The organism is Nocardia goodfellowii, from assembly GCF_017875645.1.
In the GTDB taxonomy this organism is placed as follows: Bacteria; Actinomycetota; Actinomycetes; order Mycobacteriales; family Mycobacteriaceae; genus Nocardia; species Nocardia goodfellowii.
The window spans coordinates 4,903,349-4,960,012 of the sequence record NZ_JAGGMR010000001.1; the positions used below are offsets into that span (position 1 = coordinate 4,903,349).

At 67.9% G+C, this 56,664-nt stretch carries 55 protein-coding genes (1 of these 55 running past the window's edge); 31 read left to right on the top strand and 24 right to left on the bottom strand.

The features are described 5' to 3' along the window. Positions 1-92: 92 nt before the first annotated feature. Positions 93-752, top strand: coding sequence for a hypothetical protein (locus BJ987_RS22625; protein WP_209893601.1), 660 nt, complete (start codon positions 93-95; stop codon positions 750-752). 251 nt (positions 753-1,003) lie between these two features. Then, positions 1,004-2,050: an AraC family transcriptional regulator gene (locus BJ987_RS22630; RefSeq protein ID WP_209893606.1), complete on the top strand. Its 1,047-nt coding sequence runs from the start codon at positions 1,004-1,006 to the stop codon at positions 2,048-2,050. Here the strand turns inward: BJ987_RS22630 and BJ987_RS22635 are convergent, their stop codons facing one another. Further along, positions 2,051-3,643, bottom strand: coding sequence for a DHA2 family efflux MFS transporter permease subunit (locus BJ987_RS22635; protein WP_307869718.1), 1,593 nt, complete (start codon positions 3,641-3,643; stop codon positions 2,051-2,053). A 111-nt stretch (positions 3,644-3,754) separates the two neighbouring features. Here BJ987_RS22635 and BJ987_RS22640 point away from each other — a divergent pair, with 111 nt between their 5' ends. Next, positions 3,755-4,240, top strand: coding sequence for a MarR family winged helix-turn-helix transcriptional regulator (locus BJ987_RS22640; RefSeq protein WP_209893609.1), 486 nt, complete (start codon positions 3,755-3,757; stop codon positions 4,238-4,240). Between the two features lie 206 nt (positions 4,241-4,446). Here the strand turns inward: BJ987_RS22640 and BJ987_RS22645 are convergent, their stop codons facing one another. Further along, positions 4,447-6,006, bottom strand: a complete 1,560-nt coding sequence (locus BJ987_RS22645) for a flavin-containing monooxygenase (protein ID WP_209893611.1) — start codon at positions 6,004-6,006, stop codon at positions 4,447-4,449. Between the two features lie 156 nt (positions 6,007-6,162). Between BJ987_RS22645 and BJ987_RS22650 the strand changes: the two genes are divergently transcribed. Beyond that, positions 6,163-6,654 carry an SLOG cluster 4 domain-containing protein gene (locus BJ987_RS22650; RefSeq protein ID WP_209893614.1) on the top strand — a complete coding sequence of 164 codons (492 nt, stop codon included), beginning with the start codon at positions 6,163-6,165 and terminating at the stop codon, positions 6,652-6,654. Between the two features lie 26 nt (positions 6,655-6,680). Here the strand turns inward: BJ987_RS22650 and BJ987_RS22655 are convergent, their stop codons facing one another. From BJ987_RS22655 to BJ987_RS22670, 4 genes are all read right to left on the bottom strand, one after another. Further along, positions 6,681-7,712, bottom strand: a complete 1,032-nt coding sequence (locus BJ987_RS22655) for a phosphotransferase family protein (protein ID WP_209893617.1) — start codon at positions 7,710-7,712, stop codon at positions 6,681-6,683. A gap of 1 nt (position 7,713) precedes the next feature. Continuing rightward, the gene (locus tag BJ987_RS22660) at positions 7,714-8,205 is read right to left on the bottom strand and encodes a DUF6285 domain-containing protein (protein ID WP_209893620.1); all 492 of its coding nucleotides are present in this window, start codon (positions 8,203-8,205) and stop codon (positions 7,714-7,716) included. 146 nt (positions 8,206-8,351) lie between these two features. Continuing rightward, positions 8,352-9,101 carry an enoyl-CoA hydratase-related protein gene (locus tag BJ987_RS22665; RefSeq protein WP_209893622.1) on the bottom strand — a complete coding sequence of 250 codons (750 nt, stop codon included), beginning with the start codon at positions 9,099-9,101 and terminating at the stop codon, positions 8,352-8,354. 20 nt (positions 9,102-9,121) lie between these two features. Next, entirely contained in the window at positions 9,122-10,648 is a 1,527-nt protein-coding gene (locus BJ987_RS22670) for an aldehyde dehydrogenase family protein (protein WP_209893625.1), read from the bottom strand. 139 nt (positions 10,649-10,787) lie between these two features. Here BJ987_RS22670 and BJ987_RS22675 point away from each other — a divergent pair, with 139 nt between their 5' ends. The 8 genes from BJ987_RS22675 to BJ987_RS22710 all read left to right on the top strand — a co-directional run bounded on the left by BJ987_RS22675 (position 10,788) and on the right by BJ987_RS22710 (position 21,029). Further along, positions 10,788-11,669 (top strand): SDR family oxidoreductase, encoded by an 882-nt coding sequence (locus tag BJ987_RS22675; protein WP_209893627.1) that lies wholly within the window; start codon positions 10,788-10,790, stop codon positions 11,667-11,669. 224 nt (positions 11,670-11,893) lie between these two features. Further along, entirely contained in the window at positions 11,894-13,165 is a 1,272-nt protein-coding gene (locus BJ987_RS22680) for a GlnX family signal transduction membrane protein (protein WP_307869719.1), read from the top strand. Then, positions 13,162-14,124: a glutamate ABC transporter substrate-binding protein gene (locus tag BJ987_RS22685; RefSeq protein ID WP_307869720.1), complete on the top strand. Its 963-nt coding sequence runs from the start codon at positions 13,162-13,164 to the stop codon at positions 14,122-14,124. Before BJ987_RS22680 ends, BJ987_RS22685 begins: the two co-directional genes overlap by 4 nt. Before the next feature lie 11 nt (positions 14,125-14,135). Further along, the gene (locus tag BJ987_RS22690) at positions 14,136-15,308 is read left to right on the top strand and encodes a hypothetical protein (RefSeq protein WP_209893630.1); all 1,173 of its coding nucleotides are present in this window, start codon (positions 14,136-14,138) and stop codon (positions 15,306-15,308) included. Beyond that, positions 15,305-17,740 carry a serine/threonine-protein kinase gene (locus tag BJ987_RS22695; RefSeq protein ID WP_209893633.1) on the top strand — a complete coding sequence of 812 codons (2,436 nt, stop codon included), beginning with the start codon at positions 15,305-15,307 and terminating at the stop codon, positions 17,738-17,740. Before BJ987_RS22690 ends, BJ987_RS22695 begins: the two co-directional genes overlap by 4 nt. 197 nt (positions 17,741-17,937) lie before the next feature. Then, the gene (locus tag BJ987_RS22700; protein WP_307869721.1) at positions 17,938-19,032 is read left to right on the top strand and encodes a double zinc ribbon domain-containing protein; all 1,095 of its coding nucleotides are present in this window, start codon (positions 17,938-17,940) and stop codon (positions 19,030-19,032) included. A 21-nt stretch (positions 19,033-19,053) separates the two neighbouring features. Beyond that, positions 19,054-20,340: a VWA domain-containing protein gene (locus BJ987_RS22705; RefSeq protein ID WP_209893638.1), complete on the top strand. Its 1,287-nt coding sequence runs from the start codon at positions 19,054-19,056 to the stop codon at positions 20,338-20,340. After that, positions 20,340-21,029 carry a double zinc ribbon and FHA domain-containing protein gene (locus tag BJ987_RS22710; RefSeq protein ID WP_209893641.1) on the top strand — a complete coding sequence of 230 codons (690 nt, stop codon included), beginning with the start codon at positions 20,340-20,342 and terminating at the stop codon, positions 21,027-21,029. The genes BJ987_RS22705 and BJ987_RS22710 overlap by 1 nt, the downstream gene beginning before the upstream one ends. Here BJ987_RS22710 and BJ987_RS22715 read toward each other — a convergent pair. Then, positions 21,026-21,553: a hypothetical protein gene (locus BJ987_RS22715; RefSeq protein ID WP_209893643.1), complete on the bottom strand. Its 528-nt coding sequence runs from the start codon at positions 21,551-21,553 to the stop codon at positions 21,026-21,028. The genes BJ987_RS22710 and BJ987_RS22715 overlap by 4 nt on opposite strands. Before the next feature lie 151 nt (positions 21,554-21,704). Here BJ987_RS22715 and BJ987_RS37795 point away from each other — a divergent pair, with 151 nt between their 5' ends. Beyond that, on the top strand, positions 21,705-22,355 hold the full coding sequence (locus BJ987_RS37795) for an RICIN domain-containing protein (RefSeq protein ID WP_209893646.1): 651 nt from the start codon (positions 21,705-21,707) through the stop codon (positions 22,353-22,355). An 11-nt stretch (positions 22,356-22,366) separates the two neighbouring features. On the opposite strand, the gene BJ987_RS22725 is transcribed toward BJ987_RS37795, so the two are convergent. Then, positions 22,367-23,872 (bottom strand): FAD-dependent oxidoreductase, encoded by a 1,506-nt coding sequence (locus BJ987_RS22725; RefSeq protein ID WP_209893649.1) that lies wholly within the window; start codon positions 23,870-23,872, stop codon positions 22,367-22,369. Between the two features lie 127 nt (positions 23,873-23,999). Here BJ987_RS22725 and mbp1 point away from each other — a divergent pair, with 127 nt between their 5' ends. Continuing rightward, a complete protein-coding gene (gene mbp1 / locus BJ987_RS22730; protein WP_209893652.1) occupies positions 24,000-24,248 on the top strand; it encodes a microaggregate-binding protein 1 in 249 nt (82 codons plus the stop codon). An 81-nt stretch (positions 24,249-24,329) separates the two neighbouring features. On the opposite strand, the gene BJ987_RS22735 is transcribed toward mbp1, so the two are convergent. The 7 genes from BJ987_RS22735 to BJ987_RS22765 form a co-directional block, all read right to left on the bottom strand. After that, positions 24,330-25,313, bottom strand: a complete 984-nt coding sequence (locus tag BJ987_RS22735) for a glycosyltransferase family 9 protein (protein WP_209893655.1) — start codon at positions 25,311-25,313, stop codon at positions 24,330-24,332. Positions 25,314-25,589: 276 nt separating this feature from the next. Beyond that, positions 25,590-25,913 carry a hypothetical protein gene (locus tag BJ987_RS22740; RefSeq protein WP_245366089.1) on the bottom strand — a complete coding sequence of 108 codons (324 nt, stop codon included), beginning with the start codon at positions 25,911-25,913 and terminating at the stop codon, positions 25,590-25,592. Between the two features lie 25 nt (positions 25,914-25,938). Then, positions 25,939-26,322: a hypothetical protein gene (locus BJ987_RS22745; RefSeq protein WP_245366090.1), complete on the bottom strand. Its 384-nt coding sequence runs from the start codon at positions 26,320-26,322 to the stop codon at positions 25,939-25,941. A 59-nt stretch (positions 26,323-26,381) separates the two neighbouring features. After that, positions 26,382-26,666 carry a hypothetical protein gene (locus BJ987_RS22750; protein WP_209893661.1) on the bottom strand — a complete coding sequence of 95 codons (285 nt, stop codon included), beginning with the start codon at positions 26,664-26,666 and terminating at the stop codon, positions 26,382-26,384. 109 nt (positions 26,667-26,775) lie between these two features. Continuing rightward, the gene (locus tag BJ987_RS22755; RefSeq protein WP_209893663.1) at positions 26,776-27,522 is read right to left on the bottom strand and encodes a metallophosphoesterase family protein; all 747 of its coding nucleotides are present in this window, start codon (positions 27,520-27,522) and stop codon (positions 26,776-26,778) included. Between the two features lie 5 nt (positions 27,523-27,527). Next, complete coding sequence (locus BJ987_RS22760) at positions 27,528-27,791, bottom strand: BON domain-containing protein (RefSeq protein WP_209893666.1); 264 nt, start codon at positions 27,789-27,791, stop codon at positions 27,528-27,530. Beyond that, entirely contained in the window at positions 27,792-28,382 is a 591-nt protein-coding gene (locus BJ987_RS22765; protein ID WP_209893669.1) for a nucleotidyltransferase family protein, read from the bottom strand. Between the two features lie 93 nt (positions 28,383-28,475). Between BJ987_RS22765 and BJ987_RS22770 the strand changes: the two genes are divergently transcribed. Beyond that, positions 28,476-29,000, top strand: coding sequence for a DUF6328 family protein (locus BJ987_RS22770; protein WP_307869722.1), 525 nt, complete (start codon positions 28,476-28,478; stop codon positions 28,998-29,000). Here the strand turns inward: BJ987_RS22770 and BJ987_RS22775 are convergent. Then, a complete protein-coding gene (locus BJ987_RS22775; protein WP_209893672.1) occupies positions 28,997-30,232 on the bottom strand; it encodes a glycosyltransferase in 1,236 nt (411 codons plus the stop codon). The two genes, BJ987_RS22770 and BJ987_RS22775, sit on opposite strands and share 4 nt — an antisense overlap. Positions 30,233-30,725: 493 nt before the next feature. On the opposite strand from BJ987_RS22775, the gene BJ987_RS22780 reads away from it, so the two are divergent. The 5 genes from BJ987_RS22780 (at position 30,726) to BJ987_RS22800 (ending at position 34,018) form a co-directional block, all read left to right on the top strand. Beyond that, positions 30,726-31,160 (top strand): STAS domain-containing protein, encoded by a 435-nt coding sequence (locus tag BJ987_RS22780; protein WP_209893676.1) that lies wholly within the window; start codon positions 30,726-30,728, stop codon positions 31,158-31,160. A gap of 141 nt (positions 31,161-31,301) precedes the next feature. Continuing rightward, positions 31,302-31,928, top strand: a complete 627-nt coding sequence (locus tag BJ987_RS22785) for a PAS and ANTAR domain-containing protein (RefSeq protein ID WP_245366091.1) — start codon at positions 31,302-31,304, stop codon at positions 31,926-31,928. 178 nt (positions 31,929-32,106) lie between these two features. Further along, positions 32,107-32,490 carry an anti-sigma factor gene (locus BJ987_RS22790; protein WP_307869723.1) on the top strand — a complete coding sequence of 128 codons (384 nt, stop codon included), beginning with the start codon at positions 32,107-32,109 and terminating at the stop codon, positions 32,488-32,490. Continuing rightward, positions 32,480-33,265, top strand: coding sequence for an RNA polymerase sigma factor SigF (locus tag BJ987_RS22795; protein WP_209893683.1), 786 nt, complete (start codon positions 32,480-32,482; stop codon positions 33,263-33,265). The genes BJ987_RS22790 and BJ987_RS22795 overlap by 11 nt, the downstream gene beginning before the upstream one ends. A gap of 351 nt (positions 33,266-33,616) precedes the next feature. After that, positions 33,617-34,018, top strand: coding sequence for a hypothetical protein (locus tag BJ987_RS22800; protein WP_245366092.1), 402 nt, complete (start codon positions 33,617-33,619; stop codon positions 34,016-34,018). Positions 34,019-34,225: 207 nt separating this feature from the next. On the opposite strand, the gene BJ987_RS22805 is transcribed toward BJ987_RS22800, so the two are convergent. Next, positions 34,226-39,094, bottom strand: a complete 4,869-nt coding sequence (locus BJ987_RS22805) for a cation-translocating P-type ATPase (RefSeq protein ID WP_209893686.1) — start codon at positions 39,092-39,094, stop codon at positions 34,226-34,228. A gap of 343 nt (positions 39,095-39,437) precedes the next feature. Here BJ987_RS22805 and BJ987_RS22810 point away from each other — a divergent pair, with 343 nt between their 5' ends. The 5 genes from BJ987_RS22810 to thpD all read left to right on the top strand — a co-directional run bounded on the left by BJ987_RS22810 (position 39,438) and on the right by thpD (position 43,578). Next, complete coding sequence (locus tag BJ987_RS22810) at positions 39,438-40,148, top strand: response regulator transcription factor (protein WP_209893688.1); 711 nt, start codon at positions 39,438-39,440, stop codon at positions 40,146-40,148. Positions 40,149-40,485: 337 nt separating this feature from the next. Beyond that, positions 40,486-40,983: a diaminobutyrate acetyltransferase gene (ectA, locus tag BJ987_RS22815; RefSeq protein WP_245367391.1), complete on the top strand. Its 498-nt coding sequence runs from the start codon at positions 40,486-40,488 to the stop codon at positions 40,981-40,983. Then, entirely contained in the window at positions 40,980-42,281 is a 1,302-nt protein-coding gene (gene ectB, locus BJ987_RS22820) for a diaminobutyrate--2-oxoglutarate transaminase (RefSeq protein WP_209893691.1), read from the top strand. Before ectA ends, ectB begins: the two co-directional genes overlap by 4 nt. Beyond that, positions 42,278-42,673 (top strand): ectoine synthase, encoded by a 396-nt coding sequence (locus BJ987_RS22825; RefSeq protein ID WP_209893693.1) that lies wholly within the window; start codon positions 42,278-42,280, stop codon positions 42,671-42,673. Before ectB ends, BJ987_RS22825 begins: the two co-directional genes overlap by 4 nt. Before the next feature lie 14 nt (positions 42,674-42,687). Then, positions 42,688-43,578 carry an ectoine hydroxylase gene (gene thpD, locus BJ987_RS22830; RefSeq protein ID WP_209893695.1) on the top strand — a complete coding sequence of 297 codons (891 nt, stop codon included), beginning with the start codon at positions 42,688-42,690 and terminating at the stop codon, positions 43,576-43,578. A 62-nt stretch (positions 43,579-43,640) separates the two neighbouring features. Here thpD and BJ987_RS22835 read toward each other — a convergent pair whose 3' ends face one another. Together BJ987_RS22835 and BJ987_RS22840 are read right to left on the bottom strand one after the other, a co-directional pair. Continuing rightward, positions 43,641-44,864: a hypothetical protein gene (locus BJ987_RS22835; protein ID WP_209893697.1), complete on the bottom strand. Its 1,224-nt coding sequence runs from the start codon at positions 44,862-44,864 to the stop codon at positions 43,641-43,643. Continuing rightward, positions 44,864-45,085, bottom strand: a complete 222-nt coding sequence (locus BJ987_RS22840) for a hypothetical protein (protein ID WP_209893700.1) — start codon at positions 45,083-45,085, stop codon at positions 44,864-44,866. Before BJ987_RS22840 ends, BJ987_RS22835 begins: the two co-directional genes overlap by 1 nt. 288 nt (positions 45,086-45,373) lie before the next feature. Between BJ987_RS22840 and BJ987_RS22845 the strand changes: the two genes are divergently transcribed. Then, positions 45,374-45,748 (top strand): hypothetical protein, encoded by a 375-nt coding sequence (locus tag BJ987_RS22845; protein WP_209893702.1) that lies wholly within the window; start codon positions 45,374-45,376, stop codon positions 45,746-45,748. Between the two features lie 9 nt (positions 45,749-45,757). On the opposite strand, the gene BJ987_RS22850 is transcribed toward BJ987_RS22845, so the two are convergent. The 3 genes from BJ987_RS22850 to erm form a co-directional block, all read right to left on the bottom strand. After that, positions 45,758-47,992, bottom strand: coding sequence for a serine/threonine-protein kinase (locus tag BJ987_RS22850; RefSeq protein ID WP_209893704.1), 2,235 nt, complete (start codon positions 47,990-47,992; stop codon positions 45,758-45,760). A 76-nt stretch (positions 47,993-48,068) separates the two neighbouring features. Continuing rightward, a complete protein-coding gene (locus BJ987_RS22855) occupies positions 48,069-48,542 on the bottom strand; it encodes a hypothetical protein (RefSeq protein WP_209893707.1) in 474 nt (157 codons plus the stop codon). Between the two features lie 733 nt (positions 48,543-49,275). Further along, positions 49,276-50,076 (bottom strand): 23S ribosomal RNA methyltransferase Erm, encoded by an 801-nt coding sequence (erm, locus tag BJ987_RS22860; RefSeq protein ID WP_209893710.1) that lies wholly within the window; start codon positions 50,074-50,076, stop codon positions 49,276-49,278. Positions 50,077-50,494: 418 nt separating this feature from the next. On the opposite strand from erm, the gene BJ987_RS22865 reads away from it, so the two are divergent. Together BJ987_RS22865 and ybiA are read left to right on the top strand one after the other, a co-directional pair. Further along, complete coding sequence (locus tag BJ987_RS22865; protein ID WP_209893712.1) at positions 50,495-51,034, top strand: hypothetical protein; 540 nt, start codon at positions 50,495-50,497, stop codon at positions 51,032-51,034. A gap of 52 nt (positions 51,035-51,086) precedes the next feature. Next, positions 51,087-51,641, top strand: a complete 555-nt coding sequence (gene ybiA / locus BJ987_RS22870) for a riboflavin biosynthesis intermediates N-glycosidase (RefSeq protein WP_245367394.1) — start codon at positions 51,087-51,089, stop codon at positions 51,639-51,641. Here ybiA and BJ987_RS22875 read toward each other — a convergent pair. Next, positions 51,629-53,572, bottom strand: coding sequence for a tetratricopeptide repeat protein (locus BJ987_RS22875; RefSeq protein WP_209893718.1), 1,944 nt, complete (start codon positions 53,570-53,572; stop codon positions 51,629-51,631). The two genes, ybiA and BJ987_RS22875, sit on opposite strands and share 13 nt — an antisense overlap. A 350-nt stretch (positions 53,573-53,922) precedes the next feature. Further along, on the bottom strand, positions 53,923-54,960 hold the full coding sequence (locus tag BJ987_RS22880) for a hypothetical protein (RefSeq protein ID WP_209893721.1): 1,038 nt from the start codon (positions 54,958-54,960) through the stop codon (positions 53,923-53,925). A 57-nt stretch (positions 54,961-55,017) separates the two neighbouring features. On the opposite strand from BJ987_RS22880, the gene BJ987_RS22885 reads away from it, so the two are divergent. The 3 genes in view from BJ987_RS22885 to BJ987_RS22895 are tightly spaced (at most 43 nt apart) and all read left to right on the top strand, a layout consistent with a single transcriptional unit that may run on beyond the window. Further along, entirely contained in the window at positions 55,018-55,449 is a 432-nt protein-coding gene (locus BJ987_RS22885) for a MarR family winged helix-turn-helix transcriptional regulator (RefSeq protein WP_209893724.1), read from the top strand. Positions 55,450-55,492: 43 nt separating this feature from the next. Beyond that, on the top strand, positions 55,493-56,572 hold the full coding sequence (locus BJ987_RS22890) for an NAD(P)H-dependent amine dehydrogenase family protein (protein ID WP_209893727.1): 1,080 nt from the start codon (positions 55,493-55,495) through the stop codon (positions 56,570-56,572). After that, positions 56,569-56,664, top strand: the start of a protein-coding gene (locus tag BJ987_RS22895; RefSeq protein WP_209893730.1) for a carboxymuconolactone decarboxylase family protein. It continues 384 nt past the right edge of the window; 96 of the gene's 480 nt are visible here — the first part of the coding sequence; it begins with the start codon at positions 56,569-56,571; the stop codon falls past the right edge of the window. The genes BJ987_RS22890 and BJ987_RS22895 overlap by 4 nt, the downstream gene beginning before the upstream one ends.

Consider the following 56,664-nt stretch of genomic DNA (forward strand, 5'->3'; position numbering starts at 1 on the left):
CTGATGCGTGCCTTTCCGAACCAGGGTATAACACTCAAAGTATAAGACATATACTAACCACGGCGACCGCGGTCGTCGGGAGCGGAACCGCCATGATTCGCAAGGTCACCGGCACAGCGGGGTTGATCGCCGCAGTGCTCACGCTCGTTGAGCTGCCCCTGTACTTCGTCTATGCCGGCCCGCCGCCGGACTGGAACGTTTTCACCCGCAGCGTGTTCGGCCTCACCGGATTGACGTTCTTCGTCGTGTTCATGTCGGGCCTCCGCTATCTGGTGAAAGCTCAGGCGCCGCACTATGAATGGGTCGGCGGCCTCGCGACCGTGGCAGGCCTGATGTGGATCACGGTTTCGTTCGTCTCCACCGGCCTCGAGGTGGGGGCGGTGATCGAAGCCGCCGAACCGATCGATCCGACGATCACCGTGACGGGCACCTACATCCTGTACGGCTCGATCTCGAAGCTGCTGATGGCACTGTTCCTGTGCGCCTTCGGTTTCGGCATGTCGAAGGCGCGCCTGTTGCCGAGCTGGACGGTGTGGTCGGCCTATTTCCTCGCCGTGGCTCAGCTGCTGTTCGTCCCGTCGCTGTATTTTGGGAACAATCCCGCGAACTTCTACGCCGCCAACGGCTGGGGCACCACCGCCACCATGGGCGGCCTGATGGTGGTGTGGCTCTTGGCCATCAGCGTCAGCATGCTGCGTGCGAGTGATCCCGACCGATCCATGGCCGCGGCCGCACACCCGGCCGCGCCGTAGCCGACGGTGACGGCAACGTCGGAGTCGTTGCGCCGACTTGTCCGGCGGACGCGTATTGCTATCTGTCTCAGACATATCCGAGAGTCGACCAAGGGGTCGGCGACGAAAAAATAGCCCCTTTGTCGGTGCGTCCCAGTCGTAGTGCCGACGTGTTATGGCGGGTAACAATCTTTCCGCATTCGCTGCACAGATTCCCTGGTCGATTGATACATTTCGCCAATCACCACTGTAGCTTTGAGGACGAGCACCATATGTTCGACTGGGATATCTTGCGCAGCACCTCTAGCGTTCGTGTACTGATACGGCTCGCCGAAGAACGCGGCATGACGGCGGCGGAATGCTTGGAGGGCACTTCCCTCGCCGTCCGGGCCGTCATTGACTCAGACGCCGCGATCACCGCCCGCCAGGAAATCCGGGTGGTCCGGAATCTGCTAGCCCGGTTCGGCGACGAACCCGGCCTGGGGGTGGAAGCCGGTGGGCGCTACGAGGTTTCGCTGTACGGGCCATGGGGGCTGGCCCTGCTGTCGAGCCGGACGCTGCGCGAAGTGATCGACGTGGCGCTGCGGCATCTGGATCTGGTCTCCGCGTTCGGCCGGCTCACCTTTCTGGAGCGGGACGGCGAAGGACGATTTCTGTTGGACGGCACCGGGATTCCCGAGGATGTAGGCGCTTTTCTCGCGGAACGGGCGCTGGCCGGGATCCAGACCATCGGCAAGGAACTGTTCTCCGTCGCCGTGCCGATTCACCGGGTGGCCTTCCGGCACGCCGCCCCGACCGACACCGCGCGCCATCGCGCGGTGTTCGGTGTCGAGCCTTCTTTCGACGCCCCTGCCAACGTAGTCGCTTTCGACGCCGCCCAACTCGACGCGCCGCTGCCGCAACCCAATGCCCGGGCGCGCGAGACCTGCGAGCGGCTGTGCCGCGATCTGCTGGCGCGCCGGCGGGCTCGCACCGGGGTGGCCGGCTCGGTTCGGGACATGTTGGTCCGCAATCCGGGGGAGATTCCCGATCAGGCCACGGTCGCGGCGGGGTTGTTCCTGAGCGCACGTACCCTGTCGCGTCGGCTGAGCGAGGAGGGCACCTCGTTCCGTGCGTTGCTCGACGAGGTGCGCCAGATGCTCTCCGAGGAACTGCTCGTGCACACCGATATGACCACCGAACAGGTCGCCGCGCGGCTCGGATACGCGGAAGCGGCCTCGTTCATCCGGGCCTTCCGGCGTTGGCAGGGCTGTCCGCCACAGGAATTCCGCGCCCGTTCGGCACCACCGAAGGCACGCCGGATCCCCGAGTTGGTCTGATCAATCCACCGTGGTGAAAGTAGTGGCGGCGGAACGATTCCGGGCCGGGGCGATGAATGCGGTCGCGGCCAGCGCCAAGACCAGCAGTCCCGCGCAGACGTAGCAGGCCACCTCCAGCCCGACGGTCATGGCCGCACGGGCGGAGTCGGCCGTCGCTTGGGTTCGTGGATCGGCGGCCAGCGCGGGAATGACCGAACCAGCACTGTCGGTGACGGTTTCGCTGATCTGCCGGGCATCCGGGTGGGGGAGTCCGGACTCTTCGAGGCGATCGCGCAAACTGGTGGTGAGTGTGGTGAAGTAGAGCGTCGTGAGTAGCGCGATCCCCAGCGCCGAGCCCAATTCCCTGGCCGCGCTTTGGATTCCCGAAGCCTGGCCCGCGCTTTCCCCGGGTATGTCGGCGAGGACGACATTGGTCACCTGGGCGGTGGCGAACCCCACGCCGATGCCGTAAACGAACAGCGCGACGGCGATCCACCACCACGCGCTGTCGGTGGCGGCGATAACGCCGAGCAGGACCAGCCCCGCCGCTTCCAGTGTCAACCCGATCCGGATCTGTCCTAGCGCGGACACCGCCATCGAAAAGCTCGCGCCACTGGCGAAGAAGCTGCCCACCGCCAGCGCGCACAATGCCAGACCGGCCTGCAGCGCACTGTATTCCAGCACGAACTGCAGCCACAGCGGCAACACGGCGATGATGCCGAATTCGCCGAGACCCACCACCAGCGTGACAACATTGCCGTTGCGGAATGAGGGGATGGCGAACAAGCGGACGTCCATGAGCGGTTCCGCGCCGGCCCGGCCGAGTGCGGCCTGCCGCCGCCAGAACGCGGCCAGCACCATCGCGGACATGAGGAGCAGGACGAAAACCGGGGACGGTCCGGAGCGCCAGGTGAATCCGCCGATGGTCAGCGGCTCGGTGGTCAGGAACCAGCCATGGGTCCGTCCTTCGATCAACGCATAGGCGAGCATGCCGAGCCCGACTGCGGACAATCCGGCGCCCACGACGTCGACCCGGCCCGGAATGCGTGGCGAGTCAGGGAGAAAGGCCAGGACTCCGGCCAGAATGAGTGTCACCAGCGGCAGATTGACACCGAACGCCCACCGCCACGAGATATCGGCGAGCCATCCGCCGAGCAGTGGGCCGACGGCCGCCGCCGCACCGATGGTCGAGCCCCACAGCGCGAACGCCCGACCGCGTGCCTTGCCGCTGAAAGTCGCGTTCACCAGCGCCAGGGAAGTCGGCAGGATCAGCGCCCCGCCGGCGCCCTGTGCGAACCGCGCCGCGATGAGTAACTCCCCGTTCGGTGCGATCGCGGCCAGCAAGCTGGTCGCGCCGAAGACGAACAGTCCGATCAAAAAGAGCCGGCGCGCGCCGTAGAGGTCGGACAGACGACCTGTCAGCAACAACAGCGCCGCGAAGACGATCGCATAGGACTCCTGAACCCATTGCGCCTGAACGGAATCGATCGACAGGTCGGTGATGATCGGCGCCAGGATGACGTTGACGATCGTGATGTCCACGACGATCAGCGCCACTCCCAATGAGACCGCGACGATACCCAGCCACTGCCTGGCGGGAGGACTTGCTTCCACGTTACTCAAAGTATCTCCATCATAAAGTATCTTTGCGATGAAGATATATCGGCTGGGGCGGTAGGTTGTCAATCAGCACCGCGTACCGCGAGACCGCAGGGAGGCCCTTGGATGGCGCAGTCGAAGTCGTCGAATGCCGTTGCCGCGCAACGAGAACGCCTTGGTGAGCAACTGCGTGCCTACGGCTCGAGCTTTACCGAACTGGGCCGCCGCTTCGCTGTCTCGCTCGGCGTCCATTCCACCGACGCCTTCGCCCTGCTGGAGATCTGCGCCGCGGAGGAGTATGCGGAACCGCTGTCTCCGGCGCTGCTGAGCAAGCGCATATCGCTGTCCTCGGGTGCGATGACAGCGCTGTTGAACCGCCTCGAACGGGCCGGATATATCACCCGCACGCGTGAACACAGCGATCGTCGCGTGGTCACGCTGCGTAGTAGCGGCGGTGTCAAGCAGCTCGCAGACGAATTCTTCGGATCGCTCAATGCCCAGCAGGACGCAGTGCTGGCGCGCTATGCGCCGGAGGTGCTCGATCAGGTCGAAACGCTCCTGGCGGAACTCCGGGCGACCTTGGACGCCGGACTCGCCGAAGGTGGCCGATAGGTCAACTGACACCGCGCGGCCGAGGCGCCGATTTGGCAGCCATAGACATCCCATAGTGTAGATATGCGCATCTAAATATGTGTGCGAAAAGGAGAAAACGAAAAGCTAACTACGCCGCCGAGGAGAGAGAAGCCTCCGCGCCGACGACGCCGACGGCCCGGAACCGGGGGGATCCGAGACGACCGCGAACCAGTGAACGCCGGAACTCACGCGCTGGTCTCGACGTCGGCAGGCGGGGAGTCGAACGCCCGTCGTGCCGGGAGCGATTCGAACCGATAGTCCGTCAAGCTGAAGTTGCGGCTGTCCCACCAGGCACTGACCGCTGAGGACGGCCGTAGCAGGGGTGTGTCGCCGTGCTTGTCGAAGTAGTAGCTGTTGGAGCCCGCGCAGCTGTTGTAGAAGACGGTGTCGGGGGTGCGGCTCAGTGCCCAGCGGAAGTACCGGTCGTGTGCCTCTTGGCTGACCGCGACGCAGGTCGCCTTCTTGCGTCGCGCCGCCTCGATGCAGCGCAGCGCGTGCCGAGTCTGGTTCTCGATCAGCTGGAAGTAGGACGCGCCGGTGAACCCGTAGGGACCGGAGATGGCGAACGCGTTCGGCATGAGCGGCATCGCGATTCCCTGATAGGCCTGATACCGATTTCGGTCCCACCACTCGCCGATTTCCACGCCACCGCGGCCGTAGACGGGAAACGGTGGGGTGTTTCCGCGCTCGAACACCTTGAATCCGGTTGCCAGAATCAGGGTATCGATCGCGCGATGTGTACCCTCCGCGGTGACTATGCCATCCGCGGTGATGCGCTGAATACTGTCGGTGACCAGCTCGACATTCTCGCGCGTGAACGTCGCGTAGTAATCATTGGAGAACGACGGGCGTTTGCATCCGAAGCCGTACTTCGGGGTCAATTTCTCGCGCAGCTCCGGATCCGCGACCTGTTTGCGCAGATGCGCGAGACACGCCGACTCGATCTGATCGACCAGCAGCGGCACCTGCTTGTGGTGCACGATGCCCAGCGTCATCACCGCTTCGGTGAGCGTCGAGACCACCATGCGCGCGCTCGACTGAGCGAAGGGCACCCAGCGGAACACCGTTTTCATCAGATCGGGGATCAGTACGTCCGGTTTGGGACCGCACCAGATCGGGGTCCGCTGGTAAACGTCGAGCCGGGCAACCTGTTTCGCGATCGCGGGCACCACCTGCACGGCGGTCGCGCCGGTGCCGATCACCGCGACGCGTTTGCCGTCGAGGTCGTAGTCGTGATCCCAGCGGGCGGTGTGCATCGTCTTGCCCGCGAAGTCGGTGACGCCGGGGATCTCGGGCAGTTTCGGCTGGGTCAGTGCGCCCACCCCGAGGATCAGGTACCGGGTGGTGAGGGTGCTGCCGCTGTCCAGCGTGACTCGCCACAGATGCCGGCTCTCGTCGAATTCGGTGGCGGTCACCTTGGTGTGCAGGCGGATTCGCGATCGCAGCCGGTACTTGTCGACGCAGTGGTCTGCGTAGGCCTTCAACTCCTCGCCGGGCGCGTAGGCGCGCGACCAGTTCGGATTCTGTTCGAAGGAGAAGGAGTACATGAACGACGAGACATCCACCGCCACACCGGGATAGGTGTTGTCGCGCCAGGTTCCGCCGATATCGCCGGCCTGCTCCAGGATGACGAAGTTCGCGATCCCCGCCTTACGGAGCCGGATCCCCATACCGATGCCGCCGAAGCCGGCACCGACCACCAGCACCTCGTAGTCGGGACGTCGGCCGGGTATCTGGGTCTGCATACCGTCACCACTTCACTGAGGTCCCGCTGCTTGCTGCCGGGAGATCTCTCTCCAGCATTCCTGACCGAATCCATTGACGTAAGGGGGCGCGGCGTCCCGATTTCGAACGCCACTGCGGAATCATGTGCGCTAGTGAATCCGCGCGGAAGGAAGCTGATGCCCCCTGTGCAAATCGCCGTCTGCGGTCCGCGGGACTGCACCCCGGCTGATGCCGCCCACGCTCGTACGGTGGGCCGCCTGCTGGCTGAAGCCGGGGCCACCGTGCTGTGCGGCGGTGGCGCGGGCGTTATGGCAGCTGTCGCCGAAGGTGCCTGCACGGCAGGGGGTTTGGTTATCGGCGTGCGGCCCGACAGCGACCGCTCGGCATCCTGTCCCGGCCTGTCCGCGGTGCTGTACACGAATATGGGCGAAGCCCGCAATGCCATCCTGGTCTGGTCGGCGGACGCCGTCATCGTGATCGGCGGGTCCTGGGGGACACTGTCCGAACTGGCCCTTGCCCGCCGTCGCGGCGACGTCCCGGTTGTCTCGCTCGGCGGCTGGCGCGTCAGCGACGCCGACGGCAATCCCATCGATGCCGCCCACCTCGCCGACTCGGCCGAATCAGCCGTTGCGGCCGCCCTGTCCCCTGGCCGGCCGGGCCGCAGCTAGAACGCGGTCGTTGCAACGGGGCGGGGTCAGGTATCCCGATCCAGGAGCGCGAGCAGGTCGTATTCGAGTTCGGCGATGCGGCGGCCGGTGGCGGCGGTTTCCAGCGTGCGGTCCGCACCCGACCGGAAAGCCGCGGTGCGGCTGAGGAATACGCCCGCGGTGACGAGGGTGCCGAGCACCTCGCTGAAGTGCAGGAGGCGGTGATCGACGCGGGTGCCGCCCGCGGCCTGATAGGCGGCGAGGAAGTCGGCGCGTGCGCCGATGCCGGTGAACTCACGGTCGTCGGCGCCGAAACGCCAGCAGCGCATGCAGGCGAAGCCGAGATCGGTGACGGGGTCGCCGATGTGAGCCGATTGCCAATCGAGCAGCGCGCGTAGTCCGTCGGGGCCGACCACGTAGTTGCCGATGCGAAAGTCGCCGTGTACCAGGCGCATCGGGCGCGGGCCGATCGTCGGCAGGCGGTCGCGGCACCAGCGCAGGCCCGCCTCCAGTGCCGGTCGCGGCGGACCGCCGCGGTCGAGCAGGTCGCGGATGAGGTCGAGCTGTCCGGCGAGCGGGCGCTGGGGAACGAAGGGCAGGTCGGCGGCGGTGCAGGAGTGGACGCGGGCCAGCGCCGTGCCGAGCTGTCGGACCAGTCGCGGGCGCACGTCGTCGAGGGCGCCGCTGCGGACGAGCACCCAGGGGCGGGCTTCGCCGTCGACGCGTGCCATGACGATGCAGTCGTCGAGTACGTCACCGGGCGGGGGAGCGGCGACCGGCCGGGGCACGGGGACATTCGCGGCAGACAGGTGGCCCAGCAGCGCGAATTCGCCGGCGCGGTCGAGCGTGTCCTTGCGGCCGACCAGCAGATCGGGGTTCCGGGTGCGGCCGTCGCCGAGGTCACGGCGCAAGATCAATGGATGCCGGACGCCGCCGGAGTCGAGGATGTCGAAGGACCATGTCTCCCGACCCGCACCGCCCATGAGCCGATGCAGGTCGAGGACGGTGAGCGGCCCCGGAAGTTCTCGGCCCAGGAGCTCGGTCACGTCGCGCGCGAGCAGCGTTGTCTCGGTGAACATTTCACCGCTCCGGACGTGCGTAGCCGGAGTTGGCGATGCGCAGGCGTTCGGCGGCGGAGGCGCGCAGATAGGCGATGGTGGACTGCCACTCGAGGGGGGCGGGATCACGCAACCGTCGCACCAGGGTTCGCTCCAGCTCGGGATAGGTGCCGTCGGTGTCGAGCAGCCGCCGCAGCCGATGCTCGTCCGCCAGCCGGATCCCGGCCCCCATGCCGATCTCGCGTTCGGCGATCCGCAAAAGCTCTGCGGCCAGGCGAATTTCGAACGCTGTGCGGCCGTGCAGCGCGGGCCGGACACGCTGGGTCAGATATCGCGCGACACCGTGCAGCACCGGGATACGCCCGATCGGCACGCGGCGTACCAGCTTCAGCATTCCCGCCGCGGCCAAGGCTTCGAGGCCGCGCGCGCCCGGTAGCGCGGCACGAGTGTGCTCGGCGAGGTGCCGGGCGACCACGTCGACGAGATCGTCGGCGGCAGGCAAGTCCTGCGGCATGCGTGCTCCTGTTCGGCCGAGCTCGCAGCGGCGATGCGACACAGTCGCATCAGGTCCGTGCCCTCGGTGATCCGGTAACGGCGATGCCTACCGTAGAGGGGTTCGAACCTCCTGGGGCGCGAATTGCCGACACGGCCATAGGTGGTTCAGTGGCCCGTCCAGCGTGGTTCCCGACGCTCCAGAAAGGCGGTGATGCCTTCGCGGGTGTCCTCGGAGGCGAGGGTCTTGAGCATGGCCTGTTCGGTGCGGTGCCATGCGCTTTCGTCCGTGGCGGAGTTGCCGCGTTCCACCGCGATCAGGCTTTCCCGGACCGATATCGGGGCGTTGCGGCAGATGCGATGGGCCAGCTCGGTGGCGGTCTTCAAGGCTGCGCCCTCCTCGGTGAGGGTGTTGACGAACCCCACTTGGTAGGCGCGTTCGGCGGTGAGCGGGTCGCCGGTGAGCAGCATTTCCTTCGCGATGTTCAACGGCAGGGCGCGCTGGGTGCGGAAGAGTCCGCCGCAGGTCGCGATGACACCGCGGCGGACCTCCGGCAGACCGAACTCGGCGTTGCGCGCGGCCACGACGAGATCGCAGGCCAGCACCACTTCCATGCCGCCGCCGAACGCGAAACCCTCCACGGCGGCGATCAGCGGCTTGCCGCGGCGGCGCCGGATGATGCCGTATTCGCCGCCGCGTTCGGTGTGCGCGCCCGAGCCCGCGACCAGGTCGGTGCCCGCCGAAAAGCCTTGTCCCACACCGGCGAGGACACCGGCCCAGATCTCGGGATCGTCTTCGAACTCGTTGAGCGCGCGATCCAGCCCCGCGGTCATGGCCGCGTCGAAGGCGTTGCGCTTCTCCGGACGATTCAGGCGGATCACGGCGACCCGCCCGGCCTTGTCGTACTCGACTGTCATCGTGCCCTTTCTGGTCGGGGTCAGGAACGCGGCCCGGGGAGTCTGCGCTTGCCGCGTGCGGCCATACCTTGCAGCAGCGTAATCAAGGCGCGGGTTTTGATCTTGGAGGCCGGAAACCAGGTGACTTCGGACTTCTGCATGGGGAGGCGGGGGACCGTGATCGCCTGCTGGCGGCAGTACTTGCGGATACCGGCCGCACCACCCCAGCGGGCGCCGATGCCGGATTGCTTCCAGCCGCCCATCGGCAGGGCGAAGCTGAACATATTGGCGAAGGAGTCGTTGACGTTGACCGCGCCCGCTTCCAGCCGACGCGCGACTTTCTCGCCCCGCTGTTTGTCCCCGGTCCAGACGGTGGCCGACAGACCGTAGATCGAGTCGTTGGCCAGCCGGACCGCCTCGTCCTCGTCGGCGACTTTCATGACCGGGACGGTCGGGCCGAAGGTTTCCTCGGTGACGCACGACATGCTGTGATCGACGTCGACGAGGACCGTCGGCTCGAAGAAAGTGCCGGTGCCGGTGGACTTTCCGCCGACGGTGGTGCGTGCGCCCGCGGCGAGTGCCTCGTCGACGTGGCGCTGCACGATGTCGCGCTGGGCCGGGGTGGCCAGCGCGCCGACATCGGCGCTGTAGGGCCGCGCGTCGTCACCTTGGCGCAGGGCGGCGACTCGTTCGGTGAGTTTGGCGACGAACTCGTCGTAGACCGGTTCCTCGACGTAGACGCGTTCGATCGAAATGCAGACCTGGCCCGCGTTGAACATCGAGCCGTAGGCGATGCCGTTGGCCGCGCGGTCCAGGTCGGCGTCGGCCAGCACGATCGCCGGGTCCTTGCCGCCGAGTTCGAGGCTGCACGGGATGAGGCGGTCACCGCAAGCCGCCGCGATCTTGCGGCCGGTCCGGGTGGAGCCGGTGAATTGGAGATAGTCGACGGCTTCCACCACCGCGTGCCCGGTGTTGCCCGAGCCGGTGACCACCGAGAACACCGGGGGCGCACCGATTTCGGTCCAGCCGCGGCCGATCTCGACGGCGCTGAGCGGGGTCACCTCGGAGGGCTTGACCAGGACCGCGGCTCCCGCCATGAGCGCGGGCAGGGCGTCGAAGAAGACGTTGAGCAGCGGGAAGTTCCACGGTGTGATGACACCGACCACCGGGTAGGGGCGATAGCAGGTGGTGAGCTGTTTGGTCCGGCCGAGCAGGTTGTGCGGTTTGGGGTGATCGTCGGCGAGGAACCGGGCGGCGTTGTTGGCCCAGTACTTCATCAGGTCGACCGCGGCGGGGACCTCGATGTCGGCTGTCGCGCGCGGTTTCCCGGTCTCGGAACGCACTATCTCCGACAGCCGCGCGGAATTGTCGATCAGCCAGTCCTGCCAGCTCAGCAGCCATTTCCGGCGTCCAGCGGGACCGATCTCCTCCCACGTGGGCTGGGCCGCGCGCAAAGCGGCCGCGGCCGCGGCGACGGCGTCGCGGTCCTGATCGGGCACCGCGCCGACGACGGTGCCGTCGGCGGGATTGTGTACCTGGATGGAATGAGCACTGTGCACGGTGGTCATCGCAGACCTCCACTGTCGCTGTTGGTTTCGGGCTAGGTCCATGCTGTACCCGTCGCCCGGGTTCGGGGCCGAATTCCCAGGACGCGCCCGCCCGAAGTATAAATAGACAGCAGTGTTCGTAAAAGGCTATGGTCGTGGCATGACGAAGTTCGACGGCAAGTGCTGCCTGATCACGGGGGCGGCCGGTGGCCTGGGCCGCAGTACGGCGGAGGCGGTCGCCGCCAAAGGCGCGGCGCTGGTGCTCACCGACATCGATGACGACGGGCTGCAACGTACCGCCGCCGACCTGCGCGCCGCCGGGGCCGAGGTGCACCTGGCCGAAGCCGCCGACGTCAGCGAGCACGCCGCGGTCGTCGCGCTCGCGGCGAAGGTGCACGCCGAACTGCCCAGCGTCGACATCGTGATGAACGTGGCGGGCATCGCGACCTGGGGCACCGTCGAACGGCTCACCCACCAGCAGTGGCGGCGCACCATCGACATCGATCTGATGGGACCGATTCACATGATCGAGGAGTTCCTGCCGCCGATGATCGCGGCGGGGCGCGGTGGGCATCTGGTGAACGTCTCCTCCGCGGCCGGGCTGTTCGGTCTGCCGTGGCACGCGCCGTACAGCGCGGGCAAATTCGGATTGCGCGGAGTCTCGGAGGTGCTGCGCTTCGACCTGCGCCGGCACAAGATCGGCGTCAGCCTGGTGTGCCCGGGCGCGATGGCCACGCCCATGGTCGACCGAGTCGATATCGCGGGCGTCGACCGCGAGGCCGCCGCGGTGCAGAAGGCGATGGGGTTGTTCGTGCGGCACGCGGTCACCCCGGAAGCCGCGGCCCGCAGCATCGTTCGCGGTGTCGAGCGAAACCGGTACATGGTCTTCACCTCGCCTGATATCCGAATCGGCTACTACGCGCAGCGGTATCTCCCGCTGACCTACAACCTGGCCATGCGCGGCATGAACTGGGGAATGCATCGCGTCTTGGACAAAGCGGGCCTCGACCAGCCGGACGCACTGCGCGCACCACACCCCTGACCCCCATCTCGACAGCGCTGTCGAACCGGTCGGATGAACGCCGAACACGCGGCCCGGCAACGGTTCTCGTCCGCGCATACCGCAGCTACTCGCGCATGCCGACTGCCCCGGCGTCGCGCCTGGATGCGCGGAAAAGCGCCCGCCGGTTAATAGGCGGCGCGCGGCTAGCGGCTGACGTACTATCGCGAGCGGAGACACCGGCCGGGATATGAAGGGGGGACGGTGTGAGACCTCGCCTACCAGCGGCGGCGCGCGATGGGGCGCTATGGTTGCGGCGCTTCGCCGCGACTACGCCAGGCGCGATCGGCGTCGTCGTGCTCGTCGTCGTCACGTTGTGCCTGTTCGCGGGGTTCACCAGCGCGAACCAGTTGAGCGGCAAGCTCACTCGGCACGACACGGCGCTGGACCGCACCGAGCCACTGGCCTACGCCGCGCAGAACCTCTACGTCTCGCTCTCGGCCGCCGATGCCGCGGCCGCCGAGGCCTTTCTCTCCGGCGGCATCGAAGCCCCCGATGTGCGGCTCCGCTATCAGACGGCGCTGGCCGACGCGGCGGCCGCGCTGGCCGATGCCACGGTGGGCGCCAACGACGCGCAAACCCGTTTGATCGTCGCCCGGATCAGCGCCGAACTTCCCGCCTACACCGGCCTTGTCGAGACGGCACGCGCCAACAACCGGCAGGGCTTCCCGGTCGGCTCGGCCTATCTGCGGGAAGCCTCCGCGCTCATGCAGGATTCGCTGCTGCGGAACGCCGAGAAGCTCAGCACCGACCGGTTCACCGCGGTGAACGCCGAACAGGGCCGGATCGGGGCGCTGCCCTGGGGCACCCTCGCGTTACTGCTGCTGGTGCTGATCGCCTGTGGCGCAGGGTCATACCTGCTGCTGGAACGCACCAACCGCCGGTTCAACCTCGGGCTCGCCGCAGCCGCCGGCGCCACCGTGCTGGCGATGATCTGGGTGGTGGTGGCCACCACGCTGGCCGGTTCCGCGCTCGACGGTGGGGCGGCCGGGGCGGCCGGTCGATTCGAAACACTGGCCCAAGCCCGGATTCTGGCACAGCAGGCACGGACGGCCGAGACGTTGCAATTGATCACCCGCGGTGACATCGCCGAGGGCGAGGAAACGTTCAACCGGCACACCCTGGCCCTGCGCGAGCGGCTCACCGCGGTCACCGGCGTGGATTCCGATGCCTCGCAACGCTTTCAGAGCTGGACCGCCGGACATCGCAAACAAGTCGAGGCCTATCAGGCGGCACGGTTCACCGAGGCGGTGGACCAGGCGATCGGCCGGGGCAGCGAGACCTCGGCCACCAAGTTCGCCAGTCTGGACGAATCGCTGCGCGCGGAGCTCACCGACGTCCGCGGCGAGTTGCGCGGCAGTGTCGACTCCGCCGGTGACGCGCTGTCCTACAGTCCCTCGGCCACACTGCTTTTGATGCTGTTCGCGGCCGCGGCCGTCATCATCGGACTGTGGCCGCGTGTGAAGGAGTTTCTGTGAGGACGCGCGCGTTCGCGCCGCTGCTGGGGGTGGCGCTGCTGCTGGCCGGTTGCGGTGCGGACTCCTCGGCGCCGCAGGCGATCACGATGGCGGCGGTGAATCCCACGCCGCCGGAACTGACGCCGATCACCTCCGCACCGCAGGCCGAGGGGGAGTGCGACGCCGAAACCAGTCTCACCCCCGGGGCGATGCCGCCGCCGGGCGTGATGCCCGCCGGTTCCTCGATGGCGGCGATCGTGGCCAACGGCCGCGTGCGCATCGGCGTCGACCAGAACACCTACCTGTTCGGGTTCCGCAACCCCACGACCGGTGAGCTCGAAGGCTTCGACATCGACGTCGCCCGAGAGATCGCCTACAGCCTCTTCGGTGATCGCGGGAAAGTCGAACTGCGCTCGGTGACAGCCGCCGAACGCATCACCGCGCTGCGCGACCGTCAGGTCGATCTGATCGTGCGCACCTTCTCCGCGACCTGTGAGCGCCGCCGCGACGTCGACTTCTCCGGGGTGTACTACCGGGCGACGCAACGCATCGCGGCGCCCCGGAACTCCGGCATTCGCGGCAGCGCCGACCTGGCCGGCAAACGGGTGTGCGTCGCCAGCGGCACCACCGCGGCGGGCCCGCTGTTCACCCTGCCGATCCGGTTGTCGGTGCTCGGTGTGACCAACTGGACCGACTGCCTGGCCGCGCTGCAGCAGGGCCATGTCGACGCGATCAGCGCCGACGAGCCGATCCTGCACGGCCTGGTCGCCCAGGACCGCAATCTGGCGGTGCTCGGCGATCCGATCGGCAGCGGTGCGTACGCGGTCGGCATCGCCAAGAACAACCCGGATCTGGTCCGGTTCGTCAACGGTGTGATCGAACGCCTCCGCACCGACGGCAGCTGGGAGAGCATCTACGCGAAGCACCTCTCGGCGCTCGGTCCGTCGCCGGGCCCGCCGGCCACCCGGTACCGCGAGTGAGGCCCGCCGCCATGTTGCCGCTCACCGTCGCCGAGATCGATCGCGAATTGTCCGACCGCACTCAGCAATTCGAAGCCATCACCAGCACCCTGCTGGAGTTGGACAACCATCCCGGGCTCAACCTGGTCCGGCATTTCCCGCCGACCGGGCTGACCGCGCAACGCTGGGATCCGGTGCGGCAGGCGCTGGATCTGATGTGGGAGGACCACGGCCGGATGAAGGCCATCCTGGATCAGGCGCGCACCCTGCGCGGCACTCGCGGCCGGGTCGACGACCGCGCCCGGGTCGAGCTGACACAGTTGCTGCGCGGGCGCCCGCACGAGGCCGGGCGGACCCCGATCCCGATGGCGCAGCGCTCGCTGACCGGCCCCAGCGAACATGTGCTCTACGTCGGACTGGCCGATACGTTGGATCGCATGCGCGCCACCTTTCCGCGAATCGCCGAGTTCCTCGAAGCGGTCGACGCGGTGAACAACCGGGTCGTCTCCGGGTTGGGGCCGCTGCAGCCGCAGGTCGAGTTAGCCAAAGGTGTGACACCGGAATTCCGCGCTATCGCGAACGATATCGACGCGCTGATGCGGCGGGCGGGCACCGATCCACTCTCGCTCACCGCCGGTGAGATCGACGCGCGCGTCGCCGAGATCAGCGCGGCGGTGCGCCGGCAGGCCACGGTCCTGACCGAACTGAACGCCGTCGCCGAGGATTGGCCGGCGGCCGTCGCCGAGACCCGGCGGCGGTGGGAGTCGTTGCGGCAGGCCCGCGATCGTGCCATGCGGCTGAAAGCCGACGCGGAACGCCGCATCGTCACCGCGCCGCTACCGGCACGCCCTGATCCCACGCCGTTGCTCGGCGCCGAATTGTCCGAGCTGGCAGCCGATTCCGGCCCGGCCGTGGCACTGCTCGGACTGCGCAGGCGCATCGCCGACGCCGAGCAGGCCGCGCACGCCGACGCAGCCCTGGCCCAGGGGTTGTTGGACCGGAGGGCTGAACTGCACGGCCGCCTGGGCGGCTACCAAGCCAAGGCCGCACGGCTGGGCCTGAGCGAGGACCGGGAGGTGCTGGCGGCCTATCAGATCGCCGCCGGGCTGCTCGGTCGCACACCCTGCGACCTGGCGGCGGTCACCCGCGCCGTCGCCGACTATCAGCAGTTGCTCGGGGAGAAGAAAGCGGGGAGGACGCGATGACATGCACCGAACCCGGTTGTGGCGGCACCATCGAGGATGGCTACTGCGACCGCTGCGGTACCGCGCCCACCGAGGCGCGAACCTTGGAGTCGGTGGAGCAATCGCCGCCTACCGAACCGGCCGAAGGTCAGGCCTGCACCGAACCCGGTTGCGGCGGAAGCATTTCCGACGGTTACTGCGATGTCTGCGGCGCCGCGCCCAGCCGGCCCGTCACCTCGTCGACGCTGCCGACGACCGAGGCCTCGACCGGCAGCGGCCGATCCGCCGGCAGCGGCCGATCCGCACGCTCGGTGCGCACCGGCCGCTCGTCCTCCAGCCAGAGCAAGCGCGGCGGCCTGGGCGGCGGTCTGGTGGAGATGCCGCGCCAGCCGAAGGTGAACCCGCTCGAAGCCATCCTGGTCGATCCCCAAGTCGCCGAGGACAAACGGTTCTGCGGCAGTTGCGGTCGCGCGGTCGGGCGCAGCCGGGACGGGCGGCCGGGCCGCACCGAGGGCTTCTGCCCGCACTGCGGCACCAAGTTCTCCTTCACCCCCAAACTCGTTGCCGGTGACCGGGTCGGCGGCCAGTACGAGGTGAAAGGCTGTCTGGCCCACGGTGGTTTCGGCTGGATCTATCTGGCGGTGGACCACAACGTCGGCAACCGGTGGGTGGTGCTCAAGGGCCTGCTGAACTCCGGTGACGAGGACGCCATGAAGGCGGCGCTGGCGGAGAAACGGTTCCTCGCCGAGGTCGAGCACCCCAGCATCGTCAAGATCTTCAATTTCGTCGAGCATGTCGGCGACGACGGCATCGCGGTCGGCTACATCGTGATGGAGTACGTCGGCGGGACCTCGCTCAAGCAAATACTGCGCCGCCATCGCGACACCGAGGGCGGGCACCTGCCCCCGTCGCAGGCCATCGCCTACATCCTGGGCATGCTGCCCGCGCTGGGCTATCTGCACGCCAACGGCCTGGCCTACTGTGATTTCAAGCCCGACAACGTGATTCAGTCCGAAGATCATCTCAAGCTGATCGATCTCGGCGCCGTCATCTCGATGGACGACGAATCGAGCCCGATCTACGGCACGCCCGGCTATCAGGCTCCCGAGATCGCCCAGACCGGGCCGACCGTGGCCTCCGAGATCTACACCGTGGGGCGTACCCTGGCCGTGCTCATGCTGCGCCTGGGTCTGCACAACGGCATCCTGGGCCCGCTGCCGGAGCCCGCCGAGGAGCCGTTGCTCGCGAAATACGATTCGCTGCACCGATTCCTGCTGCGCGCCACCGATGCCGAAGCCGAAGCCCGCTTCCCCTCCACCGAGGAGATGGCCGATCAGTTGACCGGCGTGCTGCGCGAGGTCCTGGCCACCGACGACGCGGTGCCCCGCCCGGGCATGTCGGCGTTCTTCGGTCCGCCTCGCGCGGTCTTCGGGATCGGCGCCGATGCTGTCATCGCGCCGTCGGATATCGTTGCGGCCCTGCCCGTTCCGCTGGTCGATCCCAGCGACAGCGGTGCCCCGCTGCTGGCCACCACCGGCGGCACCTCGCCCGCGGAACTGGAGCCGGCCTTCCACGCGGGCTTGCAGGCGGTGGTCACCACGGGGGAGAAGTCGGTGGAGATTCCGCTGCGCCTGGTGCGGGCGGCCCTCGACATCGGTGATCACCAGGACGCGTTCCGCCGCATCGACGACCTCGCCGCCGCGCTACCCGGCGACTGGCGGCTGGCCTGGTATCGCGGTCAGGCCCGGTTGCTGGCCGGCGACTTCCGCGGCGCCTACGCCGAATTCGATGCCGTCTACGCCGCGCTGCCCGGCGAACCGGCCCCGAAACTCGCCCTGGCCGCGGTCGCCGAGCTCGCGGTGCACACCGCCGCAGGCCGCCGGGACACCAACGGATCCGGTGCGGCGCAGGGAGATCCGCAGCTGGCCGGTGTGCCCGCGGATCGCTTCCAGGCGGCCCGATACTACGAGCTGGTGTGGCGCACTGATCACGCGTTCGTCAGCGCCGCCTTCGGCCTGGCCCGGCTGCGCCGCCACGGCGGCGACCGCGACGGTGCGGTGGCCGTACTCGATCAGGTCGAACCGTCCTCGGCGCTCTACACCGAGGCCCGGATCGCCGCTGTCGCGACGATTCTCGCCGACCGCGGGCCGGACGAGGTGTCCGAGCAGGTGCTGCGTGCGGCGGGTGAGCGAGTCCAGGCCCTCACCATCGACTCCACCCGCCGCCGGGCCCAGGTGCGGATGCAGGTGCTCGACGCCGCCCTCGGCTGGTTGAACGCGGGCAAAACGCCCGCCGACCACGCCCCGCTGCTCGGCACACCCCTCGATCAGGTGGGCGTACGCACCGGCCTGGAACGCTGCTATCGCGACTTGGCGCGTGAAGCTCCCGACATGTGGGCGCGTTTCGAATTGGTCGAGCGTGCCAACCGCGTCCGGCCGAGAACCACGCTATGACCGCCGGGCGTCCGCGTGAGCCGGTCTCTGGCGAGCGACCCACCGAACCGGTCTCTGGTGTGCGACCGCTCGAACCGGTCTCTGCCGAACGACCGCCCGAACCGGCTTCCGCCGAGCGACCGCCTGAACGGGCGTACGCCGGCCCGCCCGCCCCCGAGGCTGTCACCGACCCGTCCCTGCCCGACTCGATCCCTACTGTGAGCGCCGACTTGAATCCGACCACCGCGGGCACCCTGCCTACCGAGCCCCTGCACGTGCCCGAGACCCGGCGGCGGAGCACCACGTGTCCGAACTGCCAGGCCCCGGTGGGCGCGAAGGACCGCTACTGCGAGGAGTGCGGGCAGGAGATCGGCGCGCGGCGCGTCGCGCTGCCGCGCCCGGCGGGCACAGCGGGTGCGCCGGCCGGGCCCTCGATCTGTGAGAGCTGCGGCGGGCAGGACCACGACGGTGACGGCTACTGTCGCGGCTGCGGTCAATTGCGCACCCAGCCCGACCGTGTCGAGGCCGATCTGGGCGCGGTGTATGTCGCCACCGACCGCGGACTGAGCCATGCCCGCAACGAGGACTCGGTCGCCGCGGCGGTCCTCGACGGGCCCGGCGGTATGCCGGTCACCACGGTGATCGTGGTGAGCGACGGTGTTTCGTCCTCGGAGGATCCGCAAGCCGCCTCCGGCGCCGCCGTTCGCGCGGGCGTCGACGGCTGCCTCGGCGCGCTGGCCGACGGCCGGTCTGCCCAGGAGGCGGTCTACGCCGGGCTGCGCGCCGCCATCCGGGCGGTCCGCGCCATCGCCAAACCCAACGGTCACGCACCCTCCTGCACCTATGTGTCGGCGATCGTGCGCGGTTACGGCACCGGCGAGTTCGAGATCACGCACGCCAATATCGGTGACAGCCGGGCCTATTGGCTGCGCACCGAATCGCCGGCATCGGTCTGCCCGCCCTCCCAGCGGCTCACCAAGGACGACTCCTACGCCCAGGCCCTCGTCGATATCGGCACCGACGACGAGACGGCCATGCGGCATCCGCGCGCCCACCATCTGATGCGCTGGCTCGGCGCGGATTCCGGCGCCGAACCCACCGCCGACAGCTGTGTGGGCACCTTCACCACCACGGGCCCCGGCGTGCTGCTGCTGTGCAGCGACGGGCTGTGGAACTACCGGCCCCGGGCGGACGACCTGGCCGCCATCGCCACCGCGGCCGAACGTATGCCCGCCGCTCGTGAACTCGTCGAATTCGCGTTGCGCAGTGGCGGCCGCGACAACATCACCGTCGCACTGGCACCCATTACCTGATCGATCCAGCAGGAGAACACTGTGAGTTCCGTGGAAAATCAAGGCATTTCGGTAGCCGTCGACCAGAACGAGTATCTGGCCGAAGGCGCGGACACGGTCGACGCGATCGTCACCGTGGAGGCGGGCGCGGATTTCGTCGCCGCCGAGCCGCCACCGGAGCGGGTCGAGATCCTCATCATCGACTGTTCCGGTTCGATGGCCACCGGCCGCAAGTTCCAGGGCGCCCGCGAGGCCACCCTGGCCGCGCTCGACGTGCTGCCCGAGGGCACCCGCTTCGCGATCATCGAGGGAACGGCCAAGGCGCGCTTGATCTTTCCCAAAGATGACCCGTCACTGCCCGCGACCCGGCAGAACGTGGCCGCGGCCCGGCGGCAGCTGGACAAACTGCGCCCGTCCGGCGGCACCGCGATGGGCACCTGGCTGGGGTTGGCCCGCCAGCTGGCCAAGAAACACGAGGGCGCGATGGTGCACGCCATCCTGCTCACCGACGGCAAGAACGAACACGAGGAACCGGAGACCCTCGAAGCCGAGATCAAATTGTCCGAAGGCCTGTTCACCTGCGACTGCCGGGGAGTCGGCGCGGATTACGTGGTCAAGGAGATGCAGACGATCTCCAACGCGCTGCACGGCACCACCGATGTGGTGCGCGAAGCCGAGGGACTGGCCGCGGACTTCAAGGCCATGATGGAAACTTCGCTCGCCAAGGCGATTCCGGAACTGACACTGCGGGTGTGGACACCGGCGGGGGCCACGGTGAACTACGTCAAGCAGGTCGCGCCCGCCATCGTGGACCTGACCGGATTGCAGTCCGAGAACAGTCCGCAGATCCGGGATTTCCCGCTGGGTTCGTGGGGTGCCGAGGAACGCGAATACCACCTGCAGGTGCGGGTGGAACCCGCCGCTCCTGGCCGGGAGAAGGCCGCGGCCCGGGTCACGGTGTTCGCCGGCGAGCAGGAAGTAGGCAAGGGGCTGGTCCGCGCGGTGTGGACCGAGGACACCGAACTGTCGGCCCGGATCAGCGAGCGCGTCGCCAAGTACACCGATCAGGCCGAATTGGCCCAGGTGGTGCAGGAAGGCCTGGACGCTCGCAAGAACGGCGACGTGGACACCGCCACCGCCAAACTGCGCCGCGCCGTCGAACTGGCCACGGAGGCGGGCAACACCGAAACCGCGAAGCTGCTCCGCAACGTCGTCGATGTCGAGCGCGACGGTACTGTCCGGCTGCGCGCCAAGGTCGAGGCCTTCGACGAGAAGGCGCTCGAAGCGCGCTCGGTCAAGACCGTCCGGATCCCGCCGAAGAAGTCCTGATGGTTACCTGTCCAGACGGGCACTCGTCGGTATCGACCGATTACTGCGACCAGTGCGGCACCCAGATCGGGCAGCCGTCGCATGCCGGGACTCCGACGGCGGCGGCGTGCCCGGAGTGCGGTACGCCCGGCGCGGGCAGCCGCTTCTGTGAAGTGTGCGGTCATGACTTCGTATTGGGCTCGGCGGGTAAAACGGCCGCGGAACCCACTCTGGTCGGCCCGGCGCCGACGCTGGTCGGTAAGCCGGTGGTCTTCGAGCCGCCGCCCGGCCCCGCTCCCGCGCCACACCTCGCCTGGATCGCCACCATCACCGCCGACCGTGCCTTCTACGACCGTGTGCAGGCCCGCAACGGGCCGGACGCCGACCGGGTGGATTTCCCTGCCTACTTCCCCGAGCGTCGAATCACCTTGCGCGGCAGCGACATTCTCATCGGCAAGCACAGTGTCTCGCAGGGGGTGCAGCCCGATATCGATCTCGGCATCCCGCCCGCCGACGCCGGTGTCTCCCGCGCGCACGCCACACTGCACCTCACCGAGCACACCGCGACCATCACCGACCTCGGCTCCACGAACGGCACGAGCCTCAACGACTCCGAGGACGACATCCCGAGGAACGTCGCGGTGCCGGTGCATCCAGGCGACCGCATCCACGTCGGCGCCTGGACCACCATCACGCTCAGCCGCGGCTAGGCGGGTTGGGTGCGGGCGGTGAGATCGTCGAGCAGGATCATCAGCTCACCGGTCTGCTTGGTGACCGCCATCAAGCGGATCTTGAGTCCCTTGAGCACGGCGCTGTCGACCGCAGTGTCGAGCTGATGCTTGACGTGCTGCCATTCGGCGCTCGCGGTCACCTTGCCGAGTTGCACCTCGCGGATCGAGCCGTCGGCGCTGCCCAGGCTGGCGAAGATCCGGATCGAGGCGTGCGGTGAGCGCACCCAGAGATTCAGCGCCTCCAGGTGACCCGGGACGGCGAAGGACTCACCGGACTTGGTGACGAGGTCGACCTCGAGGTCGTCGGCGGCCGATTTGATCAGCAGCACCAGCGCGCGGTGGTCGGCGCCGGCCCGGCCGTCGACATAGGCCCGAAGTTCTTTGTTGGGAGCGCCTTCGGCGAACGTGGTGAGGTGGCTGCGATCGGCGCCGGCACCGGCGACATCCCAGTTGTCCTTGTTTTCGAAGTCGTCCAGAAGCACCTCGACCGAGGTTTCCGACATCCCCGCTGTCCCTTCGTTCGCTCGGCGACCGGACATGCTCCGGTGCTGGCTGTAACCCTACAATCACGGCGCGGGCCGGGCGTTCCTGAGGCGAGGGCAAGAGTTCCGCCGTCTGGCACCGCGGCGATGCCGAATCGGCGAAAATGACAGCGTGCCTTCGATCTATCCGGCCGCCGACCCCGCGCTCGTGCTGGGTGTCCTGGGCGGCTTACCCGACCCGGAAACTCCCATCCTGCTGGGCCACGGCCACGGTATGCCCTGGCAGCTGACCCCGGACAACGGCGCCTACAAAATCGGCACCGTGGATAACCTGGGCACCGAGGTGGTGCTCACCGTGACCCAGGTTTCGGGCCATCCAGACCCGAACGACTTCCTCGTCAAACCCGATGCCGGAACCGACAATCAACGCTGGATCGTGGAGCATCTCGACGGGCCGACCCTGATCCGGTCCAAGTCCGAGCCGGAGCTGGCGCTCACCGTCCGCGGCGAGTTCGTGGCGCTCCGGACCGTAGACCCGGCGGCCGCGCAGCACTGGATCATCGACCATGCCGCCGGACCGAGCCGCGTCACCGTCTATCCGGATGACGAACTGACCCGGACACCGCGCCTGCGCCGCGTCGTCGACGCCTCGGCCGACGTCGCCCGCGAACTGGGCACGAGCTACGTCGGCGTGGAGCATCTGATGCTGGCGATCCTGCGGGACAAGGACGCGGTCCCCACCCAACTGCTCGCCCGCACAACCGATCCCGCCGAGTTGGCCGAAGCGATCGAAGGGTTCATCCGCTCTTCGAACGCGGGGTGATCCCCGCGTCGTCAGTGCGCCGGCGGGGGGACCAGCCGCGGCGTCAGCCCCTTGGTGGCCGGGCCTTCCAGCACCGTGCCGTCCGGCGCGAACCGGGACCCGTGTAGCGGGCAGTCCCAGGACTTCTCCGCGTCGTTCCAGCGCACGATGCCACCCAGGTGCGGGCAGACCGCGGACACTTCGGTGGTGGCCCCGTCCACGGTGCACACCGCGACGGGGTGGACGCCGTGCCGCTCCACCGTGCCGCAGCCCTCGGCGGGCGCCGTGCCGGGACCGCCCGCCAGACGCAGCAACCAACCGCTCGACATCTGCTGCGCCACTTCGGCATTGGCCTTCACAGCGGAGAACCAGCCCTTCAACTCCGACGTCTGCCACGGGCCGAAGACCTCGGCCCAGGCCGGCGGTTTGCCGGTGCGCCGTCCGGCCAGTGCCAGCGCCGCGGCGGTGCCGTTGGTCAGTCCCCACTTGGCGAACCCGGTGGCCACCAGGATGCGATCCTGGCCCGGCAGCAGGGGGCCCGCATAGGGCAGCTCGGCGATCGGGTGGTGGTCCTGAGCCGACCAGCGATACAGCGGCTCCGCCCCGGGGAACCACCGCCCGGTCCAGTCGACGAGGGCTTCGACGTGCGCGCTCGCCGAATCCGTCCGCCCGACACCGTGCGCGTTGCCGCCGACGATGAGCAGTTCACCCTCCGGGCTGGGGGCGTAACGCAGGGATTTCGTCGGCTGACCGGCGCTGATCATCATTTCGCGCGGAATGGGTTGCGGCACACGGTAAGCGGTCAGATAGGACCGCTGCGGCTCGAGCCGCGCGAAGAAACCGCCCCGGTCGAGGATCGGCATGGCGGTGGCCAACACCACCGAGTGGGCGGCGAGTTCGCCGTGCTCGGTGTCGATGAGGAGATCGCCGTCGGGCCCGCTGCGCACCCCGTGCGCGCGGCTGGATTCGTAGATCGGCGCGCCATACGCTTCGACCTGCGCGGCCAGCGCGGCGACCAGCGCCATCGGGTCGACCTGCACCTGATCGGCGAGCCGGACCGCACCGTGGGCGGGAAACGGTACCTCGAGCTTGCCGACCAGCTCGGTGGGCAGACCCGCCTGTTGGGTCGCCTCGTACTCGGCCCGCACCTGTTTCATTTCCCCGGCGGTCTGCGCGTAGGTCAGCGCGGACTCGCGCTGCAGGGTCACGTTGTGTTCCGCGCAGAACCGCACCAGCCAGTCCTGACCGGCGCGATTGGCCGCGAGATAGTCGCGCAGGGTGGCGATCGAGTGCCGTCCGGCGATCTTCTGGGCGCGCGTGCCCTGCAACAGGCTGATCTTTCCGGTATTCAGGCCGCTGGCCGCCGCACCGACCCGCCGGGCCTCCACGACCGCGACCTCGATGCCGTTCTCGGCCAGCAGCAGTGCGGTCACCAGCCCGGTGATCCCGCCGCCGATCACGACGGTATCGAAACGCAGTCCCGGGGTCAGCCGCAGCCGGGCCGGCACCTCGGCGTCGTTCGTCCATAGTGACGTCATACGCGGGAGATATCCGATCGCCCCGCACCGAAACCTGCGCCGAAATCTTCCGAATCCTGATTGAGGCCCATACCGGCGGGTAGACGGCAAGTGTCCACCTGATAACCGAATTTCGGAGGTAGATATCGTGACCGAGCGTAAGAGCGGTCCCCAGGAAGGCATCGAAGGCGCCGTCGAAGACGTGAAGGGTAAGGCCAAGGAGGCTGCCGGCACCGTTTTCGGACGTGAGGACGTCCGCGATGAAGGTCGTGCCCAGCAGGACAAGGCCGAATCCCAGCGCGAAGCCGCGAAAAAGGAAGCGGCCGCTGAACGTGAGCGTGCGGAAGCAGGCATCGACGAGAAGCGTCAGCGCGCCTATCAGCAGGGCAAAGAGTAATTGTTGAGTACTGTATCGATTAACGAATGGCCGCCCGGTTCCGATGAACCGGGCGGCCTTTTATTCGCCGGACGAGTTCGGTTACTGGACGACTTTGTTTTCCCTCGTCGGTAGCTGCCTCGCGATATTCAGTTGCCGCTCGGCGGCGTCGATCACTTCGATGGCACTGATCCGCAGCAAGCCGGGGTCGGTCTCCGCCGCGTGCGGGTCCCCGATCTGCCCGGCCCACAACACGATATGCGCCGCGCGTCCGGGTGGCGGTCCGGCCAACGCGGGGGAATTCGGGCCGAAGATCAGCACGGAGGGGGTGCCGAAGGCGGTGGCCAGGTGTCCCACGCCGGTGTCCCCGCAGATCACCAGCGCCGCGCCCGCAACCGTGGCGGACAACTGCTGCAGCGTGAGTTCGCCTGCGACGACGGCGGTTTCGGGTAGTCCGGCATGTTCGGCGACATGGCGGGCGAGCGCGAGCTCGGTGGCGGTGCCGGTTACCAGAACCGGATGACCCGCGGCGTGCAAACGCGAAGCGACGGTGGCGAAGCGCTCGGCGGGCCACTGCCGGGCGGGTGAGTTTGCGCCCGGATGAATGACGATGTGAGTGCGCTGAGCCAGCGTTTCGGTCGGCGGATCCAACTCGATGCGCGTCGGATCCGCTGGTATTCCGGCTGATTCGAGCAACCGGCACCAGCGCAGGGTCTCGGGAACCTCTTGCTGCCAGGCCGGGCCGCGCACCAGCGGGAACTCCGGGTGCCGATAGGTGATCAGTTGTTCCGGATCGGTGGCGTACAGATCGGCGAGTCCTTCGGGCCCCGGCCCGTGCAGGTTCACCGCACTGGTCGGGGGCGGTGCGTTCCAGCGCAGATCACCCACGATCGGGGTGGCGTGCAACTCGTCCACACACCCGGCCATCTCGACGAGGGGGCGCAACCAGCCGGGCGCGGCGAGCACGAGGCGGTGATGCGGACGGGCGGCGCGTAACGCGCGCAGGGCGGGCAGTGCGGTGAGCAAGCCGCCCAGGCCGCGGGCTCGCAGGACCAGGGTGACGGCCGCGTCGGCGGTTGGGGACATCAGCTACGCCTCCCGGCGGTAAATCTTTGGCGCCCATGCGAACTCGCGGACGAGAACGGCAGCGTCGGCGTCCCCGCCCGCGAGTCGGCCGCCGGCTCCGTACCGCCCGGGCGTAAACGTCCTGGTGGTGCGGGTTTTCGACGCTCGACGCCGGTGTCGAGCGGGCCGGAGGCGGCGACTTGCAAGTCCTTCGAGCCGGGAGCACCCGGTCGATATTTCGGAGATATCCCGGCGAACGCGCCCGAAACGGGCGAATCGCCGGTGTGGTGTAGATCTCTACTTCGGCACCAGAATGCCGGTCAGATCCGCGTTGCGGATGGGGGTGTCAGGATTGGCCTGGGCCGAGCACATCAACTCGATGGCCGTGAGGGAACGGTCCACGGACTGGTCGTTGGGCACATCGCCACCCTGTTCCTGCTCCAGGAACTTCGCCACCGTCGTGCGCTGCTTGTCCTTGTCCTGCGCGGTGAATTCGCTGCACGGCGTGTCGCCGCCCTTGTTGACGGCCTTCTCCGCTTCGTCACAACCCGCGGCGAACAGGCCGGCCGCGATCAATCCGGAGACGGCCGCGGTGGTCAGGCTACTCATACGTTGATTCATCGAATTCTCCTGTGGCTGAAGGGAATCAGAATCCGGCCAGGCCGGAGGCGAGATCGGGGAGATCGAGTGCTTCGAGGACTTCGTCGCGGGTCTGCGGGCAGGCGGCGATGGTGGCGGTGTCGATCACGGTGCGATCCCGGATGATCAGATCGTTCAGACCACCGTTGCGCAGAGCCCAGTTGTGCACGGTGCCGTTGAAGCCGACCCGCGCCAGCACCGAACCCTGGGACTGCCACCCCCCGAGCTCGTCGCGGAACATGCCGCACAGCTGGTTCGCGGCTACCGGCGTGACCTGATCGGGATCGGGAATGTCCGAACTCTTCGGCGTCGTGGAATTGAAGGTCATGGTGAACTTCGGCTGGGTCGGAGTAGCGGGGCCGACCGGGCCGTCATCGAGCTTGTTATCCATACATCCGGTGAGCAACAGCGCGCTCGCGGCCGTGCACAAACACCACGTCCGGGCGCTCATCAGTGCCCGCGATCGTCGGAGCCGAGCGTTTCCTGCTTACGCACCCGGCGGTGTTCCGCGAAAACCAGGAACGTGCCGATGCCCAGGCACAGCACGGTGGCTATTCCGCCGATGATCGCCCAGCCCGTGAAGCCGTAACCGGCCGCGGTGACCGTCAGTGCGAGCCCCACGATGCCGAGCATGACCAGGACGATGCCCGGCCAATTACGGGTGTCCTCGAGCGTTTCTCCGGCGTGGCTGCGGGTGGTGCGTTCATGGTCCGGAAAATCTTGCTCGCCAACCATTGGAGGCTCCTTTTCATGGCCGAACTGTCGAACAGGTGCAAAGGCGCGATACCCGGGTTCGGCAGCGTCAATCAATGCGGGCGAATACACCCGCGCGCGGAACTCGGGCTCAGTGGATGACCAGCGGTTCGGCGGCTTTGTCTCGGGCGGGCTGTAATTCGTAGATCGCGTACGCCGACCGGATGACCGGTTCGGCCACATTGCGGACCCGGATACCGCCGGGGGTAGTGCCGCGTTCGGTGCCCGCGTGCGCGTGTCCGTGCAGCGCGAGATCGACCTGGAACTCGTCGATCGGCTCGCCCAGCAGGTAGGACCCGAGGAAGGGATAGATCTCCGGCGGTTCCCCGTGCAGGGTGTCGCTGATGGGGGAGTAGTGCGTGAGCACCACCGTCACGTCGGTGTCCAGCTCGGCCAGCGCGCTGCGCAGTGATTCGGCGACATCTACGGTGTGCCCGGCGAATTCGCGCATGAGCCGTTCGCCGAAGATACTGGCGCACTTGCCCGCGAAGCCGCCGCCGAAGCCCTTGCAGCCGGCGACGCCGAGGGTTTCCCCGTCGATGTCGAGGGTGACCGAAGTGCCTTCCAGCACGGTGATGCCGTGGTCGCAGAGCAGCGCGGTGATCTCGTCCTGCTGATCGCTGTGGTGGTCGTGGTTGCCGAGCACGGCGATCACCGGAAGCCCCAGATCGGCGACCTCGTTCGCCACGACCCGGGCTTCGTCCACGGTGCCGTGCCGGGTCAGGTCGCCGGCCAGCAGCAGCGCGTCCGCACGCAACGGCAGCTCGCGCAGCACCGGCCGGAGTTCCCCGGCGGAGTGCGCGCCCAGATGGATGTCACCGACGGCCGCGATACGCATGTGGCTCAGCTCCTTTCGGGCGCGGACAGGTTTTCGGTGCCCTCGGGGGCACACGGCAGCGTGACGTGCACGTCGTTGTGGATCCGCGCGGTCGGGAGTTGTTCCCGGATCACCGTCTCCATGGCCTGCTTGCGTTCCACACTGCTCACTTCGCCGCCGAGCACCACGACCTCACCACGAATGGTGACGTGGATGCCGAGTTCGCACGTTCGCGGATCCTCGGCCAGTGCGCGGCGCAGATGCGCGACGACGTATTGCGGTGTCTCCATCTACTCGGCTCCCTCGGTTTCGTTGCCCCCGTTGGTGATTCCGGTCTCGGCGATCCCGAGGTCGGCGAGCAGGCCGAGGAAAGCGCGCGCGTAGGGCGAATGCTCGGTCTGCTCCCGCACCGCCGGCCAATCGACCTGCTCGCGCAGATCCCGGGCGATGTGCAGCAGCGGGCTCAGGTCGAGGCGGTGCGCGTCGAACACGAGCAGTTTGTCGACCATCAGGTCGGTGCCGCTGACCACCGGCGCCATCGTCGGACCGATGCGCAACTCCTCCGCGCGATCCAGCAGTTCGTCGGTGACATCGCGGTTGTTCGGCCGGAAGATGACGTCGATCAGGGTGTCCCCGTCGTAGACCTTGGTGAGCCAGTCTTCGGCGGGGTCGGAGACCCGCAGCCCGTCTTCGGCTAGTGCGGCCACGGCCGCGGCGGTGTCCTCGGGCTTGACGAAGATGTCGACGTCGTGGTGGGTGACCGGCCCACCGCGTGCATACACCGCGCAACCGCCCGCGACCGCGAACCGGATTCCGGTGCCGGACAGGGTGGTCACCGTACGGGTGAGTGCGTGCAGCAATTCTTCGGTGGTCGGAACCATAGGGCGGTGGTACCCGGCGCTTCCACGGTTAATCGCCCTCGAGGTGGGTATACCCGCCTTTACCCCTGGAGATCGAGCAGGGGAGGAGTTCCAGTGATCGAGCACGGCGGCCAACCTGGGGAGGGCCGGTTCCCGCACGCCCGCGCGGAGACCGAGACCGAACGCCTGGACCGCAATTGGGAAAGCCTGATCCAAGAATTGCGTGTGGTGCAAACCGGCATCCAATTCCTGATCAGCGCCCTGCTGATCCTGCCGTTCCAATCCGGATTCGCGCACCTTTCCGCACCCTTACGGGTGCTGTACCTGGTCACCGTGTCGGCGGCGGTCGGTGCGACGGTGTTCCTGGTAGCGCCCGTGTCCTGGCACCGGATCCTGTTCCGGCGGCGACGGATGGGCAACGTCGTCGCGGCGGCCCATCGGTGTGCCATGGTCGGAGTCGCGCTGCTGGGTGTCGCGCTCACCGGCGCGGTGATCCTCGTTTTCGAGGTGGTCGTGGCGGCGGCGTACGCGGGCGTGGTGGCCGGGGTGGTCATCGCATTGTTGTTCGCGGTCGCCTGGCTGATCGCGCCCTGGCGTTGGCGCGCGCGTTCCGGGCCCGCGCCGTCGGCGGAGGACTAGCGAGCGGTGGCGACCGCGGGCATCGGCGCGGTGTGCAGGGGAGTGCTGCGGATCGGGGTAGCGCGTTCATAAGTGGCGACCGTCTGAGCGGCGACTCGGTCCCAGGAGTAGCGCTCGCGCACCCGCTCCGCGCCCGCGGCGCCCCAGGATCGGCGCTGTACCGGGTCGTCCAAGAGGGTGCGCACCGCACGCGCGAGGGTAGCGGGTTCCGGTGGCGCGACCAGTCGTCCGGTGACGCCGTCGACGACGGTATCGAGCATGCCGCCCACCGCGGTGGCGACTACGGGAGTACCGCAGGCCATGGCTTCCAGCGGAACCAGCCCGAAGGGCTCGTACCAGGACGTGCACAGCGTCACGTCGGCCGAGCGGTAGAGCCGCGGCATGGCGCTGTGCGATACCGGCCCCAGCATCCGGAACCGTTCCGCCACACCGTAATCGACCGCCAGTCGGCGCAGCCGGCGGGTTTCGGCGTCGTCGTCGAGGTCGTCGCCGATCGCGCCACCCGCGATCACCAGTTCGGTGTCCGGCAGTTCGGCCAGGGTGCGTACCGCGAGGTCGAATCCCTTGCGGCGCACCAGTCTTCCTACCGCCAGCACCCGATGCGGCTGCCGCCGGGTGGCGGCCCCGCCGTCCGGCGTGAAGGTGCCGAGATCGACGCCGCCGGGCACCACCGAGATCCGGAATCGCGGTACGCCCATCCGGGACAGCTCGACCACTTCGTCGGTACAGGTGGCCAGCACCTGGGTGGCCCGGGTGGCGATGAGCCGTTCGAAACGGATGCGCGGACGCGGACTGGTATCGGCCAATCCGTGGAACCGCCGCTTCACCGTGCCGAGTCCGTGGAAGGACACCACCACGGGCAATCCGTGTGAGCGCGCGGCCAATTCGGCGGCCAGCGCCGACATCCAGAAGTGCGCGTGCACCACATCCGGTCTCCGCAGCGCCCAGTGCTTGCGCAGGAAGGTCCCGAACTCCCCCAGGTGCGGCAGGATCTGATCACGAGCCAAAGGTGTTGGCGGCCCGGCGGGTACGTGCACGACGCGATAGCCTTCACGGGCGGGAACCTCGCAGCGAGTATGCGGATCCTGGCGACGGGTGTAGACCGTGACCTCGTGCCCGGCCCGTACCAGAGCCGCGGCGAGCGCCGCCACGGAAACTGACCTGCCACTGGCCGTACCGCCGGTGAGTTCGGTTAGCGGAGAAGCACATTCGGCCACCATCGCGATCTTCACGGCGGACTCCCATCAACGGCGCAAGCGATCTGTGGCGGTTATGCCCGTGAACTGCGGCGGCAAACCCGGGCATGCCCGGCGCGCGGGGGGATAAGGCGGGTGAGGGGCGGCGCGAGGCGGTGCGCGACTGGCGTCACCAGACGAGCAGCTGAGCGAATACGCGCGGCGCGGTTTCGGGCAGCGCCGAGGTCGGCGACGCGTCCGTTGGCTACCGGCATCCGGAAAAGGGGAGGTCCCCACCGGCCGGGCGTCCTGCCGGGCCGGTTCGGTGTACAGAACCGAGCGGGCGTGCCAGACTAGGGAAAGGTTGAGACTACAGCCGACCCCGGTTCACAGCGACCGCCTCGATGAGGAGACGCTCGGTGCTAGGTCGGCGGGAGCGTTGCGACGTGAGTCCCTCGGGTGAGGTACTCCCCACTTTCGCCGCTCACTTCCCGCAGGCGCCGCATCTGCTGCGAACCGGAGAATCCCCCCTGATCGTGGGAGGTATGTCATGCCAACGGATGCAGTCGTGCTGCACGTCGGAGACGGTGCGCACGTGTCTACCAACGGCGCTACCGACGACACATCGACGTCGCGGTTCCATCACAGCCGAATGTGGGCCCAACGGGTCGACCGCCGCAGACGAAGCGTGGTGGTGCGGGTCGAAGGCGAGCTCGATGCCGCGGTCTATCCGGAGTTTCGCGCAACCCTCGACAACGCGATCGACACCGGCGCCCCCGCGGTGGTCATCGATTTGCGGGCCGCGCGCTTCGTGAGTCTGCGGGCCGCCGCCGACCTCGGCGCGGTTCGGCAGCGCGCCGCCTGCAACGGGGTCGACCTGCGGATCGTGGCTGGTCGCCGCGATGTCGAGCGGGCCTTCGAACTCACCGGCGTCCGGCCTATGTTCGGCTATTACCCGTCGATGCGGGCGGCTCTCGACGCTTAGATGACGTTGGTCCCCGAACGCGCCGATCCACTCGCCCGTAAGGCGCACGCCACGCATACTGGCGCTGTGATGGAGAGTGGATCGGTTCACGAATCGGGGACGGCTTCCGAGGATGCCGTCGCACTGAACCGTGTGATCGGAATGGGCAAGCCGCAAAGTGTCGGCAACTTTCGGTTCTGGTTCGCGGACGAGCGCTGGGAGTGGTCCGACGAAGTGGCCGTGATGCACGGCTACCCGCCCGGCACCGTCACGCCCACCACCGAGTTGCTGCTGGCCCACAAACATCCCGAAGACCGCGCTCAGGTCGCCAGCGCGCTGGCCAAGACCGTCGAGCACGGCGAACCGTTCTCCAGTCGCCACCGGATCATCGACACCGACGGCGCTGTGCACCACGTCATCGTCGTCGCCGACCGGATGATCGGCGAGCACGGCGAGCTCGTCGGCACGGCCGGCTACTACATCGACGTTACCGGCACACTCGAGGAACACCGGCAGGAAACCCTCGACGACACCCTGCCCGAGCTCTACGCGGCACGCGCGGTCATCGAGCAGGCCAAAGGTGCGCTGATGCTGGTCTACGGGATCAGCCCGGAGCAGGCGTTCAAGGTGCTCAGCTGGCGCTCGCAGGAAACCAATGTGAAGCTGCGCGCGCTGGCCGCGCAACTGGTCGCCGATATCGGCTCGATGGTCCACTCGACCGTGCATATGCGCACCGAGTTCGATCATCTGCTGCTGACCGCGCACGAGCGTATTCAGGCAGGCAGCTGACCAGGTTCGGGTTTGCGCAGGCATTCACCGGGTAAGCGGCACCGTGAGGAACGTCGCGGTAGGTGCATGGCGGGCTGTGCCCGGTGGCCGGACCGCGCAACCGGCGACGCGAACAAGGTGGTGATGGGCAATGGGGGAGTGGACTTCCCGATCCTCAACGAAAACGACGACGATCGGGGTGCGGTTACCCGCTCAGTTCGAACAGCTCACCATGCTGCGTGCCCTCGCCGAAACCGTTTCTCTCATAGCCGATTTCGCGCTCGATGAGGTCACCGACATCCGGCTCGCCCTCGATGAGGTCGCCACCTCGCTGATCATGGAGGCGGTCCCCGAGTCCACGCTGGACTGCGAATTCACCTATGACGACCGGCAGATGTTCGTGCACGTCGCCTCGATCTCGTCCTCCGAGGCGGTGGTCGGGCAGGCCGGTTTCGGCTGGCACATCGTACGGACTCTGACGGCTTCCATTGCCGCCGTGCAGGAACCGTTCGACGCGACCGTGGGCGGCTTCCCGACCACGGTCGACTTCAGTTGGGTGCGTGGAGTGGCAGATGACGGGTGAGTCGAAATCCCCGGGTGACAGCTACGACAATATTGAACCGCTTTTCGAGAAGATCGCCGCTCTGGATCCGGACGACCCGCGCCGGGAACCCATGCGAGAAGAGCTCATCGAGCGTTGCCTGCCCCTGGCCGAGCACATCGCGCGGAAGTTCTCCGGACGTGGCGAAGGCTTCGATGATCTGTTGCAGGTCGCGCGCCTGGGTTTGGTGCAGGCGGCCGACAGATTCGATGTGAGCCGCGGGTCCTCGTTTCTGGCTTTCGCGGTCCCGACCATCATGGGCGAGGTCCGCCGGCACTTCCGCGACAACACCTGGGCGGTACGAGTCCCCCGGCGCGTCAAGGAGATTCAGCTCAGCATCGGACCCACCATCGAACGGATGTCACAGCGGCTGGGCCGGGTGCCGCGCGCCCGGGAGATCGCCGCCGAACTCGATGTGGATCTGGTCGAGGTCACCCAGGCGCTGATCGCGGGCAATGCCTACCAGTCCCAGTCCATCGACGCGGTGGCCGGCGACGATATCGACAATGCCCCGCTGCCGCTGCTGGAGAGCCTCGGCGAGGAAGAGCAGTCCTACCATCTGGTGGAGGACTTCATGGCGGTCAAACCGCTGATCGAGGATCTGCCCGAGCGGGAACGCCAAGTGCTGATCATGCGGTTCTTCGAGAACAAGACCCAGACCCAGATCGCCGAGGTACTGGGCGTCTCCCAGATGCACGTGTCGAGAATTCTGTCCAAAACCCTTACCGCACTGCGGGAACAGGCGCTGCGCGACTGAAGCGCGCTATCGGGGCACCGGCGGCGGCCCCGGCACGGGCGGCAGCGGGGGACGCGGATCATCAGGGTTCGGCACCGGGCTCGGGTCCGGCGGTTGCGGGGGAACCGGATTCGGTTCCGGATACGGATCGGGCGCGGGGTACGGCGGCACCGGATCAGGCTCCGGAAGGGGCGGCTGGGTAAGCCCGGGATGGTTCATCGGCGTAGCGGTCATGAGGTGCGGTTACCCAGCCCGCCGGGCGCAAACCGCGGACGAAAATTCAGCTAACTGTCAGCGCCCGGTTTGCCGCGCTTTACCATCGGGTATCTGAAAGAGAACCGCAACCACCGCTCAGGGCACTAAGGAGGGGTCGTGATGGACCGCCGGCGACGACCGGTCGGCCGGAATCCGCAGCCAGGACCGGGCGATTCGCGGACGCTGAATCCCGAACAGCAAATAAATTCCCCGACCGAACAGCCGGACCGCGCGGACCGCACCCTGGTCACCCGCAATCACGAGGTCATCCGCCGATGGGCGGAACAGCGCGGCGCCCGGCCCGCCACCACCCCGTTCAGTGAATACAACGGGCGACTGAACAACCTCCGCTTCGATTTCCCCGGCTACGGCGGTGCGATCCTGCAGCCGGTGGAATGGGAAAAGTGGTTCGACACCTTCGACGCACGCCACTTCCGGTTCCTGTACCAGGAGAAACGGCCCGACGGCAGCCCGAGCAATTTCAACCGCCTGGAGCCGCCACGCGACGAGTGGTGGTGAGCTGCCCCGCTGAGGCGGGTGGCGAAGCTGTCTTATTGACCAGTTATCGACGAGCGGGGCCCGTGATCGAACGATCGCGGGCCCCGCTTTCGTCGTCCTGCTGGGGGAGGCTGCGGTTGTCGGCGTGTGATGCGGGAAGCGCCAAACCTACTGCGGTCCTGTGGATCCCGGCAAAACGGCGGGATCCACAGGACCAGGATCGGTTGCTCAGGCTCCTGCGTCGGTATCGGCGTCGGTCTCGGTATCCGCACCGATGCTGGGCAGGATGTGTGGGAGCAAGGCCGCGCCCGCGGTGGCCGCTACCGCCGAGGTGGTGGCGATGCTCCAACCGACCGGACCCAGCGGTGTGCATCCGAAGTAGTGGCACAGGCCCGGGGTCATGACTACGACGCCCAGTACGCCGGCGCTGGCGGCGGTGGTCGCCCAGACGAGGGGACTGGTGCGGCCGGAAAGCAGGGTCTGGCCCAGCTGGGTGCCGATCAGGGCGACCAAGCCCACGGTGGCGGCCCGGCGCTGGGTGCCCGTCCAGCGGGCGACTGTCCAGGCGCCGGAAGCGCCTGCGGCCGTGGCGATTCCACGGACCGCGATGGTGCGGGCCAGTTCCGCGCCGAGGCTGGCGGGCGGGATCTCGGCGAGCTGGGCCGCGCGGTGTTCGGCGGCGCGGGCGGAGTCGATGCCGGGATCTGGGCGGTTGCGGTCCGGAGACAGCGCCAACGCCAGCGCGGGGAACATGTCGGTCAGCATGTTCACCAGCAGGAATTGGCGAGTGCCCAGCGGCGCGGCCCCGGCCACGGCGGTGCCGTACAAGGTGAACGCGACCTCGCCCGCGTTGCCGCCGACGAGCACGCCCACGGCGTTGTTGATCCGCTGCCACATGCCGCGGCCTTCGACCAGGGCGTGCAGCAGGGCGGTCGGGTCCGGATCGGTGAGCACCAGGTCGGCGGCATTGCGGGCGGCGGCGGAACCGTGTGCGGCCAAACCGATTCCGATATCGGCGGTGCGGATGGCGGCCGCGTCGTTGGAACCGTCCCCGGTCATGCCGACGACGTGACCGCCGCGGCGCAGACTGGCGACGATGCGCACTTTCTGCTCGGGGGTGACCCGTGCGAACACGGTGCTGCGCTCGATGAGTTCGGTCTGCGCCTTATCGTCGAGCCGGTCCAGGTCAGCACCGGTCGTGACCTCGTCGGCGTCGATGCCGAGCTGGCGGGCTACGGCGGCGGCGGTGACGGGATGGTCGCCGGTGATCATCCGGACGCTGATGTCGTTGTCCTGCAACGCCTTTACCAGCGGGAGGGTCTGCGGGCGTGGGGTATCGGCGAGGCCGAGGAAGCCCAGCAGGGTGAGTTCGCCGATCATGCCCTCGACATCGTCGGGACGGTCGGACAGATCGCGCCGGGCCACCACCAGCACACGCAATCCCTGTTCGGCGAGATCGCGGACAACCTGCTCGGCCTTGTCCCGAAGTTCTTGCGGCAGTTCCTGTTTCCCGTCAGCGGTGCGGATCTTGGTGCAGCGGGGAAGCACCACCTCGGGCGCGCCCTTCACCACCAGGCGCAGCCGGCGCGTGGTCTGGCCCAGGGCCGCGGCATAGCCCCGATTGGATTCGAACGGGATCTCGTCGATCGGATCCCACTTGTGCGCGTCGTCGCCGAGGATGTCGGCGGCCTCGAGCACGGCGCGGTCGGTGGCGTGCAGCACCGGGCCGTCGGCGGGGTCGGGGCAGGCGCGTGCGGCAGCGCGCAGCAACCGGCGCGCGCTGTCGGCCTCGGCATCGGGCTCCCACTGCTCGTCGAGATCGGCGAGGGTCGTCAGGCGCAGCCGGCCCTCGGTGAGCGTGCCGGTCTTGTCGAAACACAGGGTGTCCACCCGGCCCAGCGCCTCCACCGTCCGGCTGGCGCGCACCAGCACTCCGTAGCGCGACAACCGCCGCGCGGCCGCCAGCTGCGCGACCGTGGCCACCAGCGGCAGACCCTCGGGTACCGCCGCCACCGCCACCCCGACACCGTCGGCGATCGCGGTGCGCAACGTCCGGCCTCGCAGACCACCGAGTGCGGTGACCGCGGCGCCCCCCGCCAGGGTGAGCGGCAGCGCCCGCTGCGTCAATCGGCGCAATTGCGCTTGGACGCCACCCTTCTCCGGCGGGATGGCGCCGGCGGTCGCCCGCCCGGCCTGGGTCTCCGCTCCCACAGCGACCACCACCGCGAGTGCGGAACCACTCACCACGGTGCTGCCCTCGAACACCATGCACGCACGATCACCGAGATCCGCGCCCGGCGTGGCATCGAGTTGTTTCGCCACAGTGACGGATTCGCCGGTCAACCCGGACTCGTCCATCTCCAGATCATCGGAAACGAGCAACCGCGCGTCGGCGGGGACGACATCGCCGCCGCGCAGCACGATGAGGTCGCCGATGGTCAACTGCCGCGCGGGCACCTCCTGACCCGCGAGCGCACCATTGCCGAGGTCCAGTTCCTCCAGGTCTCGGACACGCAATGGTGTTCCCTCCGAACCGGATCCGCCGCCGTCTGCGGTCGCGCCGGACGCTGCCGCTATCGCAGCCACGCTGTCCGAGCGGACCGGGGAACTGTCGCGCTTTTCCAGGGTCGCGATCGGGTGCGGGCTGGTGTCATGTGCGATCTCACGGTCGGGGACAGATGCCGCTGTGGCGCTCAACGCGTTTCGGTCGACCAGCCGTGCCGTGAGTTCTTCACCGGCCAGCAGCTCGTGCAGCGCGCTTTCGGCCTTCTGTCGTTGGCGCGCGGAGATCACGGCGTTGACGGTGAGGACCGAGGACAACAGGATCGCGTCGGAGGGGGAACCGAGGATGGCGGTGGCGATGGCGCCGACGCCCAGGATGGGGGTCAGCGGATCGGCCAGCTCGTCGCGGACATGTTTGCCGAATGCGAGGGCCGGAGCCAGCGGTTGCAGGATTCGTTCCCGGTGGGATTGTTTCGGTGCGGTGCGCTCGGCCACCGGCAGCGGGTCGGGCAGCCGGGACAGGACTTCGTCGGGTTGCAGTGCGTGCCAGGGCAGCAGGGGAGCCAGGGTGGTCGACGGCATGCCGCGTACCGCCTGCCAACCGCTGAACGCGCCATTGGCCAGGCCGAGCACCTGGGCGGTGAGCATCGGTGAGGTGCGCCCGCGCCGACCGGGGCCGGTGGCGAGCAATAGCGCACCCAGCGCGCAGCCCGACAGAGCGAGCGCCCGGCCGCGTTCGCTGGTGGCCCGAGCCGGTGCGACGGCGGCGAGCACGCGCTGCACCTGGCTCAGATCCCGGCACACCACATCCGAGCTCCACGGCAGCCGAAGCGTGGAGTCCTCCTTGCCGCACAGCCCGATTCCGGCGTCGGCCCAGGCCAGCGCCTTGTGCGCGCGCGGGCTGAGTACCGCGACGACGTGCCCGTCCTCTTGCAGTTGATGCACGTATTTGCTCAGCGAGATGCCGACATTGAGGAATTCGTCCGCCAGGGAGCGCAATTCGGCCACGTCCTCGCCCGCGGACAGCACCACGCGCAAACCCGCATTGCGTGCCGCGGTCAGCACCGCGTGCGCGCGCCGATCCAGCTCGCGTCCGACCAGCACCCGTCCGACAGGGCGATCACCGTCGCGCAATTCCCGCCATGCGGGTCGCAGCGTCGCGCCACGGTCGGGTGTGCCGCTGTTGGGGTGCACGAGACGCAAACGCTGTCCGCTCTCGTGTGCGGCGGTGCGGTTGTTCTCATGTGTGTCGTCGGCAGCGGACGCTTCGGTGTCCGAACGGCCTTTGTGCTCGGCCGCGCGCAGCAATCGCTGGGCCGCACTCCACACCTGTGCGGCGGCGCGCTGCTCGTCCTCGGGCGCTTCGGAGTTCGTCGTACCGTCGCGCCAGCGCGGATCGAGGGCTTCGACCTCCAGGACCACCCGCCGTGCGGTCAACAGCGCCTCGCCGTCGATCACCATGGTGGTCAGCCGGTCCAGTCGCCGCCACACCGCCGGGTAGAGGGTCAGCACACCGGCGCGGGCGAGCGTGGTGGAAACGGTCGCGGCGTAGGCTTCGCGCGCCGCGCGCGCCGCCTTCGGCGCGCCCAGTTGCAATGCGTCGGCAGCCTCGGACGCTCTGGCGTTTCCGGCGAACGCGGTCGCGCCGAACAACGCACCCGCCGCCGTCTCATCCGCGACCCGCTCGACGGGACCGGGAGGCAGTTCGCAGGGCCGGGTGTGCGGGGGCAGCGGATCGGCGACGCCGGGGCTGTGCGCGGACGCGAGTTCCGCCTCCCAGCTCCGCCACAGGTTGTGCCGGGTGAGGGCTTCGGTCAGGGTAGCGGTGCGCTGGACGGTATCGACCAGCAGATTCGCCAGGCTCTCCGAGGCCTCGCCGCCGGCCGCGTTGCCGATCGCGTTGGCCAGCGCGAGGACGAGATCGGCCCGGGTGCGGCCCAATCGAGCTTCGAGCAGGCGACGGACCCGGGGCTGGGTATCGATGACGGCGGCGGCCCCGCGCAAGGCGCGCAGCGGCGGCTGGAACGGCAGTACCAGTCCCGCGGTCGACACCGCGATCGCCGCGAGGTCGCCCGCGACCTGAATGCCCGCCGCCAGCAATGGTTCTCGATCGGCGGGGAATTCGGTGCGGCGGCTCCAGCCGATATCGGTGACGTCGGCGTTGTCCTCCACCTGCTCGATGACGTGCAGCAGTTCCTGAAGGTCCTCTTCACCGTGTTTCAGTTCGGCGATCAAGCGCCCGGTGACGGTGTTGACCTTCCAGTCCCGCACCGATCCGAGCCGCTCGAGCTCGCGGTCCAATTCCCGGGTGAGGACCGCGTGCTTACCGGTGGCCAGGCCGTGCACCTCGACGGACGCGCGATCCTCGTGCACGGCCACTCGTCGTTGCGTGCGCTCGGGGCTCGGGTCCACCAGTGCGGCCAGGTCCGCGCGCAGGTGCTCGGGTGTAAAGGCTTCCATACCGTGCGCTGCGGCCTTCACCCCGGACTCCAAGGCGTGTATGGGTATTTCGGCCACTTTCAAGCCCATGCCGAGCGCGAACAGCGAACCGCCCCGAAGCGTTTCCGACACCATGTTGCGCAGTGAGAAGCCCATATCCGACAGCTACCCAGCGGCGCATCCGGCAAACCGACACGAAAGGCGGTGCCGATACTCGTCTTTCGTGTCGCGGGTCCGCGCGGACCGGGCGGCTCGAGCTGCGTTCCCGGGTCTCGAGGATTGTGTCGAAGCTCACCGTCGACTTGCTTTTCGGGTGGGTAAAGGCGAAGGGTTGGGGATAGCCAGCGGCTAACCCAGCCTCCTACCAGGGGTTTACCGAACGGTTGGTTCGGGTATCCCGGAGGTTGGCAAGTTGCTTGAAGGCGGAACGTCGCGTCGGTATGGGGATGCGAATTTCCGTACTGTGCGCGGGTCCGCTCTGGCAAGGGATGAGGACCTTTTGAGCACCAACTTGATGATCGTTGACGAGGACGAGAAAGTCAGGGGCGAATTGCGCCTGGCGATGGAGGACGAAGGCTACGACGTTGCCGAGGCGCAAGAGGCCGAGGACGCACTGTCCTATCTGCGTAGCAAAGGTGCACCGGATGTGATGATCGTCGAGTTGATGCTCGGCGATATGGACGGATTCGATTGCATCCGGGAGATCCGCCGCGAACACGACGTGCCGATCATCGTGATCAGTTCCCGGGACAACACCCATGATGTGGTAGCCGCGCTGGAAGCCGGCGCCGACGATTTCGTCACCAAGCCGTTCGAGATCAAGGAGATCTCCGCCCGTATGCGTGCGCTGCGCCGCCGGGCCAGGTTGACCGCCGAGCGGGACGCACCCAAGGAGATCGTGCTCGACGCGCACCCCGAGGCGCCTTTGGTCCTTGCGCCCGATTCCGGTGCGGTCCGGCGGGGGAAAGAGGAGATTCACCTCACCATCACCGAGTTCCGGCTGCTGTGCGAGCTCGCCGAGACGCCGGGACGGGTGCTGTCGCGCGCGTTGTTGCTCGAACGCGTCTGGGACGACGGCTTTTTCGGCGACGAACGCATCGTGGATGTGCACATCCGCCGCCTCCGCACCAAGATCGAGCGCGATCCTTCCCACGCCCGCATCGTGGTTACCGTGCGCGGCCTGGGATACCGGTTGGATCTGCAAACCTGACCCGCCGCCGTTGCGGCGGACGCCGGGATCCGGGGCACATACCGCGATCCCGTCCTGCGCCGAGATGACGGGGATCTTACGAAATGTTTTGTGCTGAGGTTTATTTCGTTATGCCCTTTTACCAGGCGTTGTGATCTCTTCGTAATACAACCGCAAAGAGTTCGACAAGATCACCGCAAAGTTCAGTCGTAAGGCTGTGTAAGTACTGCAGACCCGAAGAGGGAGATGTATGTCCACCCCAACCTTGCCCACGCTCGACGACGGCATCGACCATTTCGAGCGACCTGGTGAACAGTCGCGAACGGCGGCCGAAATCGACCGGCTCGCCGCACCGGTTATGCGCGCTCCGCGCGTCGGCGACGCCGCGCAGATCTGGCGAATCGCCAAGGATTCGCAAGTGCTCGACACCAATTCGAGCTACGCCTACCTGCTGTGGTGTCGCGATTTCACCGGTACCTCGGTGGTTGCCGAGGTCGACGGCCGAGTCGTGGGATTCGTCATCGGCTACCTGCGGCCGGAATCGCCCGACACGGTATTCGTGTGGCAGGTGGCGGTCGAGCAGGCCCAGCAGGGCCTCGGCACCGGCACCGCATTGATTCAGCACTTGCTCGACACCGTTGCTCCCCACGGGGTTTCGGTGCTGGAGACGACCATCGCGCCGGACAACCCGGGTTCCATCGCGATGTTCAGCTCGGTGGCGCGTCGTCGTGGTGCGCAGATCACCAAGTCTCCGATGTTCGATCCGGAGTTGTTCCCGGACAGCCACGAAGCCGAAGACCTGTATCGCATCGCCCCTATCGAGATCGCCCCTATCAAGCCGGAGGCCGACAAGTGATCACCGCTGAAACCACCATCTTCGAAGAGCTGGAATCGAATGTCCGTGGCTACTGCCGCTCCTGGCCCACGGTGTTCACCACCGCCAAGGGCAGCTGGCTGCGCGACGAGGACGGCAAGGACTACCTGGACTTCTTCGCGGGCGCCGGTGCGCTGAACTACGGCCACAACAACGACGTGCTCAAGCAGCCGTTGCTGGACTACATCGCCGGTGACGGCATCACCCACGGCCTGGACATGTCCACCGCGGCCAAGCGCAAGTTGCTCGAGACCATGCGCGACACCATCCTGCGGCCGCGCGACCTGGACTACAAGGTGCAGTTCCCCGGCCCGACCGGTGCGAACGCGGTCGAAGCGGCGTTGAAGCTGGCCCGCAAGGTCACCGGCCGCGAGACGGTGCTCAGCTTCACCAACGCCTTCCACGGCATGACGCTCGGTGCGCTGTCGGTCACCGGTAATGCGGCCAAGCGCGCGGGTGCCGGCGTGCCGCTGGTGCATGCCGCCCACATGCCCTACGACGGCTACTTCGACAACACCACCCAGGATTTCCAGTGGATGGAGCGGGTGCTCGACGACTCCTCCTCCGGCTTCGACCGTCCCGCCGCGGTGATCGTGGAGACCGTGCAGGGTGAGGGCGGCGTCAATGTCGCGCGCCCGGAATGGCTGCGGCACCTGGCCGGGCTGTGCGCGGCGCGGGAGATCCTGCTGATCGTCGACGATGTGCAGATGGGCTGCGGGCGCACCGGCCCGTTCTTCTCCTTCGAGGTCGCGGGCATCACCCCGGACATCGTGACGCTGTCCAAGTCGATCGGCGGTTACGGCCTGCCGATGGCGCTGGTGCTGTTCAAGCCCGAGCACGACGTGTGGTCGCCGGGCGAGCACAACGGCACCTTCCGCGGCAACAACCCGGCCTTCATCACGGCCGAGGCGGCGCTGTCGCACTACTGGGCCGATGACGCCCTGCAGCAGTCCACCGAAGCCAAGGGGGTGCGGATCGGCGAGGCGCTGGGCCAGGTCGCCGACTACTTCCCGGGTCTGTCCACCCGCGGTCGCGGTCTGGTGCAGGGCATCGCCTTCGACGATCCGTCCCAGGCCGGCAAGGTCACCCAGGTCGCTTTCGAACGCGGGCTGCTGGTGGAGACCTCCGGCTCCAGCGACGAGGTCGTGAAATTGCTGCCGCCGCTGACCATCACCGACGAGGAACTCGACCTCGGCCTGCACCTGCTCACCGGTGCCATCGACACGGTGTGCACCGGCTGGCAGCGCCTGCATCACCTGGACAAGGGAGGCAATCAGTGATCGTCCGCACCACCGAGGAGATCACCGGCACCGATCGCGATGTCGCCGACGAGGGCTGGCGCAGCAAGCGCATCATCCTCGGCGGTGACGGGGTCGGGTTCTCCTTTCACGAGACCACCATCGAGGCCGGCACCACGCATGTCTTCCACTACCAGAATCACGTGGAGGCGGTGTGGTTGATCGAGGGCGAGGGCACGCTCACCGATCTCGACAACAACGTCACCTACCCGCTCGGCCCGGGTTCGATGTATCTGCTGGACGGACACGAGAAGCACCGTCTGGAGACTCGCACCCGGATGCGGATGATGTGTGTGTTCAATCCGCCGGTCACCGGGCAGGAGGTCCACGACGAGAACGGCGTCTATCCACTGGTCGCCGTCGCGAGCAACTGAGGGAGGTAGAGCGAATGGTGTTGCAGCATACCGTTGATACGAGTCTGGCCGATCATTACCCGACCCGGACGGGTGAACCGCTCCGGCACCGGGAGCGGGTCGATCCCACGGTGTGGGGGCAGATCGGCACCGAGGCGCTGGCCACATTCGGCACCGACGGATACGCCGTACTCGAAGATCTGCTCAGCCCGGCCGAGGTGGCCGAGTTCAGCGCCGAAATCGCCCGTCTGGCAAACGATCCCGCGCTGGCGGAAGACGATCGGGTGATCCGGGAACGGTCCTCGAATCGGGTCCGGTCGGTGTTCGAAGTGCACAAGCTCAGCGCCGCGGTTGCCGATCTGGTCCGGCAGACCCGGATCTCCGGACCCGCCCGGGAGGTGCTCGGCTCGGAGGTGTACCTGCACCAGACCCGGATCAACTACATGCCCGGGTTCCGCGGCAACGGTTTCTACTGGCATTCCGATTTCGAGACCTGGCATGCCGAGGACGGGATGCCCACGCCGCGGGCGGTGAGCCTGTCGATCGCGCTGACCGACAACTACCCGGTCAACGGCAGCCTGATGGTGATGCCCGGCTCGCACCGCACCTTCGTACCGTGTCAGGGCAGCACGCCGCCCGAGCACTACCGGGAGTCGTTGCAGGAGCAGGAGATCGGCGTGCCGACGCCCTCGGATATCGCGATGCTGGCCGAGCGGCACGGAATCACCCAGTTCACCGGCCGGGCCGGGTCGGCGCTGCTGTTCGACTCCAACATCATGCACGGCTCGTCGAACAACATCACCCCGTTCCCGCGCTCGAACATCTTCCTGGTGTTCAACAGTGTGGAGAACACGCTCGTGGAGCCGTACGCCGCGCCCGGCCGCCGGCCCACCTATATCGCCGCGCGGGATTTCACGCCGGTGTAAGAAACTCCGCTGTTCCGCGTGCGCCTCGGTCGTCGGGGCGAGAGGCGCACGCGGGCAGCGGTTTACGCGTAGATGTCCAGGGTGACGGTGAACGTGGCGAGCCTGCCGGCCAAGCCCAGATCTGTCACCCGCCGTTGCAGATCCGCGCGCACGGACGGGGTCAGCAAGGCCCACACCTCACCCAGCTGTGCCTGCGTATCGGCATCCGCCTCGGCCAGCAAGCGCAACAGGGCCGGCCAGATCCGCGCGTCGGTCGCCGCGCCGGGCACCGCGAGCAGGGTCGGATCGCTCAATTCGGTGATCACCCTGGCGATTCGGTGTTGCGCCTCGAAATCGGTGCGTTCGATCCAGCACAGGAGGCCACGCCAGAGCGCGGGCTCGTCGGCGCCCTCCAGCGCGGCCACGAGCGCCGACATCCGGGGCAGATCGCCGACTATCGGGTTGGCGGCCAAGCTGTCCAGTGCCGACGGGCGCAACTTTCCGACGAAGCGCAACAGTTCCGGCACGGCCTGCGCCTCGATGGCGATGCCGATGAGCTCGGTGATAGCCGCGGCGGAGCCGAATTCGAACATCAGCTCACCGACCGCGCCGACCACGTCGCTGTCACAGCGCGCGAACACCGACAGGGCGGCCAGCTTGAGCTCCGGTGCGCCGTCCAGCACCGTCGCGACCATTTGCGGGATCCTGTGCGAGCGCCCGTGCAGCAGCTGCCGCATGATGCCGCTGAGGTTCTCGCCCGAGTACGCGTAGGCCGCCGACCGGATCAAGCCTTCGTCGTCGGCCACGCCCGCTTCGATCGCTCGAATCAGCGCCGGTGTGGCGTAGGCGAGAAACGGGCCCGCGGTGACGTAGTCGCCGCGCCGCAGCACCTCGTTGGTGATCCGCACTATCGGCTCCGGGGGCGCCACATCGGCGAGTTGCCCGACGGTGTGCGGGTCGAGATACGGGGCGCAATCCGCCGCATATCCGGGCTCCAGCATCCACACGGCATCCGCCGCCTTTTTAGGATATTTCACACCCACCGCACCCGCCGCGCGCCCGGTCATCATAGGCGGAACCAGGCGCTGCACCAACGGAATCGAGATGCTCAGCGGGATGACGGGGACCAGCTTGCTGATCCGTTCGAAGGTCGTCGCGTGCTGGGCGAAAATCACCGCGGCCATGCGCTGTTGCACTTCGTGCAGTGCTTCGGCGCCGAGGTGCTCCAGGTGGGCCAGCCGTTCGGCGGGCACGTGCAGCGTTCGCGCCAGCAGCACCACTTGCGCTTTGGTAACGAGGTCCGTCATCAGCGCAGCCGATTGCCGAACATGATCTTCTTCGCCGGCGTGCGCAGCGGCCAGGGCAGGGTGCCGATCACGCTGTCCACGGCCTCGTTCAGCATGGCCGCCTCGGTCCGGCGCGCCGAGCGGAAGGTCATGAGCAATTCGCGAATTTCCCCGTCGGAGAGCAGGTCCAGGGCGGATAGCGGGCCACCCAGTTCACGTTCCAGTTCGGCTCTGGCGGTCATTGTTCTCCCGTTCTGCGTACCCACGCGAACAACGCTGCGCGCGAAGGTTTCCCGAGCTCTACCCCGAGGCTTTCTCGATCATATTCTGCCGGGATGCACCCAGTGCGGGGGTGATTTGCCCGGCGAAGGGTATTGACAGGGCCGTGGCAAACTTGTGGGAATTTCAGAAACGTGAGTGACTAAAAACTCGACCCATCCGTCCGAACCGCCGAACCGAATAACCGTGGTGCTCGGGACCTCCCCGAGCCGGGCACACGCTCGAACAACAACGGTTCGGAAAGGCTCTCCATGAAAATTCGTGCATTCGGAGTCGGTGTAGCGGTCACCGGCATGCTCACCGCGATGGCCGGGACCGCCCACGCGGACCACGAGATGGTGGTCGTGGCGGGCAAGGCCGGCGAGGCGCCGTCGGCGATCTGCGCGAGCGCGGGCATGCGGCAGGCCGCCTTCAACGCCCAGGACACCGCGGCGCCGCTCAAGCTGTTGCGGTCGGAGAAGGTGGCCAGCGCCTACGTCGGTTCCGTCAACGAAATCCAGGCCGACCTGGTGCTGCGCGACAACGGTGTGGTCGCGCCCTACGTGCGGCAGATCAACGACACCCAGCACGCACTGTGCGCCAAGGCCGACACGCACACACCCCCGGCCGCGGCGACGGGCAACTGAACCGTTCGGTCAGCGAACGACGATGCGTTGCAGCGCGTTCAGGTCTTTCTCCAGCATGCGAAAGAGCCAGTAGACGGCGAGGAAGGCCAACGCGCTGCCCACGCACAACACCCGGATGGCGAGGATCACCGAGCCGATGTCGTCCACCGGGATGAAAGTGGCGCCGGCGACGCCGAGCAATGGAACCGCCGCGGCGATCGCCAAGAAGTAGGTACTGCGGCGGTCGAGTTGCTCGAGCCGGCGCGGGTCGTCGCCCCCGATACCGCCGTGCGGCAGGAACATCGGGTAGAGGCAACGCACCGCGTAGAAGCTCACCAGGAAGTACGGATAGGCCATAGCGATTGCGCCGCAAACGATTTGCGTGATGAAGAAGTGCACGTAGTCGGCAGCGCCGAGTTGGTTTCCGCTCAGCCGCACCGAGAGCGGGACCACGATCCCCGCCAGCGCCCACAGCGCGAAACAGGTCAGCACATTGCGCGTGCCCAATCTCAGTGTGTCCGCGCGCACTTTCGCCAGCGCGGGGGCGTCATAGGATCGGCCGCGCCGCAAACCCCGCGCGGTCGACCACAGGCGCACCAGCAGCAGATTCGTGACGATGAAGCCCACCAGGAAACACAGCCCGTAGGTGGTGAGCGCGATCTGATCGAACCGTTGCTGGGCTTGCGCGTCGAACTTGCCGATGATCAGGGTGCGATTGTGGTGGTAGCTGTACCAGATCGCCAGCGCGTTCGGAATCGCGATGGCACACGCCATGATCGGATGCATCAGCAGCCGGGCACGCAGGCGCGCGCTGTGCGGCGGCGGGTCGACCAGATCGCGAGCCCGCGCGTCCAGGCAGACCTCCAACTGCTGCGCCATTTCCGCGCCATCGGCCCAGCGCTTGTCCGGGTCCGGTTCCAGCGCTCGCGCCAGCGCCCGGCGCAAGGCGGCTGGACAATCGGCGGGCAGATTGTCGTACGGCAGCGTCTCCGGACTGCCCTCGCGCCGCTGCAGCATGCCGTCCAGCGTCGTGCGATCGCCGCCGGTCACACCGTCGTCGGCGAAGGGTTTGGTGCCCGTGAGCAATTCCCAGAGGACTACGGCCAGCGCGAACAGGTCGCTGCGGAGGTCGAGGTCGGCGGCGGTCCCGGGTTTGTCCGGGTGCACGGCCGCCAACTGCTCCGGCGACATGTACGCCAGCGAGCCGCCGAAATACGCGACCGGGCTGTCGCCGGACACATTCCCGCTGAAGCTGATGTTGAAGTCCGCCAGTTTCGGCACGCCCTCGGCGGTCAGCAGCACATTCGCCGGTTTGATATCGCGATGCAGCACCCCTCGGTGATCGGCGTAATCCAGCGCCTCCGCCAGCCGGCGTCCGAGCCAGGCAATGGTTTCCGGCCACGACAGGCGCGCCAGCTCGGCCCGCGCCGGTGACTCCCCGGGGCGGATCTCGCCCTTGTCGGCCAGAACACCGTCGACGACTTCGAGCAGCAGCGCACCGCAGCGTTGCGCGGGTACAGTCCGGCGCACCCGCTCCAGCACACTGAACAGCGTCCCGCCGGGCACATACTGCATGTACAGCAGCCGAAGCTTGCGCTCTTCCAGAATCCGCTGATCGAAGACCCGCACGATGTAGTCGTGATCCAACTGCGCCAGCGTCTGTGGCTCGGAGCTCTTGTCCTGCGAGATCTTCACCGCCACCAGCCGCTGCATGGACCGCTGCCGGGCCAAGAACACCCGCGCGAACGCACCCCGGCCCAGTCCGGTCATCAGGTCGAAGTCATCGATCCGCTGTCCGGCTTCGATGTCGTCGAGGCATGCGGGCTCGGTCGCCACCGACATCAGCGTGCTGTGGTAGTCGTCGGTGGCCAGCATCTCCGAAAGCTGTTCGGCCTGAGCGGGATAGGTAGCGGTGTACTCCGCCGCGTCCACTTCGTGACCGGCCTGCTTCCGAACGTGGAACTCCTCGTAGATCAAATCCGGCGGCAACGGCCAGCTGCTGAGTTCCGGCAATTCCGCCGCATAATCGGACAGTCGCTTGGGCTGCCCCCGGCGCCACCGGTTGGCCAAGTCGACCTTAATCAACTCGATCAGGGAAACCCGGCGGATACCGGGTGAATCCGGCAAGAACTCCGGCAGCCGCGGCGGTTGGTCGTGCTCCCGCCATGCCTGCGCGAACCGCTCGACCACCTCGGCCACTCCGGTACCGGGCGAACGGCCGGCTGCGACCGTCGCCCCCGAAACCACCGGAGCCGGATGCGCCATCTGCGCATCGTAACGCCGCCCGCCGACACCGGACGCCCAACCGCGCAGCGGAAACGACAGCGGTGACGAAAACGGGCTATCGGGGCGGCTGATACTGCTGTGCCGGGGGTTGCGGCGGCACCGGGTGACCCCATTGACCCTGCGGTGGCATCACGGGCTGTCCCCATGGCGCGGGCGATCCCGTCGGCCGGCCCGCCACCGCACCGGACCGCATCGCGTTCATCGCCCCGACCAGCGCGAGGATCAGCGCCGCCAGGCCGACGAAAGCGCCGAGGAGGGTAACGAGGAACTCCACCGAGCCCACGCCGAACCACTCCCCGTAGGCCATCACCCGATCGAACTCGTAGGAGAACACCATGCCCGCCACCGCTGCGCCCAACGCCGGAACCACTGGTTTCTTGACGCCGATCAACAGCAGAATCGCGGTGACCACGCCCGCGAGGGTGGTGAGATGCACCGGTACGACCACCAGGAAGGTGCTGAAACGCAGCGGAGTCGCCCAGAGAAATGTCCCGGACCCGGTAAGGATCGCGGCGACCAGCAGAGCCACCCCCGCCACCCGGCCGACCGCTGACCCCGGCTGATTCGCCTGCGGCGGGAATCCGGCGGGCTGACCGTAGGGCGTCGGATAACCGCCCGCGCCCTGCGGTTGTCCCGGAAACGGTTGACTCGTGCCTTGCGGTTGTCCCGGAAACGGTTGACTCGTGCCTTGCGGTTGTCCCGGAAACGGTTGACTCGTGCCTTGCGGTTGACCCGGAAACGGTTGACTCGTGCCTTGCAGCTGCCCCGGAAACGGCTGACTGGCCCCCTGCGGCTGCCCCGGAAACGGCTGACTCGTGCCCTGCGGCTGTCCCGCAAACGGCTGACCCGCACTCGGATTCGAATCCGCCCCCGAATACTGATCACCCGACTGCGCGCCGCTTTGATATGGATTGGGCGACATCGACGGCTGCCCCGCTTCTTGCGATCCGTGCCGAATCCCCGGCTGCGGATAAGCCTGTCCAGCATGCTGATACGCATCTTGCGCGCCCTGGCCGGTCGCCTGCTCCGAACTGGGGTCAGTCACGGAAGAGTCCTCCCCGGCGGCTGGATCCACCGCCCCTGTAGTTGGTCCAGCCAGCACCCTAAGCCAATTCGCCTTGTCTCGCCCGTCCACCCGGCACGGGCACGGCGGAAGCGAACGCCAGGCCACTCGAGTCGGCTGCCGCGCATGAGTCCCTGGTGGGGCGACGGCCGCACACGCCTCTCCAGCGAGAGTGCGTGTGCGGCAATCTGATTCGTGTCTACCGAAGGGTGTGGAAAAGGCTCAGCCACTGGTGGGGTGTCACGAGTCCTACCGGCTGATCGCGGGGGACGCCCGCGTTCGCGCAGGCTTCGCGGACGGTGCCGGGTGGGAAGGCTTGGGTCAGGGAGGCGGCGAGGGAGCCGCCGATGCCGGAGAAGCCGAGGTCTACCAGGCGGCGGTAGGCGGGGAGTGCGGTGTGGGGGAGTAGGGGTTCGGGGTGGGGGCGAAGGTGCAGGACCGCCGCGTCGACCTGGGGGACGGGGTGGAACCGGTGGCGGCTGACGCGTGGGCCCAATTCCAGTGCGACAGTGGGCCAATGGGTGATGGCGAGTTTGGTCCAGCGGCCGTAGTCGCCGGTGTGTTTACGTGCGAATTCCGCTTGCACCAGCAGGGTTGCGGAGGTCAGGTGGCGGGCGGACAGGCACCAGCGGACGATGTCGGTAGTGCCGGCGAAGGGGATGTTCGCCACCACGGCGAAGGGTTCGTGTGGTGCGGAGACGGCTCGGAAGTCACTGTGGTAGCAGTGGATTCGCTTGTCGTCGGCGTATCTGCGGCGTAGACGTGCGGCGTAGTGGCCGTCGATCTCGTAGGCGAGCACGCGGCCTGCCACGTCGAGTAACCGGCGGGTCAGCATGCCGTCGCCGGGACCGATCTCGACCACGAGGTCGGAGGGGCCGATTCCGGATGAGCGCACCAGCAGGCGGGCGGTGTCCGCGGTGGTGAGGAAATTCTGGGACAGCCGCTTGCGGCGGCTCGCGTGGGTGCTGCGGGCACGCGGAAGGGAGCGATTGCGGGACATGGGTGTCCTCCGGACGGAGTGGTCGAATCAGGGATCAGTGATTCGCCCGGACCCATGCCAGGGCACGGTGAGACCGACGAGCGGTCGGTAAGGAATCCGATCAGCGCCGAGGGATCAACGGCGCGCGCTGTCTAGCGCGTGATCGGGAGCTCACGGTGCGCCGGCGGAGTCCAGGCCTCCGCGCGCAGCCGGATGTAGAACGCGCCGACAGCGCACGCTCCGTTCATGCCTGGACCACCCATGCCGGACAACATACCGGCCGTCTCGTCCGCTGGAAAATGGTTTATCGCCGCAGCGGGCGGGCATTGTCGACGAAGATCAACAGCAAATCGGTAGCAAGCCACCCGCGCCCCGATGCCGGGGTAAGTCCCTGGAGGCCCGAATGCGTACCAGTCGTAAACCTGGTCTATCTGCTCTGATGCGGTGGGTTGCGCCCGCCGGACTCGCCGTCGCGATGGTCGTCGCCCCGCTCACGCTGCCAGTCGCCCAGGCCGACACCGATTACGGCGGCGGGTGTGTCCTGTACGACGGCGACCGCGCGGCAACCGTCGATTCGCTGCGATTCCGCTGCAATCCGGCACAGCAGGACGCCATCTTCCGCGATGCGTCACCCGGCGCCGTCCCGATGGGTGTGAAGAACGGCTGGGTGATCCGGCCGATCGACATGCGGGCCTGGACCCCGGCGGTCTGGATCGGCAAAACGTTCTACACCGGTCCCGACGGCGGCCGCGTGCTGAACCGGATCACCGCGGCCGGAATCGAGGGCTGGCCCGCGGACGTGTATCGCGGCCCGGCGCTGCTCGACGGCGGCCCGTCCTGGGTGCTCGACTATCGCCCCTCGCCGAGCCCGCAGCTGTACGACGAGATCCGCGAGATCACACCCGGAGTGTGGTTCGGCTATTCGTGGTCGCGGGAGGCGGCGGGCCCGGCTCAGTTGCTGAGTTTCGCCCTCGCCTGAACGAAACTCCGTCGACCCCGGCGGCGGGGTACGGCAGACTGCGCGGGTGAGCATGCGTTCGGTCGAGGAGTTGGTCGCGTTCCTCCACGAGGGAGGAACAGTGAAGTACCTGAAGTTCTGGGGCCACCGGCCGCAGCGGGACGGCAGTGCCGGTCCCGGCGCGCTGAGTCAATGGTGGCCCGTCGAATTCGTCGTCGACGGGAAGACGTTTCGCAGTGCCGAGCACTACATGATGTGGCGTAAGGCGCTGTTGTTCGACGATGTGGAGACCGCCGAACGGGTACTTGTGGCCGGACATCCGAGCCAGGCGAAAAGCCTCGGCCGACAGGTCCGCGATTTCGATGAATCCGCATGGAACGCCGCGCGATTCGACATCGTGGTGGCGGGCAGTGTCGCCAAGTTCGGGCAGCATCCCGAGCTGCGGGACTATCTGCTGCGCACCGGGGAGCGCGTGCTGGTGGAGGCCAGTCCGGTAGACCGCATCTGGGGTATCGGACTGGCGGCCGACGATCCGCGCAGCGATGAGCCGAACCGCTGGCGCGGCTCGAACCTGCTCGGGTTCGCGCTGATGGCCGCTCGCGACGAACTACGTGCTCACACCGACTGATCGATGTCCTCGGCCGCACTCGCCCGCCACCTCCGCGCTTCGGCGTAATTGCCTTGCCGGTCGAGTAGTTCCGCGAGTCCCGCCATGGCGCGCGGCTCGCGGCGCTCGGCGGCGGTGCGCCACCAGCGTTCCGCGTCGTTCACATCGCCGCGCCGGAAGCGCACCACTCCGAGGTCGTAGGCGGCCGCGGCATGTCCGGCTTCGGCCGCTTGCGCCCACAGACCGCAGGCCTGGTCCTCTTCGCCGCGGCTGTACATGGCGACTCCGAGGTCATAGAGGGCGCCGCGCATGCTGGTGTCGGGATCCTTGTCCCGTCGCGCGCCCGCCTGCCATTCGGTGTCACCGGTGTGTCCCGGGATCTCCTCGGTAGCCCAGGCCGGTGCGGACTCGTATGCCTTCGGCTGCGCGGCGGGTGACCAGTCGCCGGACGTACTTGCAGACTGTGCGACTTCGCTCGGGCTGAATCGATCTCGTGGCTCGGCCACCGCCGGTGGTGCGGTCGGCCAGGAGATCGAGGGGTCCGGCAGTCGCTCGCTGACGGGCCGACGTGGTGCCGGGTCTGTGCGCCCGAAGTCTGCCTGCGGCGAGGGCGCCTGCGGCTGACCACTGCCAGCGTTCCCGGCCGGGGTTTGCACCGGCCGCTCGTTTCCGAACCAGTCTCGGTTCGTGGTTACCGGCGCGGGTTCACCCGGATGCTTTTGCGGCTCCGGCTGCCATCCGGGCTGGGCGCGGTCGCTGAATTGGTCCGGCCCGAAGCGTGACTGCCAGTCGGCGCCGAAACCGTTCGGAGTGGCGATCGGCGGTGGGCCGGGCTCGGCGGGGCGGCTGGGCGGGTGGACGGGCATCCCGTAACCGGCGAACGGCTCCGGCTCCGCGGCAGTGGGTGCCGCGGACCGATCTCGCTGGGCGGCAACCGAAGCCGAGTTCCCAGGGTGGTCGGCGTACCACGTCTGGTCGCCCGTCAGCGCGGGCATGCGCTGGACCGGTGTCGCTCTCTCCTCGGTGCGCCTGGCCGGGTCGGCGGCGTACGCGCCCGCCGGCGTGGTGCGCGGGTCCGTCAAGCCGTTGGCGGCGAACCATTCCGGCGAGCCGATCGCGGGTGCGACGGGCTGGGCTGCGACGGGCTGGGGTGTGAGTGGTTGGGGTGCGACGGGCTGGGGTGCGAGTGGCTGGGGTGCGGGCGGTGGGGCTGCGACGGGCGGGGTTGCGAGTGGCTGGGCTGCGCCGGGCTGAGCTGCGGGCGGCTGGGCTGCGACGGGCGCGGGTGCGAACGATTCGGGTTCCGCCTCGGCGATGATTTCCCCGGCCGTTTCGAACCACTGCTGCGACACCGGGATCGGCGCGGCCGACCCGGCGACCTGCGCGCCCGGTTTACCGGACGGTTCCGGGCTCGGCTCGGCCGCGAACCAAGTGCGCGGTCCCGCCGTGACGGACGTGTCGAGCCCGATGACGAGGTTCGCGAAGTTGGGCGGCCCTTCGCCGACACTGCACCACAGCACCATCCGGCCGTCGGGGGAGGTTTCGATCACGATGCCGTAGTTGCCCATGAACGATTTCTGCGTGCCGTTCTCGTCGACCCATACCGGCGTCAGCGTGAACATCGCCTGCGGACTGGTGGGCGTCAGGTCGAAGGTGACGCCACCGGAGAGCACATCGCTCCACACGTCGACACCGCCGAGTTGGCGGCCTTCGATGCCGAGATATCCGTCGGTGACCGACAAGCCGATGCCGTGCCCGCGCAGTCCGGCCGGCGGTGCGGCCGAGATCGTGTACATGGTGAGCGTGGTGGGCGCGGGGCCGAACTGCTCGGAGTACATGGGATAGACCAGGCTGCCGTGCCACCGGATGGGGTCGGCGGAGTGGTAGCGCGCGCCTAGCGGTAGCTGGTCGGCCGGATTCTGGGCAGGCAGGTGCGAATACGGCTCGTACATCGGTAGCGCTCCGCCTTTCCAGGATGATCATCGCCATGTCTGCGCTGTGCGGCGCGGTACACCGTACTCGCTGACGGACGACTCGCCGATGTGTCTCGGCGAGTCGTCGGAGGGTCGCGAAAAAGAGACGTCTTCGCTTGTTCTGGAATGGTTTTCGAACGTGAACGCGCGGTTGGGTACGAGCGCCGCTGACCGGAGGAGGGCCCGGAATGTATCTGTAACCGTCGGTTACAGATAACTGTTCTTCGCGGAAATCGAGGAGAGTGGCCGAACGGCCGGGCACCGGGGGATGGTGCGTGATTTCCTTACCCTACCTGGTGCGCGCGCAATGCGCAGAGCGAGGGGTGTCGTCAAACACCCACCGCTTCTTCCATCTCCTCCTCGGCTGCTGTTTCCCGCCGCGCGGGCGCTGGTGAGGCAGGTGTGTTCCCGCGCTCGTATCGGGCCGCGACCACCAGCAGCACCAGCCCGCCGACCAGCCACAGCACCAGACTCCCCAGCCGTCCGCCGAGTCCCGCGCCGCCGTCGAAATACAGCAGGCTGCGCGCGCCCTCCACGAATCCGGCGCCGTTCCAGAACGAGTGCAGCGCACCGAAGAAGCCGTTCTGTAGCTCGGGACGGTAGATGCCGCCGGAGGAGGTGAAGTTGAGCATTACGAACAGCACCATCAGCACGAGTGTGGTCCACCGCTTCAGGAAGGTGTGCAGGCCGATGCCGACAAGCACGATGCCCGCCGAATACAGCCACGACATACCCCAGATCGCGGCGTAACCATGATCGATGACGCCGAACACCGGCCCGGCCACCGCGAGTCCGATCACGCTGACCGCCAGCGAGGTCGCCACCCCGATCAGCGCGCGCACGCGCATGCTCAGGCCCGCGCCGGCCGCGCCGATGGCCGCGACGCTGCCGTAGGAGCCGACGCTCAGCGCGACGAGCAAGAAGAAGATGCCTTGCCCCGTGGGGTCGCCGGGTGCGGTGGGCGCGATGTCGGTCACCGTCAGCGGCACGCCCTGCCGGCCGGCCACCTGTTTGAAGACCACCTCTACCGCCATCGCGGTGGTATCCGAACTGCCTTTGGCGACAAGCAATTCCGGGTGCCGGGCGTCGGGAACATAGGCGCCCGCCAGATTCCGGTCCCGCAGCCGGTCGATCGCGGCGTCGCGGTCGGGCAGGGTCAGCACTTCGAGCCCGTCGCCTGCCTTGTCCTTCAGGGTTTGCGCCAGCACCATCTCCTGCGGCGCGGTCCCGACCACCGCCACCTCCAGATGATGCGGCTCGGGCTGATGAAACGCGCCCAGGTAGGCCAGGGCCATGCCCAGGCACATGAGCAGCGGGGTGAGTAGATGCGCGGCCACATGGCGCAGCTGTGCGGCGGAGGTCTTCAAGGATCAACTCCCAATGGTTGGTAAATGCAACTATGCCTTTAGTTGTATCCTACAACCATGCCAACCGAGCTGCCACGCAGGGACGCCATCCAGGTCATCCAGCGGGAACTCACCGCCTTCGCCCGGCGCGCCCGCGGCCGCGCCGCCGAGTTGCATCCGGAGCTCTCGCTGGTCGCGGCCAGCATTTTGGATTTGCTCATCGAGCGTGACGGATGCCAGGCCAGTGAGGTGGCCGAACACTTCCTGCTCGACAAGTCGACGGTGAGCAGGCAGGTCGCGGCGCTGGAGAGCCTGGGCTATCTGGCTCGGGAAGTCGATCCCGCCAATCGCCGGAACCTGCGACTGCATCCGACCGCGGAGGGCCGCCGCGTCGCCGGCGAGGCCGAGGCGGCTCGGCGGGCCGCGTTTGCCGAGCGTTTCAAGGACTGGCCGGATGCCGACCTGGGTCGTCTCGCGAAGTACCTGGTCCGCTACAACAGCACCCCCTGACCAAACCGCTCCAGACCAACCAAGCACTTGCTACCCTTCGGCGATGATCCCCACTGTGGTATGGGGCACCGGTAATATGGGGCGTGCGGCCATTCGCGCGATCGCCGCCCACCCGGAGCTCGAATTGGCTGGCGTACTGGTGCACAACCCCGACAAAGTCGGGCGTGACGCGGGTTCGCTCGCGGGGCTCGACTACGAGCTGGGTATCGCGGCCACCGCCGATATCGACGGCACGCTCGCCGCTCGACCGCGCGCCCTGGTCTACGCGGCCTCCGGCGATATCCGGCCCGACGACGCGCTCGCCGACATCGTCAAAGCCATCGCGGCGGGCGCCGTGGTCGTCACGCCCGCGCTGTACGCGCTCTACGATCCGCGCGGCGCCGCACCGGAATTCCGGCAGCCGGTGCTCGACGCGATCGCCGCCGGCGGCGGCTCGCTGTTCGTCTCCGGCGTCGATCCCGGCTGGGGCAACGATGTGCTGCCGCTGCTGATCAGCGGACTCGCCGGCACCGTGGACGTGGTCCGCTGCCAGGAGATCTTCGACTACACCACCTACGACCAGCCTGATTCGGTGCGCTGGCTCGTCGGCATGGGCCAGCCGATGGAGTACGAGCCGCCGATGCTCGCCCCGACCGTGCCGACCATGGTGTGGGGCGGCCAGGTTCGGCTGCTGGCCCGCGGTCTCGGCGTCGAACTCGACGAGATCCGCGAGACCGTGGACCGCCGCGCCCTGGACGCGACCGTGACCACCGAGCGGATGGGCGACTTCGAGGCCGGCACCCAGGGCGCGATCCGGTTCGAAGTGCAGGGCATCGTCGAGGGCGAACCGCGCATCATCATCGAACATGTCACCCGTATCCACCCCGACTGTGCCCGGGACTGGCCGCTGCCGCCCGACGGCGACGGCGCACACCGGGTGATCATCGAGGGCCGCCCGCGCATCGAGGTCAGCATCGAGGCGACCGACGAGGGCGGCAATCGCTCGGCGGGCGGAAACGCCACCGCCGCAGGGCGTTTGGTGAACGCCATCAGCTGGCTCACCCAGGCCGAACCCGGTCTCTACGACGCACTCGACGTGCCGCTCACCCCAGCGGTCGGCAAACTCGGAAGGAAGAACCCGTGATCATCGATGTCCCCGAGGGCAAGGACCCCATCGGCTATGTGTGGGGTGAAATGGTGCCGGGTATCGGCATCGCCGCCTCTGGTTTCTCGCTC

Bases quoted from the DNA above. Each gene is read 5' to 3' on its own strand.
- BJ987_RS22660 (WP_209893620.1), bottom strand. From the start codon at position 8,205: ATGCCGCAGGACTTGCCTGCCGCCGACGATCTCGTCGACGTGGTCGCC.
- BJ987_RS22850 (WP_209893704.1), bottom strand. From the start codon at position 47,992: ATGGCGCATCCGGCTCCGGTGGTTTCGGGGGCGACGGTCGCAGCCGGC.
- thpD (WP_209893695.1), top strand. From the start codon at position 42,688: ATGGTGTTGCAGCATACCGTTGATACGAGTCTGGCCGATCATTACCCG.
- ectA (WP_245367391.1), top strand. From the start codon at position 40,486: ATGCGCGCTCCGCGCGTCGGCGACGCCGCGCAGATCTGGCGAATCGCC.
- BJ987_RS22875 (WP_209893718.1), bottom strand. From the start codon at position 53,572: ATGTACGAGCCGTATTCGCACCTGCCTGCCCAGAATCCGGCCGACCAG.
- BJ987_RS22665 (WP_209893622.1), bottom strand. From the start codon at position 9,101: ATGACAGTCGAGTACGACAAGGCCGGGCGGGTCGCCGTGATCCGCCTG.
- BJ987_RS22840 (WP_209893700.1), bottom strand. From the start codon at position 45,085: ATGACCGCCAGAGCCGAACTGGAACGTGAACTGGGTGGCCCGCTATCC.
- BJ987_RS22805 (WP_209893686.1), bottom strand. From the start codon at position 39,094: ATGGGCTTCTCACTGCGCAACATGGTGTCGGAAACGCTTCGGGGCGGT.
- BJ987_RS22625 (WP_209893601.1), top strand. From the start codon at position 93: ATGATTCGCAAGGTCACCGGCACAGCGGGGTTGATCGCCGCAGTGCTC.
- BJ987_RS22835 (WP_209893697.1), bottom strand. From the start codon at position 44,864: ATGACGGACCTCGTTACCAAAGCGCAAGTGGTGCTGCTGGCGCGAACG.
- BJ987_RS22710 (WP_209893641.1), top strand. From the start codon at position 20,340: ATGGTTACCTGTCCAGACGGGCACTCGTCGGTATCGACCGATTACTGC.
- BJ987_RS22655 (WP_209893617.1), bottom strand. From the start codon at position 7,712: ATGTTCACCGAGACAACGCTGCTCGCGCGCGACGTGACCGAGCTCCTG.
- BJ987_RS22640 (WP_209893609.1), top strand. From the start codon at position 3,755: ATGGCGCAGTCGAAGTCGTCGAATGCCGTTGCCGCGCAACGAGAACGC.
- BJ987_RS22765 (WP_209893669.1), bottom strand. From the start codon at position 28,382: ATGGTTCCGACCACCGAAGAATTGCTGCACGCACTCACCCGTACGGTG.
- BJ987_RS22780 (WP_209893676.1), top strand. From the start codon at position 30,726: ATGCCAACGGATGCAGTCGTGCTGCACGTCGGAGACGGTGCGCACGTG.
- erm (WP_209893710.1), bottom strand. From the start codon at position 50,076: ATGTCCCGCAATCGCTCCCTTCCGCGTGCCCGCAGCACCCACGCGAGC.
- BJ987_RS22845 (WP_209893702.1), top strand. From the start codon at position 45,374: ATGAAAATTCGTGCATTCGGAGTCGGTGTAGCGGTCACCGGCATGCTC.
- BJ987_RS22650 (WP_209893614.1), top strand. From the start codon at position 6,163: ATGCCCCCTGTGCAAATCGCCGTCTGCGGTCCGCGGGACTGCACCCCG.
- BJ987_RS22795 (WP_209893683.1), top strand. From the start codon at position 32,480: ATGACGGGTGAGTCGAAATCCCCGGGTGACAGCTACGACAATATTGAA.
- BJ987_RS22715 (WP_209893643.1), bottom strand. From the start codon at position 21,553: ATGTCGGAAACCTCGGTCGAGGTGCTTCTGGACGACTTCGAAAACAAG.
- BJ987_RS22890 (WP_209893727.1), top strand. From the start codon at position 55,493: ATGATCCCCACTGTGGTATGGGGCACCGGTAATATGGGGCGTGCGGCC.
- BJ987_RS22735 (WP_209893655.1), bottom strand. From the start codon at position 25,313: ATGTCCCCAACCGCCGACGCGGCCGTCACCCTGGTCCTGCGAGCCCGC.
- BJ987_RS22885 (WP_209893724.1), top strand. From the start codon at position 55,018: ATGCCAACCGAGCTGCCACGCAGGGACGCCATCCAGGTCATCCAGCGG.
- BJ987_RS22760 (WP_209893666.1), bottom strand. From the start codon at position 27,791: ATGGAGACACCGCAATACGTCGTCGCGCATCTGCGCCGCGCACTGGCC.
- BJ987_RS22675 (WP_209893627.1), top strand. From the start codon at position 10,788: ATGACGAAGTTCGACGGCAAGTGCTGCCTGATCACGGGGGCGGCCGGT.
- BJ987_RS22785 (WP_245366091.1), top strand. From the start codon at position 31,302: ATGGGCAAGCCGCAAAGTGTCGGCAACTTTCGGTTCTGGTTCGCGGAC.
- BJ987_RS22630 (WP_209893606.1), top strand. From the start codon at position 1,004: ATGTTCGACTGGGATATCTTGCGCAGCACCTCTAGCGTTCGTGTACTG.
- BJ987_RS22750 (WP_209893661.1), bottom strand. From the start codon at position 26,666: ATGGTTGGCGAGCAAGATTTTCCGGACCATGAACGCACCACCCGCAGC.
- BJ987_RS22725 (WP_209893649.1), bottom strand. From the start codon at position 23,872: ATGACGTCACTATGGACGAACGACGCCGAGGTGCCGGCCCGGCTGCGG.
- BJ987_RS22745 (WP_245366090.1), bottom strand. From the start codon at position 26,322: ATGGATAACAAGCTCGATGACGGCCCGGTCGGCCCCGCTACTCCGACC.
- BJ987_RS22670 (WP_209893625.1), bottom strand. From the start codon at position 10,648: ATGACCACCGTGCACAGTGCTCATTCCATCCAGGTACACAATCCCGCC.
- BJ987_RS22755 (WP_209893663.1), bottom strand. From the start codon at position 27,522: ATGCGTATCGCGGCCGTCGGTGACATCCATCTGGGCGCGCACTCCGCC.
- BJ987_RS22740 (WP_245366089.1), bottom strand. From the start codon at position 25,913: ATGAATCAACGTATGAGTAGCCTGACCACCGCGGCCGTCTCCGGATTG.
- BJ987_RS22645 (WP_209893611.1), bottom strand. From the start codon at position 6,006: ATGCAGACCCAGATACCCGGCCGACGTCCCGACTACGAGGTGCTGGTG.
- BJ987_RS22690 (WP_209893630.1), top strand. From the start codon at position 14,136: ATGTTGCCGCTCACCGTCGCCGAGATCGATCGCGAATTGTCCGACCGC.
- ybiA (WP_245367394.1), top strand. From the start codon at position 51,087: ATGCGTTCGGTCGAGGAGTTGGTCGCGTTCCTCCACGAGGGAGGAACA.
- BJ987_RS22695 (WP_209893633.1), top strand. From the start codon at position 15,305: ATGACATGCACCGAACCCGGTTGTGGCGGCACCATCGAGGATGGCTAC.
- BJ987_RS22865 (WP_209893712.1), top strand. From the start codon at position 50,495: ATGCGGTGGGTTGCGCCCGCCGGACTCGCCGTCGCGATGGTCGTCGCC.